Consider the following 54,908-nt stretch of genomic DNA (forward strand, 5'->3'; position numbering starts at 1 on the left):
TTTGCCTTCCGAAGTGATTGGCTTATGACCTCGAGGGGCTGGGCGCTGCAGCTAGACATCATAGAAAAGCGGAAGCGCCCTGGTCAGCCCTGTCATTTATTAAGGATGACAGGGCTTTTTCGGGTGCAATATTTCTTAAGTATTACCTTCAGTAATTACCTAACATAACTTAAATTTGCAGCTTCTTTTGATAGTCCAATATTCCGCTTGTAATGGCACCAGCACAGATTTGGCGATAGGAATCCGTCTGCAGAAGACTGGCTTCGCGCCGGTTTGTCATAAAACCGCACTCTACTAATACTGCTGGACATTTTGTTGCCCTTAGAACATGAAAATCAGCTGCTTTTACTCCTCTATCCCGCATTTTTGTGGCAGCAATCAGGTGCTTTTGGATACTATTTGCCAGGATAGCAGATTTTCGCGGAACTGTTGTATAAATAAATGTTTCAATACCATGAGCGTCATCCCAGCTGCCATCTCCATTCGCATTGGCATGGATGCTGACGAATAAGTCGGCACCCAGGGAATTCGCCAGGCTTGTCCGCTCGGCAAGCGATACATCCCTGCTGTCAGAATGAGAGAAAAATACTTGAGTCGTTTTATCTGCCTCTAAAAGTATACGAACCATCCCGGCTACCGCCCTGTTAAACTCGTATTCCTTCATTCCATCGGGGGTTCTTTTTCCTGGAGTGGTAAAGCCATGCCCCGCATCCAATACAACTTTCATCCCTAATCACTCCTTTTGTGTTAGACGTTCTTTGGATTTATATACAAAAGTAAGATAAAAGGCTCGTATCTCACCTAGTTTCATTGAAGTGTATGGGTAAAGCGGAAGCGGTCCGGCTGCCTTATTAATTCCTACAGTTGATGATAGATCGGTACAGGGGATTTTTTGTCAATCATTTAAAAATCATTCCCTCACATCATTTCAGTGCGGCACTGTCCGCTATAATCGTTACATTCTTGTGCAGCTTTAAAGCGGATGCAGGAAAATTCTCTGAAACATCTTCTGAGAGGAGATGCTTAATCGCTGGTGCTTTTGCTGAACCGGAAGCCAGCAGTAGGATCTCCTTGCTCTCCAAAATACTGGAGATACCCATTGTAATAGCCTGTGATGGCACTTCATCCACTTTATTAAATAAGCGTGAATTGGCCATTCTTGTGCTGTTTTCAAGTTTGACAATATGTGTTCTGCTGGAAAAAGATGTTCCGGGCTCATTAAATCCTATGTGTCCATTGTGACCGATTCCTAAAATCTGCAAATCCACTCCGCCCAGCTGTTCAATAAGTTTATCGTATCGTTCAGCTTCCCGGACGGGGTCATCTGCAATGCCATTTGGGATATGGGTATGTTCAGGGGGAATATCTATATATTGAAAAAGCTTTTCATACATAAAGCTTTTGTAGCTGTTGCGATTTGTTTTATCAAGCCCAATGTACTCATCGAGATTAACAGTTTTAATATTCCGGTAACTGGTACCGTTTTGTTTATGGTCATCGATTAATTCCCGGTAGAGCCCCTCGGGTGTACTTCCGGTTGCGAGCCCGAGCACTATATTTTGTTGTTCCTTTATTTTCTCAATGACTTTCTTTGCAGCAAGGAGGCTCATTGAGTTATAGTCTTCTGCCTTCATGATGGTAAAGCTCATGTTATTTCACTCCGTCATATATTATTTGATGGTGGCCACACAAGGTTTTCCCCGGCAGTAGGTCATGGTGACGTCAAGGTCCGGAGAAAGGATAACCAGATCGGCATCCTTGCCGTGTGCTATGCTGCCTTTGCGTGCAAAAACCCCAAGCTGTTTTGCTGGATTGGAGGAGGCCATTTGGATGATCTCCATTAAACTCAAGCCGGTAAAGGCGAGCATGTTTTTTACTGAATCTATCATTGTTAATATGCTTCCCGCCAAGGTACAATCCTGTAAGAGTGCTTTGTCTCCAGATACGGAAACTTGTTGACCTCCTAGATCATATACCCCGCTCTGCAAGCATTTAGCGCGCATGGCATCAGTGATTAGAATGATGTTGTCAATTCCTTTGGCTTTCACAGCGAGCTCCACCATTTCAGGCCTTACATGGATTCCATCTGAAATGATCTCAGCTTTCAGTTCATCAAATAATAGTGCGGCACCGGCTGTCCCTGGCTCCCGATGGTGGAGGCCGAGCATGCCGTTAAACAGGTGGGTAACATGGGTAGCCCCGGCCTGGACTGCCGCTTTCACTTCTTCATATGTTGCTTCCGAATGGCCAATCGACGCGAGGACTCCGGATTCAGATAGAGTACGTATGAGTTCTATTCCATTTTGCTGCTCAGGGGCCATTGTTACCAATCTGATGTTATCGCCGGCCATCTGCTGCCATTTAGAGAACAATTCAATGTCCGGAGGGAGGATATACGCCTCAGGCTGTGCTCCTTTTCTGTTTTTATTAATAAAAGGTCCTTCTAAATGTATACCCAGTACTTCAGCATATCCTGGCTCATTATGATACTTCATATATTCAGCAGCATTCTCAAGGGCAGCCTCAATTTCGGTTGTTCCCTGGGTAATGGTTGTTGCTAAAAAGCTTGTCGTCCCTTCCAAGGGTAAATGGGAGGCAAGAGTGTGCAATGCTTCTGTGGTTGCATCCATCGTATCGGCGCCGGCTGCACCGTGAATGTGGACGTCTATAAATCCAGGCACAATCTTCGCCCCTTCCTGCAAAGTAATAAATGTTCCATCAAAATAATTTGGTGCTTGCTCCAGCGGTCCAACATTGCTGATTCTTCCTTCTTCAATGATTAAGTAACCGTTTTCAATTATTTCATTTTCAAGATAGATCTCACCGTTGGTTATTAGTATCCTTGATTCCGCCATTAAGGTAACTCCTCTTTTTGTTTTTTCGCCCATATGTTATTTATAAGTATATTTAATACATATCTAGTTGTCTAAACCGCTTCTCGCTTTGGTAAACTTCATAAGTTTCCACTTCATATATTTGGTTCTTCATAAAAAAGTGCTAAAATAGAGAATGTGTAAAAAAATTCAGACTGGCAGATAACTCCAAAAGGAGGAACTATATATGGCAAAGGTGCGCACAAGGGATCTGATTGAAGAGTTTCAATTAGAGCTTATCAGTGGTGAAGAAGGGATTAACAAGCCAATCGTGACAAGTGACCTTTCCCGGCCCGGGCTCGAAATGGCCGGTTTTTTCGATTATTATCCAGCAGAGCGTGTCCAGCTGCTTGGAAAATCAGAAATGACTTTCTTTGATAAGCTGAGTGAAAATGAACAAAGGATCCGTATGGAAGAGCTATGCAGGGATATTACCCCAGGAATCATTATTACCCGTGATCAGGAGGTTCCTCGTGAGCTAATCGAAGCATCTGAACGGGAGTCGGTTCCTGTTATGCGGTCAAGAATGAAGACAACCAGATTATTCAGCCGTTTGACAAATTACCTGGAAAGCAAGCTTGCACCAACAACGGCCGTTCACGGTGTATTAGTAGATATTTATGGGGTTGGTGTGCTGATTACAGGTAAAAGCGGTGTAGGTAAAAGTGAAACCGCACTTGAACTTGTAAAAAGAGGACACCGGCTAGTCGCTGACGATTGCGTCGAAATCCGCCAGGAAGACCAGGATACACTGGTTGGAAATGCCCCTAAGCTGATTGAGCATTTGCTGGAAATACGCGGGTTAGGAATTATCAATGTAATGACGTTATTCGGAGCTGGAGCAGTCCGGAGCTATAAACGGATATCGCTCATCATTAACCTTGAACTATGGGAAAAAAACAAGCAATATGACAGAGTTGGGCTTGATGAGGAAAAATTGAAAATTATCGATACGGAAATTACCAAGTTGACTGTACCTGTTCGTCCAGGCAGGAACCTTGCCGTAATTATTGAAGTAGCAGCTATGAATTTCCGGCTGAAGCGGATGGGTGTTAACGCGGCTCAGCAATTTTCAGAGCGCCTGACTGATGCCATCGTTGAAGACGGCCATGAAGATATGTAATGATATTACAAGATAAAAAGTGTTTTAAAATAGGAACAAAGAGAGGGAGATAGAATGGATGCAGGTAGTCAGGCAATAGATCCAATCGCATTTTCTCTTGGGCCGCTTCAAGTACACTGGTATGGGCTGATTATCGGTTCGGCTGTACTTCTGGCCTTATGGCTGGCTATGCGGGAATCGGAGAAAAGAGGTCTGGGTAAAGATATTTTTGTTGATTTAATTTTATTTGCCGTCCCAATTGCAATCATTTGTGCACGGATCTATTATGTTCTTTTTAAATGGGACTATTATTCGCAAAACCCGGAGGAAATCATAAAAATATGGCACGGCGGGATCGCCATTCATGGTGCATTGATCGGATCCGTGCTGACAGCTATCATATTTGCGAAGGTTAAGAATATTTCATTTTGGAAGCTGGCGGATATTGCCGCTCCCAGTATCCTGCTAGGGCAGGCAATTGGGCGATGGGGAAATTTCATCAACCAGGAAGCACACGGCGGGGAAGTGTCCCGAAGTTTTTTGGAAAACCTGCATTTGCCGGAGTTTATCATCAGCCAAATGCAAATTGAAGGAGTCTATTATCATCCGACCTTTTTATATGAGTCGCTATGGAGCCTGGCGGGAGTAATAATTCTGATCTCCTTGAGACGGGCTAACTTGCTGCGGGGAGAAATGTTCTTAATCTATGTGATCTGGTATTCTATCGGACGTTTCTTTATCGAAGGTCTGCGTACAGACAGCCTCATGCTTACAGATACCCTACGCATTGCTCAGGTCATTTCCATTGTACTGATCGCATTGGCTGTGCTTCTGATTGTCTATAGAAGGGTGAAGGGAATAGATAAAAGATATAAAGATGCGTAGTAGCTGCGCGGGAGGGGAGTACCTATGCTGAAAAACTCTGCCAAAAGGGGGCTGGAGGCTGGTCTTAAAACAACCTGGACGCTCGGAAAGGTTATTTTTCCTATTACATTAATTGTGTTCATATTGCAATTTACCCCTGTGCTGGAATGGGTCGTTTCCGCAATCGCCCCGTTTATGGCAGTGCTGGGCCTGTCAGGAGACGCTGCGATACCGCTTGTAATCGGTAATTTTCTAAGCCTGTACGCTGGAATTGGAGCAATTTTAACACTGGAATTGTCGGTAAAAGAAGTGTTTATTATCGCAACCATGCTATCCTTTTCACATAATTTGCTGGTTGAATCAAGCGTTGCCATGAAGGCTGGAGTAAAACTTTGGGTAGTAGTTCTTGTCCGAATAGGGCTTGCAATCCTGTCTGCCATTATCATTAACCTTGTCTGGCAGGGAGGCTCTGAAACGGCCCAATATGGCCTTGTCAGCTCCCAAACGGCTGAACTATCCGGCTGGGGTTTGATTCTTTTGGCTGGCCTGCAAAAAGCAGCATTTGGAATCCTTCAGTTAGCGATTATTGTGATCCCGCTTATGGTCATTATTCAAATCATGAAGGACTTAAATTGGCTGACGATTTTTTCCAAAAAACTTGCACCTTTTACCAGGATGCTTGGAATGAAGGAAAATACATCCATGACCATGGTTGCCGGTTTGACGATTGGCCTGGCGTATGGAGCTGGGGTTATGATTCAGGCAGTCAAAGAAGATAATGTCAGCAAAAAGGATATGACATTGGCATTTATCTTTCTAGTGGCCTGCCATGCTGTCGTTGAGGATACGCTTATTTTTATCCCGCTTGGCATTCCGGTTTTACCGTTATTTTTAATAAGGATTACCACCGCAATCCTGCTGACAATGACTGTTTCTTTTATTTGGAATCGCGCAGAATTGGCTAAAAGGAAGGAAGCTTCGTATGAACACTGATATTACCACTCTGTTATTTGATTTAGACGGAACACTGATCAATACAAATGATTTAATAATCGCTTCTTTTACGGCAACATTAAATCATTACTATCCCGATAAATATCAGCGGGAGGACATCCTGCCATTCATGGGGCCCCCTTTATATGATACATTTGTTTCCTTAGACCCCGAGCGGGTGGAAGAGATGATTGCCCGATACCGGGAGCATAACCTGGCAAACCACGATTTGATGGTGAAGGAATTTGATGGTGTTTATGACACGGTAAAAGCACTGAAGGAAGCGGGCTATAAGCTGGCGATAGTGTCTACTAAAATGCATGATACGGTAGTGAGAGGACTTCAGGTGACAAGGCTGGCAGAATTTTTCGATGTGGTGATCGGTCTTGATGATGTGGAAAATGCAAAGCCCGATCCAGAGCCGGTACTTAAAGCCTTAAAGCTTCTAAACTCAGTGCCGGAGGAGGCCATTATGGTCGGCGATAATCACCATGATGTACTTTCAGGAAAAAATGCTGGTACAAAAACAGCGGGAGTAGCCTGGACGGCAAAAGGCCGTGAATATTTAAATCAATTTGAACCTGACTTTATGCTGGAGAGCATGGAAGACTTGCTTGGTATATTGAAGGTTGCTGGAAAATGAGGCGCACCACCAGGTATCCGGTCACAGGGGCTAATTCCCTGTGGCATGTTTATAAAACAGTTCCTTTCTTTAAGGTCATAAAAAATTTCGTTGTGATCCAGATCGCCAGGTACACGCCTTTTTTAGGCGTGAAAAATTGGCTGTACCGCACTTTTTTAAAAATGAAAGTTGGCGATCAAGCGTCTTTTGCCCTGATGGTAATGCTTGATGTGATGTTCCCCGAAAAAATCTCGGTCGGGCGGAATTCGGTAATTGGCTATAATACCACGATACTCGCCCACGAATATTTAATCGAGGAATACCGTCTGGGAGAGGTTGAGATTGGAAACGAGGTCATGATTGGAGCCAATTCAACCATTCTTCCTGGTGTAAAGATCGGCGATCGGGCCATTGTATCTGCCGGAACACTTGTCCATAAAGATGTGCCGGCAGGGTGCTTTGTCGGAGGTAATCCCATGAGGGTTATATATACAATGGAAGAAATGGAAGAGCGGAAAAAAGCGGAGCTTGCTAGAGACTGAGTACTGTTGGTCCGAATCTGGTATATTAAACAAACAATAGGGAATTGCCCGCAGCTAGGGGCAATTCCCTATTGTTTTTGCAGCAAAACTGTTAACTCATTTTCAAGATGGGTCATTATTTCCTCATACGTTATATCTTGCTCTTTATTTGCTGTTTCATAGGCTGACTTTAAGATCTCTACGAAGTATTCATATTTTGAATCCATGGCTGTTTTTTCTCCTGTTGTTAATAGACTGCTAATTCTTTTCCTATACCCTTAATCAGAGTCAATAAACATAGAAATCCATAGGAATTCCTTAGAAAAGAAGCTCTGTTAAACTTGCCTGTTGATTTCCGCTCCATGTACTCGCTTTCCGCCGGCGGTTCGGGAGCATCCTCGGAGCTTGTGCCTGTGGGATCTCCCTTGACCCGTTTTCCCGCAGGACATTGAATTGGCTCCTTGAAAAAACACCGCACGAAGGAAATGCAAGGCATTTTCGAGGAGTCTCGCATCTTCCGCTCGAATATAGAAAAGCGAAAGCGCTGCAGCTAGACATCAACAAAGTGTCAATATCAACAATGAGCTATAGCTTAGTCAAAAGAAAAAGCCGCTTATATACGTTTTTCATCAGATTTCCATGGTGAAAAAGCTGATCTTTTCCCTTGACGCGGCTAATAAGTGGGAGTACACTACTAATAACTTCAACTTATTAGCATATTAGCGAACTAAAGGGTTTGTAAAAAATGTCTTTTTTAGAATAATATATAGATAAGATAATTTTGGTAGAGGGTGTGTAGGCATGACGAAGCTGTTTATGTTTGAGAAACCACTTGGCATGAGAGATACGCTTCCGTTGTTATATGAGGCAAAGTCGGCAGTCCGAAAAAAAATGACTGATGAAATAAAGCTCTGGGGCTATCAATTTATTGAAACACCGGCACTTGAATATTATGAAACAGTCGGCGAGGCTTCCGCTATTTTGGATCAGCAGCTGTTTAAGCTGCTTGACCAACAAGGGCATACGCTTGTGCTTCGGCCTGATATGACAGCTCCAATAGCCCGTGTAGCGGCATCCAGGCTATTAAATCTCCAAATTCCAGTCCGCCTGGCTTATGATGCGAATGTATACCGCGCACAGCAGCGGGAAGGCGGCCGGCCTGCGGAATTTGAACAAATTGGCATCGAGTGCATTGGAAACGAATCAGTAAGCGCTGAAACGGAAAGCATTGCTCTCATGGTCTCATCATTAAAGGCAGCCGGCCTTACGGAATTTCAAGTGTCCATTGGACATATCGGATTTGTGCAGGCACTCTTCTTGAGTATTTTAGGTACAGAAGAGCGGGCAAGCGTTCTAAGGAAATTTTTATATGATAAAAACTATGTGGGCTACCGGGAGCACGTGAAGTCACTTCCGTTATCCTCTATCGACAAACAGAGGCTTTTGGACTTTCTCGGATTAAGAGGCGGAATAGATGCACTGCAAAAAGCGGAAGCCCTGATGGAAAATGCAGGCGGAGCTGCATCGCTTTCTGAGCTGAGGGAAATCATGGACCAATTGAATGACCATGATGCAGCTCATTTGGTACATATCGATTTAACTCTTATCAGCCATATGAGTTATTATACTGGCCCATTATTTGAGGTGTATGCCGGAAACGTCGGTTCTCCCGTTGGAAATGGCGGAAGGTACAGCAATTTGCTGAAAAAGTTTGGCCGTGATGTACCAGCTACAGGTTTTGCGGTCCACGTCGATAAATTGGTTGAGGCACTGGGAGAACCTGAGTCTGCTGCACAGGTTTCCTGCATTCTATTTAGCCAGGAAAGAAGAAAAGAAGCGCTGGAATGTGCACAGGAAAAACGGCGGAATGGAATAAGAGCTGTCGTTCAGGATATTAATTCGGTCCAGAATGTTGACCGGTTTACGGCTGCCTATCAAGAGGTTGAATTATTTATAGGGGGGAAACGGGATGAATGAGTATGTAACGATTGCCATGCCAAAGGGGCGAATTTTTGAAGAAGCTCTGGAACTGCTGCGCAAGGCTGGCTTTATCCTTCCTCCTGAATTCGATGATTCCCGTAAGCTGATTTTAGAGGTTGAAGAAGAAAAGCTTCGCTTCTTTCTGGCAAAACCAATGGATGTTGTTACATATGTTGAGCATGGTGTGGCCGATATTGGAATTGCGGGCAAAGACGTCATGCTGGAAGAAGAGAGAGTCGTTTACGAGCTTTTGGATCTGAAAATCAGCGCTTGTTATCTCGCAGTTGCCGGTTTGCCGGATACAAAGATGAGCGATGTTGCTCCAAAGGTTGCAAGCAAATATCCGAACATTACCTCCAGCTACTTTCGTGAGCAGGGTGAGCAGGTTGAAATTATCAAGCTGAATGGGTCAATTGAGCTTGCTCCCATGATTGGGCTCGCTGAGAGGATCGTTGATATTGTTTCAACAGGGCAAACATTAAAAGAAAATGGATTAGTTGAGTATTCGAGGATTGCCAATGTTACATCTCGTCTGATTTCAAATCCGGTCAGCTTCCGGCTTAAGGAAGAGCGTATATCAGAAATTGTAGACCGTCTTGCGGCAGTTATTGATAGATTAGAGTCCGGGGAATCAGTATTCTAAAACTTTTCTCAGGTGACAGTACTATTGCAGAAAAGAGGCACAGTAATGGAAATAGAACAGTTAATGGAAGGTATCTCTTTAAAGCGGTCGGTTGAATCTGGAACAGAAGAGCAGCGTGCGGCAGTTAAAGAGATTCTTTTAAAGGTGAGGAATGAAGGAGACGCCGCTTTATATGAATTAACAAAGCGATTTGATGGGGTCGATCTTCATAGTTTGAGAATTACCGAGAAAGAAATAAATGAAGCATTGCAGGGATTAAGTGATGAGCACTTGGCAATCATTCGGGAGGCAGCAAAGAATATCAAGAGCTTTCACGAAAAACAATTGCGCAATTCCTGGATTTCAACGGATGAAAGCGGCACAATGCTTGGACAAAAAATTACCCCGCTTGATTCTGTTGGTGTGTATGTGCCCGGGGGAACAGCTGCCTATCCATCATCTGTGCTGATGAATGTACTGCCTGCGAAAGCAGCGGGAGTGAAAAGGATAGTGATGGTGACCCCGCCTGCCAAAGAAGGCGGCATATCGCCAGCAGTACTTGCTGCAGCCAATATTGCAGGAGTCACAGAAATCTATAGTGTCGGTGGAGCCCAGGCGGTTGCAGCCTTGGCATATGGAACAGAAACAATTGAAAGAGTCGATAAAATTGTCGGGCCAGGAAATATATATGTAGCACTTGCCAAGCGTGAGGTATTCGGAGATGTGGACATTGACATGATAGCAGGGCCGAGTGAGATTGCGGTTCTGGCGGACGATACGGCTATTCCAGAGGAAGTGGCGGCTGATCTGTTATCTCAGGCGGAGCATGATACCCGCGCCTGCAGTGTACTGGTTACAACTTCCAGGGAGCTTGCTGAAGGTGTTGCTGCTGAGGTTGAAAAGCAGCTTGGCGAACTGCCGCGTGAAGAGATTGCGAGAGCAGCGATAGAGAAGTTCGGCCGGATTTTCGTGGCAGATTCACTGGAAGGAGCCATTTCAGCCATAAACGAGCTGGCGCCGGAGCATCTCGAAATTATCACCCGGGATCCTATGAACGTAATGGCAAAGATCCGCCATGCTGGTGCCATTTTTCTCGGACGGTACAGCTCCGAGCCTGTAGGCGACTATTTTGCCGGTCCTAATCATGTGCTTCCAACGAATGGAACAGCCCGCTTCTCAAGTCCGTTAAATGTTGATGATTTTCAAAAGAAATCAAGCATCATTATGTACAGTGAAGAAGCATTTAAAGCCAATTCTGAGAAAATAGCGGCATTTGCAAGGCTGGAGGGGCTTGAAGCTCATGCGCGGGCGATTGAAGTGCGGAGAAAGTAATATTTTTATAACGAACTAGTTCGGTAAAGGAAATCAAATATACGGAAAAAATTAAGGGGGGTTTGCAAAATGGAGCGTACAGCAAGTATTGAACGGTATACCAGTGAAACAAAGGTTAAATTGGATTTTTCAATTGATGGAGAAGGACAGTCTTCGATTGAGACCGGCGTGCCTTTTATGACACATATGCTTGATTTGTTTACAAAGCATGGCCATTTTAATATGACAGTCGATGCCAAAGGAGATATTGAGGTAGATGACCACCATACGACCGAAGATATCGGAATTTGTCTTGGACAAGCATTGCTTCAGGCGCTGGGTGACAAACGTGGCATTAAGCGGTACGGAAACGCGTTTGTACCAATGGATGATGCATTGGCCCAGGTAGTAATCGATCTTAGCAACAGGCCGCATCTTGAGCTGCGGGCAGAACTTCCATCACATAAGGTAGGAACCTTCGATACGGAGCTGGTACACGAGTTTTTGTGGAAGCTGGCACTTGAAGCAAGAATGAACCTTCATGTAATTGTTCATTACGGGCATAACACTCACCATATTATTGAGGCTATTTTCAAAGCGCTTGGACGTGCTTTGGATGAAGCAACCTCAATAGATCCCCGAGTAAAAGGGGTACCGTCCACGAAGGGAATGTTGTAGATGATCGGCATTGTCGATTACGGCATGGGTAACCTTTTTAGCGTCAGTAAAGCCCTTGAGCGTTTAAATGTGGATAGCTTTATCTCAGATAATCCGGCTGAGCTAGAAAAAGCAGACGGAATTCTGCTTCCGGGAGTTGGCTCCTTTAAGGATGCCATGCATTTGCTTCATTCATTGAAGCTGGCTGATTTCCTGCATAGTTATGTGGAAAGCGGCCGGCCTCTGCTTGGAATTTGTCTTGGAATGCAGCTTTTATTCCAGGAAAGTGAAGAAAATGGTCTGACTGAAGGCCTTTCGCTGCTTCCGGGACAGGTAGTCCGATTGCCTGAAGCAGGTGATGATGGAACCATGTATAAGGTTCCGCATATGGGCTGGAATCGGCTGCAGTTCGTAAATACTTCTCCGATATTAACTGGAACCGAAGAAGACTTTGTGTATTTTGTCCACTCTTATTATGTAGCAACAGAAAACAGGGACGTAATTCTTGCTTCAGCAAATTATGGAGTAGAAGTTCCGGCAGTAGTAGGCAAAGGAAATGTGTTTGGCATGCAGTTCCATCCGGAGAAAAGCAGTGATATGGGAATGTCACTGTTGAAAAATTTCATTGAGCTAGCGGAAGGGAAGATATCATAATGGAGAATTTCGCCATTTATCCGGCAATTGATATGCGTGGAGGCAAATGCGTCCGCCTTATCCAGGGAGACTACAATCAGGAAACGGTTTATGGGGATTCCCCTTTTGATATGGCAAAATCCTTTTCAGATCAGGGCGCTGCATGGATTCATATGGTCGATCTGGACGGGGCAAAGGAAGGCCAGATTGTGGGTGGCCAGTTTGTCATCCAGGCTGCCAAAAATTTGCCGGCGAATATCCAGATCGGAGGCGGCATCCGATCTGAAAAGGACATTGCAAACTACCTGGAAAACGGAATTGAGAGAGTTATCCTTGGAAGTGCAGCTGTTTCTGATCCGAATTTTACAAAAGACATGCTAAAAAAATACGGCAAGCATATTGCGATCGGCATCGATGCGAAAGATGGCATGGTTGCGACTCACGGCTGGCTGCATACGTCAGAAACGAAGGCTGTGGAGCTGGGCAAGGCAGTAGCCGATGCTGGTGCAGAAACGTTTATCATCACTGATATCGCTACAGATGGCATGCTGTCAGGCCCTAATGTGGAAGGTGTCCTGCAAATGGCTGAAGAAACGGGGCGGAATGTGATTGCCTCCGGAGGCATTAGCTCGTTGGAAGACCTGCGTAAGTTAAAGGCCTATTACTCACATGGTATCATTGGAGCCATCGTTGGAAAGGCATTATATGAAAAGAGATTTACGTTAAAAGAGGCGCTGGAAGAGGTGAAATCATGATAACCAAGCGTATCATTCCTTGCCTTGATGTAAAGGAAGGAAGGGTTGTCAAAGGAGTTCAGTTCGTTTCACTGCGCGATGCCGGCGATCCAGTTGAGCTGGCTGAATTTTATGATCGCGAGGGTGCGGATGAGCTGGTGTTTCTTGATATCTCAGCGTCGCATGAAGGCCGGGAAACGATGGTTGAGGTCGTCAAAGAGGTTGCTGCCAGGCTCGCCATCCCATTCACGGTTGGCGGAGGCATTAATTCTCTTGAGGATATGAAGCGGATTTTAAGAGCCGGGGCTGATAAAGTTTCACTGAATACAGCAGCGGTACTGCGTCCTGATTTAATTAATGAGGGAGCCGCATATTTTGGGACACAATGCATCGTCCTTGCGATTGATGCGAAATATGACTCTTCTATGGGTTCATGGAGAGTATATACACACGGCGGGCGAAAGCCGGTTGATAAAGAAGTTATTGCGTGGGCTCGAGAAGCAGTGGATCGGGGTGCAGGTGAAATCCTGCTGACAAGCATGGATAATGACGGAGAGAAAAAAGGGTTCAACCTTGATTTAACACGTGCCGTGAGTGAAGCGGTCTCCGTTCCGGTCATCGCTTCAGGAGGTGCCGGCAATGCAGAGCATTTTGAGGAAGCTTTTAAAGCCGGAAAAGCAGACGCCGCGCTGGCAGCTTCGATTTTTCACTATAAAGAAACTTCAGTCCATGAAGTGAAACAGTTTCTAAAACGTCAAGGAGTGTTGGTCAGATGAATATAGAGCAAATAAAGTTCGATGAAAATGGGCTTGTCCCTGCCATCGTTCAGGACGCAAAAACGAAAGAAGTATTAACACTCGCGTATATGAATAAAGAGTCATTGAAACTTTCATTGGAATCAGGTGAAACATGGTTTTACAGCCGATCAAGACAGGAGCTATGGCATAAGGGAGCTACAAGCGGCAATACGCAGAAAATCGTAGAAATGAAGGCAGATTGCGATAGTGATGCAATAGTAGTTTTAGTAACTCCTGAAGGTCCTGCCTGCCATACCGGTTCGGTCAGCTGCTTTGGTGAAGGCGGATCGGTAAAAGTTGAGGGTGATACTCCGGTAAGCAGTGCAGAGACTCCTTCGGCAGACTTTCTATTGGAATTGGAAAAGCTTATCGGCGATAGAAAAGCTGCTATGCCAGAGGGATCATATACAACGTATTTGTTCGACAAAGGCGTGGATAAAATTCTAAAAAAGGTTGGCGAGGAAGCAGCTGAGGTCATTATTGCGGCCAAAAATCGCAGCTATGAAGAGTTAAAGTGGGAATCAGCAGATCTGTTATACCACTTGCTTGTCCTGCTGCAGGAACAGGAACTTCCATTCCAGCGGGTGCTGGACGCCCTTAAAGAAAGGCACCGATAGAGTATTATCGGTGTTTTTTAGTATCAGGATTTTTTTTATAATCAAATTTGTAGTCTGTGTCATGGTATAACCAGATGAATCTCTATATAAAATGACAAGTTGAGCTTGTCGTTTTTTGTCGAGAAATCGATATACTGTAAAAGTGCTGATAAAATTTACAAAGTCGACGATATATTTACAAAGTCGACGATATATTTTCAAAGTCGCTGATAAATGAGTGAAGTTGCCGATATTTATGAAATATAGAGATACCCGTATATGTATATTGGCAAAAAGAGCTGGGATTCTTGGTTATTCGGTCAATATTATATGAAAAACATCCCTGTTTTTGCGGGCAGATTGGTGAATTGCTCCATTAAGGGACAAAAAAATTTAAAAAAAGTCCGTTTTTACCTCATAAACTCTCATAAATGTAGGGGGGAATAAAAGTTCCATCCAATATATCCCCCTATTAGCGCCTGTTTTTGTGCCATGCAATTATTCCAGAAACAAGTAAAGAGGGCTGCGCCTACAGTATTTCGGCAGGTTAATCGGCATTAGATCTGATAGTGCTCATCAAACCATTCCTGTTTTAGCAATAATATGCTATAATAGTAGAGTTAATCTGCTTTAAGATGGAGGACTTCATGGGGAACGATTCAAAAGGCGGCCAACAGGCCAAAATTTTACCCTTTCATCCAACAGGGGAATATTATTTTTCCAAAGGTTTAAAAGCATATCACAGACGTGATTTATATAAAGCAAAAAAATATCTGGAGCGTGCAATGGCGCTCGAGCCGAATGAGCCGATGATTGCTTGCCAGCTCGCTATTACCTGCACGGAGATGGGAGAGTACACGTACTCAAACAATCTTCTAGAAAATATATTGAATGTATTGGATCCGTTGATGGCGGAATGCCATTATTTTTTGGCAAATAATTATGCTCATCTCGGAATGTTTAAAGAGGCTTACCGCCATGCGAATGCTTACCTTGATAAGGAAGAGGACGGAGAGTTTTCAGAGGATGCTGAGGATCTTCTTGACTTGATCACTTTTGAAACAGATGAGGGAGAAGAAAGCTTTAACCAGGAAGATGGCCTGATTTTTAAACAGGAGAAAGCAAGGGAGTACCTCGAATGCGGTAATTTTGAAAAGGCTATTGAGGTGCTGCTTGAGACAATTGAGGAATATCCTGATTTTTGGTCGGCCTATAACAACTTGGCGCTGGCTTATTATTATGTAGGCCAGACAGAAGAAGCCTACCGGACGCTAGATACCGTGCTCGAAAAAAGTCCGGGTAATTTGCATGCACTCTGCAACATGACTGTTTTTCATTTTTACCAGCAAAGGGACATGGAGCTGGATGAACTGGTTAAAGCGCTTGCCAAAATCCGCCCAATTGTTTTGGAACAAAGGTTCAAGCTTGGAGCAACGTTTGCATTGGTTGGCAAATACCAGCTTGCTTATCAGTGGCTTAAACAGCTCCAGAAGCAAGGCTTTGAAGGAGATGCCACTTTCTTTTATTGGCTGGCTATTTCTGCACACTACCTGGGGCATGAACATACGGCAAAGCAGGCGTGGAAAAGGGTGCTTGATATCAGTCCCGATAAGGCTGGCATGGAGCCGTGGGCAGAAGGAAACCAGCAAGCCGATGGTTTTGAGAACCACACTCCATCCATTCTGAAAAGAATAGATAGCGACTATGCTGAGGAGAGGCTGTTTGCTATTTTTCTTAGTAAACATTCAATGGAAAGGGATATGCTGCACAAACACTCTCTTTTCGCCGATAATGAAAAATTAACACAGCTGGAGCAGAATTATATCAAGCTGCTTACGGGACATTCACAGGGCATGAACAGTGAGATTGAATTTGCTGACCGAACGGCTGAACTTCTATATAAACATTTCACCCCGATTCAGATTTCAGAAGCAGGTTTATTTCTTATGTGGTTTTCTTTGTTTGTGGAAGCGGTCAATGAAAACATTAAGCTTACGAACCCGGCAGCCTGGGCTGCAGCTTCAGAATATACTTGGAACAAGCTAAGGGATGAGAAGAAAAGCCAGCAGGAAATTGCAAAAAAATATTATATTTCTACCTCGACATTGGCTAAATATGTAAAATTAGTAAATTCACTGCTTCGTTGAGCAAATATTTGGACTGTAAATTGTTTGTTATATAGGATATGAGTAGGGAAATGCTAAAAGAATAATACGTAAGCTCTTTGGCCATGTATTTTTTTGAGGGAGTGAAAAAAGGTGTCAGAAGAAAAAATCTATGATGTGCTTATAATTGGTGCAGGACCTGCTGGTATGACGGCTGCAGTGTATACATCTCGTGCCAACCTTTCTACGTTGATGCTTGAACGTGGAATACCTGGCGGGCAAATGGCGAATACAGAAGAGGTAGAAAACTATCCAGGCTTTGATCATATTCTCGGCCCGGAATTGTCTACGAAAATGTTCGACCACGCAAAAAAATTCGGAGCAGAATATGCATATGGCGATGTGAAAGAAATTATCGATGGCGAAGAATTCAAAACAGTGCGGGCGGGTTCTAAAGAATATAAAGCCCGTTCAGTGATCATTTCTGCCGGTGCGGAATATAAGAAGATAGGTGTTCCAGGTGAAAATGAACTAGGCGGCCGAGGCGTTTCTTATTGTGCCGTCTGCGATGGAGCGTTCTTTAAACAAAAAGAATTAGTAGTTGTAGGAGGCGGAGACTCTGCTGTCGAGGAAGGTGTGTATTTAACACGCTTTGCTTCAAAAGTGACAATTGTTCACCGCCGCGATGAGCTCCGTGCCCAAAAGATTCTTCAGGATCGGGCATTTGATAATGAAAAAATTGATTTCATCTGGAATAATACAGTAAAACAGATTAATGAAAATAACGGAAAAGTCGGCAGTGTAACTCTAGTTTCCACTGAAAACGGTGAAGAGATGGAGTTCCCGGCTGACGGAGTATTCATTTATATCGGTATGCTGCCGTTGACGAAACCGTTTGAAAACCTGGGAATTACAAATGAAGCAGGTTACATTGAAACAAATGAACGCATGGAAACCCGAGTTCCGGGAATCTTTGCTGCTGGGGATATCAGGGAAAAATCACTTCGCCAGATCGTTACCGCTACAGGCGATGGAAGTATTGCAGCCCAGAGTGCACAGCATTTTGTGGAAGAGCTTGCAGAACAAATGAAATTAAAAGGGTAAAGTGTAACGAGGCTTTATAAACGTAATTCTGTTTTAATTAAGCTGTAACACTAATGAAACAATGTTCAGGTATAGTTAGAATAGTAATTGACCCCCTTTTATATTTATAAATCCTTTGGATGGCACAGTTTGCGAAAACTGTGTCTTTTTTTTGGTTCCAGCGAGTTCCAGCGGCCACACGATGTGGGTAAAAACGGTGTTTGCCACAGGACAAGGAACGCTACGGCAGCGAGGCAACGCACGAAACAAAGCGACAGCTTTGTGAGGACGTAGTGAATTTAGCCGTTCTGCCTCTTAAACAGGGGGCTTGCGCTTTTCTTGATTTTCCAGGTATATGTTCGTTGTGGGCAGTTTTGAAAAATAGTATAATAAATGGAATACGTTTTCATCTAAAGATTGAATATAATGCAAACAATAATATAAAAATGTCTGATTTTTCTCTGTGAAAGGAATCTTGTGCCATAAAAATATGGCTCACTTTTTATGGATGTATTTGCAGAGCATAAGACCGAGGTGAAAATAGTGCAACGTGTCACAAACTGCGTATTAGTAAGGGAAAAAAAAGTTTTGTTACTGCAAAAGCCGCGCCGTGGATGGTGGGTTGCTCCAGGAGGTAAAATGGAGCCGGGTGAATCGGTGAGGGACGCATGCATAAGAGAATACCGTGAAGAGACAGGTGTTTATTTGAAAAATCCTTCCTTGAAAGGAATCTTTACTTTCATTATGAAGGAAGGGGATAAGGTGCTCTCTGAATGGATGATGTTCACTTTTTATGCTGTAGATTCTGATGGAGTAAATGTGGATGAGTGTGAAGAGGGCAAGCTTGAATGGCATCCTCTTGATCAAATTAAAAACCTTCCTATGGCGGAAGGAGACACGCATATACTGGAATATATGATACAGGGAACTGGAATCATTTACGGAACTTTTACCTACACCCCGGATTTTGAGCTCTTATCTTACAGGCTTGATCCAGGCTGATGCGAATATAAATATATAAAATAGGCGGGGGGAGAAGGAATTGAGTACAGGATCTGTAAGCGAGACACAATTGGTAGTAATTACAGGTATGTCAGGAGCCGGAAAAACGGTTGCGATTCAAAGCTTTGAAGATTTAGGCTTTTTTTGCGTAGATAATCTGCCGCCAACCCTACTTCCGAAATTTCTTGAACTGATGAAGGAATCTGGCAGCAAAATGAATAAAGTGGCTTTGGTTATGGACTTAAGAGGCAGGGAATTTTTTGATCATTTATTCCGTGCATTGGATGATCTTGCAGAGACTTCCTGGATCACTCCAAACATCCTGTTTTTGGATGCCGATGATTCAGCGCTGGTCCGCCGGTACAAGGAAACACGACGTACACACCCTCTTGCTCCATCGGGACTGCCGCTCGAGGGAATAAAAGCGGAGCGGAGCCTTCTTGAGGAGTTAAAGGGAAGAGCACAGGTTATTTACAATACTTCAGAACTAAAGCCGAGAGAACTTCGGGAAAAGATTCTTACCGAATTTTCAGTTGATAAAAAGCCTGTATTTACCGTGAACATTATGTCCTTTGGATTTAAACATGGAATTCCGATTGATGCAGATCTCGTTTTTGATGTCCGATTCCTGCCGAACCCGCACTATATTGATCATATGAGGCCTAAAACAGGATTGGAAGAAGAAGTTTCCAGCTATGTTTTGAAATGGACCGAAACGCAAAAATTCCTTGAAAAGGTTACCGATCTGCTGAGCTTTATGCTCCCCCATTATAAAAGGGAAGGAAAAGCCCAGCTGATCATTGCAATCGGATGTACGGGAGGTCAGCACCGGTCCGTAGCTCTTGCGGAATATATTGGACACTATTTTGAGGATGGGTATGTCACACATATTACGCACCGGGATATTGCAAAGAGGAAGGAAAAACAGCAATGACCATGAATCCAAAGCAGCCTAAAATCGTCATAATCGGCGGAGGCACAGGGCTGTCTGTCTTACTGAGGGGCTTAAAGAACCTCCCTGTTGATATTACTGCTATCGTTACGGTTGCTGATGACGGCGGCAGCTCGGGAAGATTGCGAAAAGAGATGGATATCCCGCCTCCGGGCGATATCCGCAACGTTCTTGCTGCCCTTTCCGATGTAGAGCCGCTAGTAGAGCAAATGTTCCAGCATCGGTTCGGCAGTTCAAATGAATTGTCTGGGCATTCGCTTGGAAATTTGATCCTCGCCGCAATGACTTCCATTACCGGTGATTTTGTCCACGCCATCCAGGAAATGAGCAAGGTGCTGAATGTACGGGGAAAAGTGCTGCCCGCAGCCAATCAGAGTGTGGTGCTGCACGCTGAAATGGAAGATGGCTCGATCGTTTCGGGGGAGTCCAAAATTCCCTATTCAGGAAAAAGAATTAAAAAGGTGTTTTTAACACCAAGGAAGATTAATCCGCTTGCGGAAACGATTCAGGAAATCAGAAAGGCAGATTTAATTGTTATAGGCCCTGGCAGTTTATATACAAGTATTCTTCCTAATCTTTTGGTTCCTACTCTAGGAAAAGAAGTGTGCAGGTCGAAGGCAAAAAAGGTCTATATTTGCAATTTAATGACCCAGGCAGGAGAAACGCTTGACTATACAGCAAGCGACCATGTTCAGGCTATTTACAAGCATATGGGCTGTGCCTTCATGACTACAATTCTTGTTAACAATGAGCCGATACCTGAGGATGTACAGCTTAAATATAAAGAGGAATATGCAAAACCGGTTGACTTTGATTTGGAACGGCTAAAAGAGCTTGGACTGGATATTGTCCAGGAGAAAATTATTTCTTATGAGGGAAGCGCCATTCGACATGATACAAAAAAGGTAGCGGCTTTGTTATATAAGCTGCTTCAAAATGAAACCAAACCATTGGTTTAACGTATAAAAGAATATTGGCATCGGTCTTTGGATTTATTGTAAGTGGTTTGGAGGTTAATCGGATGTCATTCGCATCAGAAACAAAAAAAGAGCTGACGACCTTGGAAGGGAAGGATTGCTGCGCGAAAGCCGAGTTATGCGCACTTATCCGAATGAACGGTTCCTTATCGTTTTCCAATCGGAAGCTTATCATTGATATACAGACAGAAAATGCGGCTATAGCCCGCCGGATCTATACGCTGTTAAAGAAGGTGTACCAAGTACAGGTCGAACTTCTTGTCCGAAAGAAAATGAAGCTAAAAAAGAATAATGTCTATATTGTCCGGTTATCATCAGAAGCCCAGAGAATTCTTGAAGACTTAGAGATTCTCGGAGCGGGTTTTGAAATACAGCATACTATCTCAAATACCTTAGTGGGAAAAAAATGCTGCAAGCGGTCCTATTTAAGAGGTGCTTTCCTTGCAGGGGGATCGGTAAATAATCCGGAAACCTCGTCCTATCATTTGGAGATCTTTTCACTGTATAAGGAACACAATGATGAGCTTTGTGAACTGATGAATTCGTTTGGTTTAAAAGCGAAAACCCATGAGCGGAAAAAAGGGTACATAACGTATCTTAAGGAAGCCGAGAAAATAGCGGACTTTTTTAACCTGGTAGGTGCACATCAGGCGCTGTTGCGTTTCGAGGATGTGCGAATCGTCCGAGATATGCGTAATTCAGTCAACCGCCTTGTTAATTGTGAAACTGCTAACCTCAATAAAACGATTGGGGCTTCATTAAGGCAGGTAGAAAATATCCGTTTTATTGATCAGACAGTTGGCCTTAACGTCTTACCGGATAAGCTTCGTGAAATCGCGGAGCTCCGAGTGGCATTCCAGGATGTCACCCTTAAGGAATTGGGAGAAATGGTTTCTGGAGGCGCGGTCAGCAAGTCCGGCATCAATCATCGTTTGCGGAAGATCGATGAAATAGCAGAAAAGATGAGAGCAGGAGAATCGTAGGATTAAGAAGCTAAAAGATGAAAGGAGAGGATAAAGTATGGTGGAGAAACAGGTAGAGGTCCGGTTGAAATCTGGACTGCAGGCACGTCCCGCTGCACTGTTCGTTCAGGAGGCAAGCAGGTTCAGTTCAGAAGTTTTTCTTGAGAGAGACGGCAAAAAAGTAAATGCAAAAAGCATAATGGGCTTGATGAGCCTGGCTGTCAGTTCCGGTGCCAGCATCACACTGAGCGCTGAAGGAAGAGATGAAGAAGAAGCAGTTGAGGCTCTTGCTGCATTTATCGAGCAGGCAATATAAAAAAACACCCGGCTGGGTGTTTTTTTTATAAGAATATATCACACTTTTTTACATGTACAGATGTCTAGCTTCAGCGCTCAGCAACTTTTTTTCCGTAGGAAAATAAAGCCCCCGACGCACAGAACGTGCTAGTGCCTACGAAGAAAAAGGACGTGGCGATGCCGTTCTTCCTCTGCTAGGATGTGCTGGCGTCGACGTTTGACACAGGGCGCCAGCACTTAGTTGATGTTCCTCTGGTAGGGCGCCTGCGCTTTTCTTGTATTATTCCTTATCTTTCTTGGCAGCTGGATTATTCTCATTGCGAGTAATAAGCTGATCGATCAATCCGTATTCTTTCGCTTTTTCAGCTGGCATGAAGTTATCGCGCTCTGTATCGCGTTCGATTACCTCTAGAGGCTGACCTGTACGTTCAGCGAGGATTTTGTTTAACTTATCACGCAAATACAGGATACGGCGAGCTGCGATTTCAATCTCAGTTGCCTGGCCTTGCGCACCGCCCAGCGGCTGGTGGATCATAACTTCTGAGTTAGGAAGGGCAAATCGTTTTCCTTTTTCACCCGCAGCCAGAAGGAATGCACCCATTGAAGCAGCCATACCAATACAAACTGTAGACACCTTAGGTTTAATGAACTGCATTGTATCATAAATCGCCATACCGGCAGTTATGCTTCCGCCCGGGCTGTTGATATATAGCGTAATATCCTTTTCCGGATTTTCTGCTTCAAGGAATAACAACTGGGCTACGATAGAGTTAGCCACATTATCGTCAATTCCGCTTCCAAGCATAATAATGCGGTCTTTCAGCAAGCGGGAATAAATGTCATATGCACGTTCCCCGCGGTTTGTCTGTTCAATAACTGTAGGAATTAAATTCAAGATATTCTCCTCCTTTTATAAGAGAGCAAATTTATGTATTCCTTGTAAGGGAATACTTAGTAATGATAATAATACACCTTTTGGTCAATTTAGGTCAAACGAAAGGCATGCCGATAAAAATTATTCGTTCGACAATTTGCAGACATATTTCGCTGCTATGTTACCGGATAAAACAATATGCTTTTCTATTCACAAGGTATGTAGATATAACCTTTAACCATAATACCCATTGTTGGTCAAATTAAACATGGATTCTTAGCTTCATTTATTTTAAAATAAGTTAAGAAAGCAAGTCACTATCCAATTAGGATAAAATGTAATTTATGTTTAAGGGTTGCAAATATGAATGAATTGCAATATAATAATATTTGTCGGCTTAAGAAATTATTGAGTTGTAAATCTAATCATGCCCTCGTGGTGCAACGGATAGCACGTAAGATTCCGGTTCTTGAGATGTGGGTTCGATTCCTGCCGAGGGCGTACCAGTTATTAGTGTTTCTGCGATTTTAATTCGTGGGAACACTTTTTTTATACTTATATTTAAAAGTGAAATGGAACGAAAAGTACCACGAAGTTCAAAGGTGTTTCTGTTATATAGTTAAGATGACCTTACCTATGAATCGGAGAAAACAATCACTGATGTCGCTTTAAACGAACGCACGAATCAATTTTCTGAAGAACCAGTAAATTTTATTCTTATTATCTGGATGAGTAGATTTTTGTAAATTTACATTCGAGCAAGAAAAAAAGGACCAGTTTCGGTCCTTATTTTTTGTATTTAATATCCTGTTATTTTCCGCAGCGATCGGCTGTTAATTCCACACCCAGGGAATGGAGTGCGTCTTTTACAGTAGACATTGTTGGTGTGGAAGCCAAATCCATGTTTAAGCGTATGGCAACTATAGCTAACTCAGGTCTTAACCCTGTTATGATAGAGTGAACACCAAGTAGAGATATTACGTTATTAATTCTAAAAAGGTAATCCGTTACAATTGTGTCTAATTTATAGATACCGGAAAAGTCTATGATTAAACATTCTACGTTTTGCTCCTGGACCTTAACTGGCACAATGTCCAAAAGCTTTCTTGCTCTATCTTCATCAATAGAACCCACCAGAGGAAGTACCGCAATCCCATGTAAAAGAGGAACTATAGTCGCAGACAGTTCATTTACTTCCTTTATGATTTCTTTATGCCTTTTTTCAGATTCTTTTCTTTCGGTTATATCTCGCACATAGGTTTGAATAGCCTTTGTATCTTTCATTAGTACAGGGTGGCAATATAATTCAACATCAACTGTTGTTCCGTCCATTCTATATATTGTTTCTTCAATAATCTCTGCTGGGTTTTCGTAAGCGGACTGTATTCTTTTTTTTATTGCCATCTTTGATGTTTCCTGGAATATATCTAAAGGACTAGCTCCGATAACCTCTGCTTTTTTTGCTTTGAAAAATACTTCAGCTGCGTGATTAATATAAATTATTTTAAAATCTGTGTGGATGATAAGCGGTTCAAGTGAATATTCAATAATCTGCCGGTAATCAATATCTGAAATATTATCGTTCACGAATTTCACTCCCTTGAAAAAAGGTTAAACCATATTATCGTTTTCATCAAGCTGCATAATACTTATAGTTATACCCAATACCTAGTTTTGATTGAAGAAGATTTGTCATATAGGTTTTAGCCTTATTTAGGTTCTCGGGTTTGTTGTAGCCGTATAATAATTAGTTTTAAAGCCTGAAAAGTAAAAAAAATAAATATTTGGCAAGTATATTTGTTTTTTTATTCATATTGGCTTCTTTATGGACCGATTGTTTAAATTCTTATGAAAATAAAGGCCCACTTTCATTCCATTCATATAATAAAAAAAGTAAGCGATTCCATTTTCTTTCATTTCTCATTACGGTTAAATAATGTAAAATAAAAATTGGGGGTGTGATGGATGAATATTAAAGCAGGCCTTTTTCAACAGCAATCGCTAAAGCTGGCCATGACACAGGAATTGAGTCAGGCAATTACGCTTTTACAATATTCAACACAAGAGCTCACTTCTTTTTTAGAGAGCAAATCAATGGAAAATCCCCTGATCGTAATTGATCATACAAGACAGCATTCTTATAATCCGAGAATTAATAAACGAAAAACAGGGCAGGGAAGAGATCCGAAAGCCTGGATTGAACAAATCAGTGATGACCATGAGACACTTGAAAACTATTTAATATCGCAATTGAACTTTCAGCAGCTTTCAAAGATGCTGTTAAAGGCAGTCCAATATTTAATTCACAGCCTGGACGAGAACGGTTATCTTCGAATGGATTTATCGGACATCGCAAAAGAAAAAAACTGGCCTGAGGAACTTGTGCATTCAGCTTTATCCATTCTACAGAGCCTCCAGCCTGCCGGAATTGGAGCCAGAAGTCTTCAGGAATGTTTGCTTATTCAGTTAAGGGGGAGCTGCTGGTATGAAGCCGCAGAGCAAATACTGTCCGGACATTTTATTTTATTTGCTGAAAAGAAATGGAAAGAGCTCTCCAAACAAACAGGCCTTTCGTTATTAGCCATCCAGGAAGTGTTTGATTTTATACAATCTCTAAATCCCCGTCCGGGTTCAGCCTTCGCTGCTGAAAAACCAGGATATATCGTTCCAGATGTTATTGTAGAATGTATAAATGGGGAATACTTGGTGGGAACCTACGACGCCACCGGGTCAAAGCTTACCCTTAACCAGGAATATTATCAGCAAATGAAAACACATAAAGATCAGCAAGTTAATCAATTTATCCAGGAAAAAATGCAGGAGTTTCAATGGATTGCCAGAAGCATTCAGCAGCGCAAGGAAACAATTGTTAAAGTAATGAGTAAAATCGTTGAAAAACAGCCTCATTGTTTTTCAAAAGGACTATCTCATTTAAAGCCAATGACGATGAAAGAGATAGCAGAGGAGTTAGGGATCCATGAATCTACTGTGAGCCGTGCGGTCAAGGAAAAGTTTGTCCAGGCGCCGTTTGGCACAGTTGAGATGAGGGCTTTTTTCTCAACTAATTTACAGACAGTCTCAGAGGACGACATATCTGTGCTCCAGGCTAAGAAAGAGCTTCAATCTGTAATCGATAACGAGGACAAAACGAAACCCCTTTCTGACCAGGATATCTCTGAAATACTAAAAGGAAGATGCGGAATTGTGCTATCAAGAAGAACAGTTGCGAAATACCGTGACCAGCTTGGGATTCCGTCATCTTCCAAGCGGAAACGTTATAAGTAAAATAGTGATCACATCATAGAGGAAGGGCAGTTAAATGTTTAGTAAAAGCTGCCGCCTTTTTTGTATACAAACCTTAAATATTAGGATTTTAGTTTTCACTGATTAAAAAGTTGACTGCTTCACTGAGCGGGGATGTAAGCTGAAAGGAATCCGCTATTTTGGGAAAAGGACTGAACAGCATTGGATGAATTAATATTATATACGAGAGAGAAATGCCCGTTATGCGATAAGGCGAAAGAACTCCTTGACGGGGAATTTTCGTTCAGGGAAGTGGATATACATAGCGATGATGCTCTTATCGAAAAATATGGGCTTATGATTCCTGTCCTAGAATACCGTGGTGAGGCAATCCAATACGGAAATCTGGATTTAAAGGATCTTCGGAACCGATTAATGGATGTATAAGGATAGAAACCGGTTTCGAAAAAATTTAAAATCTTATTAGTTGAAGTACAATTTCATTCCTGTTAATATATGTGGTGTAGCAGGGGTGATTTTTTTTAGATATTGCGGGACATAATATGTCACAGTGGGACTAAAACAGTCCAGCTACTCTACATATTAAGGAGAGTTGCTTGTGCGCTCGTTACTAGACATTCAACAGAGATTATTGCCTGACTTCTTAAATGTTATGCAAAAGCGTTACCATATTCTCCGTTATATCCGATCCATGCAGCCGGTTGGCCGCAGGAGCCTGGCGCTGAGCCTTAATCTTACTGAAAGAACGCTGCGCAGCGAGGTTGAGTTTCTAAAAGAACAAAACCTGATTGAGGTATTCAGCTCAGGGATGCGTTTGTCTGCTGAAGGTGAGGATATCCTTCAGAAACTAGAGGGAATAATGAGAGAAGTAATGGGTATAGACATAATGGAAAAGAAGCTGAGGGACATCCTCAATCTTAAAGAGGCAGTGATTGTTCCCGGCAATAGCGATGAGTCTCCATGGGTGAAAAGCGAACTTGGAAAAGCTGCAGCGGCCCGCATGAAAAGAGAGTGGCAAGGGGAAAATATCATAGCTGTGACTGGCGGTTCAACAATTGCAGAAGTTGCTAATATGCTTACACCGGCAACGAACGGCCAAAACCTGCTGTTTGTGCCTGCCCGCGGCGGCTTGGGAGAAAATGTCCATAATCAGGCCAATACGATTGCGGCTCAAATGGCCCACAAAACGAATGCTTCCTATAAGGTTCTATATGTCCCTGACCAAGTAAGCGATGAAGCGTATCAATCCTTTTTAAAGGACCCGGGCATTAAAGAAGTATTTTCGCTGATAAAACAGGCTAACATGGTGATTCATGGAATTGGCGACGCGATGAAAATGGCAGAAAGGCGAAAAACGCCCCTTGAAAATATAAAAATTATCGAAGAGGGCCACGCGGTAGGAGAAGCTTTTGGTTACTATTTCAATGAAAATGGTGAAATTGTCTATAAAGTTCGGACAGTTGGCATCCAGCTAAACGACCTGAAGCCTATTCAAAGTGTTATTGCTGTTGCCGGCGGAACCTCAAAGGCTAAAGCAATCAGTTCCTATATGAAAGCAACGCCTGCCTCGACCATTTTAATTACCGATGAAGCGGCAGCAATTGAGTTAATAAAGGGGTAATCCCCTTTTTAAATAAAAATATTATTTTCCGAATGATTAAGGAGGAATTTTTCTTATGGCAGTAAAAGTTGGTATTAACGGTTTTGGACGTATTGGACGTAACGTATTCCGCGCAGCAATGAACAACCCTGAAGTGGAAATCGTTGCAATAAACGACTTGACTGATGCAAATATGCTTGCACACTTATTGCAGTACGATACAGTTCACGGTAAATTAAGTGAAACAGTAACTGTTGACGGAGATTCCCTTGTGGTAGCAGGCAAAAAGATAAAAGTTCTTGCAGAACGTGATCCAGCTCAGCTAGGCTGGGGCGATCTTGGAGTAGAAGTAGTGGTAGAATCTACTGGACGTTTCACAAAGCGCGCTGACGCAGCGAAGCATCTTGAGGCTGGAGCAAAGAAAGTAATAATTTCTGCGCCTGCAAGTGACGAAGACATTACAATCGTTATGGGTGTTAACAACGATAAGTACGATCCAGCAAGCCATGATGTAATTTCTAACGCTTCATGTACAACTAACTGCCTTGCGCCATTTGCAAAGGTTCTAAACGATAAGTTCGGTATCAAGCGCGGTATGATGACAACTGTTCACTCTTACACAAATGACCAACAGATCCTTGACCTGCCGCACAGTGACTATCGCCGTGCACGCGCTGCAGCAGAAAACATCATTCCTACAACAACTGGAGCTGCAAAAGCAGTGGCCCTTGTATTGCCTGAATTAAAAGGTAAATTGAACGGGATGGCAATGCGTGTTCCTACGCCAAACGTTTCTGTAGTCGACCTTGTTGCAGAGCTTGAAAAGAACACAACTGCTGAAGAAGTCAACGCAGCACTTAAAGAAGCAGCTGAAGGCGAATTAAAAGGCATCCTTGAGTTCAACGAACTTCCATTGGTTTCAACTGACTATAACGGAAGCCCGTACTCATCTTCTGTAGATGGCTTGTCTACAATGGTGATGGAAGGAAACATGGTTAAGGTTCTTTCTTGGTATGATAACGAAACTGGTTACTCAACTCGCGTAGTCGATCTAATCGATTTCATCGGTAAAAAAGGACTGTAAAAATTATAGTAGAAAAACCGGATAATCAGTCATAAATTTACTAATATTAGACCTAGACAAATCTTGGTTATTCTGGCCGATTATGACTATAATGAAAAAGGGATAAAGGGGAGCGGGGATGTATGCCCTTCTCCTCTTTCTTACTTAATAAGCAACAAAGGGTTGAACATACAGTCCCTAATTAAAGAGGAGGTCCTTTGTCAATGAATAAGAAGTCAATCAAGGATATCGATGTAAGTGGAAAGCGCGTGTTTTGCCGTGTGGATTTTAACGTTCCGATGGAAAATGGGAATGTAACAGATGATACACGCATCCGAGCAGCAATCCCAACTATTCAGTATCTTTCTGAAAGAGGAGCGAAAGTAATTCTGGCAAGCCATCTTGGCCGTCCTAAGGGAAAAGTTGTCGAGGAATTAAGGCTGACTCCTGTGGCTAAACGATTAAGCGAGCTGCTTAATAAAAATGTCGCGAAATCAAATGAGGCATATGGTGACATCGCTAAAGCTGAGGTTGAAAAGCTGGATAATGGTGAAGTGTTGCTGCTGGAGAATGTTCGTTTTTATCCAGGCGAGGAGAAAAACGACCCTGAATTAGCCAAAGCTTTTGCTGAGCTTGCGGATGTATATGTAAATGATGCATTCGGTGCAGCTCACCGCGCCCATGCATCAACTGAGGGGATTGCAAAGCATCTTCCTGCGGTTTCAGGCCTTTTAATGGAAAAGGAACTGGATGTTCTGGGCAAAGCTTTGTCCAATCCAGAACGACCCTTTACCGCTATTATTGGCGGAGCGAAGGTAAAGGATAAAATCGGCGTAATTGAAAACCTTCTTGAAAAAGTGGATACCTTGATTATTGGCGGAGGACTTGCTTATACATTCGTTAAAGCACAAGGACACGAAATTGGTAAATCACTTCTCGAGGAAGATAAGATTGAGCTTGCCCAATCCTTTATGGATAAAGCGAAAGAAAAAGGCGTGAAGTTCCTGACGCCGGTAGATGCAATCGTCGGCGATGATTTTTCTCCTAATGCAAATACCCGGGAAGTTGCTATCGATGCTATTCCATCAGACTGGGAAGCAATGGATATTGGGCCAAAAACGAGAGCCTTATATGCTGATGCCATTAAAAATTCTAAACTTGTTATCTGGAATGGACCAATGGGTGTTTTCGAATTTGACATATTTGCCGGGGGTACAAAAGCGGTAGCAGAAGCACTCGCGGAATCAAAGGATACTTATAGTGTTATCGGCGGCGGAGATTCAGCAGCTGCGGTTGAAAAGTTCAACCTGGCTGATAAAATGTCCCATATTTCAACTGGCGGCGGAGCTTCTCTTGAATTCATGGAAGGCAAGGAACTCCCTGGCGTAACAGCACTGAACGATAAATAAGTACTAAGTTTGAAACTCGTTTATATTAAACCGTCTTAATACAGAAAGGATGGTCTGCCTAATGCGTAAACCAATTATCGCTGGAAACTGGAAAATGAACAAAACGATGTCTGAGGCTAGAAGTTTTGTAGAGGAAGTAAAATCGCTTGTCCCTGCAAATGATAAGGTCGAGTCAGTGGTATGTGCTCCTGCACTTTTCCTTGATCAGCTTGTGCAGCTTACAGAAGGAAGTGATCTTAAAGTAGGTGCACAAAACATGCACTATGAAGAAAATGGTGCTTTCACAGGTGAGATCAGTCCTGCTGCTCTTACTGACCTAGGGGTTCAATATGTTATCATTGGTCATTCTGAACGCCGGGAAATGTTTAATGAAACAGACGAAACGGTCAACAAAAAGACAGCTGCAGCTTTTAAATACAACCTCATTCCGATTGTTTGCTGCGGTGAAACACTTGAAGAACGTGAAAGCGGACAAACGAATGAGCTTGTAGGAAACCAGGTTAAAAGGGCTCTTGATGGGCTTACGGAAGAGCAAGTGAAAAATACAGTCATTGCTTATGAGCCTATCTGGGCAATTGGGACAGGCAAGTCCTCAACTTCAGAAGATGCTAATGCAGTATGCTCCCATATCCGTTCTGTAGTAGCTTCCCAATTTTCACAGGAAGCTGCGGATGCAGTCCGCATTCAGTATGGCGGCAGTGTGAAGCCGGAAAACATTAAAGAGTATATGGCACAGTCTGATATTGATGGTGCCCTTGTAGGAGGAGCAAGCCTTCAAAGTCAGTCTTTCCTGCAATTATTGGAGGCAGGCCAGTATGAGTAAAGCACCTGTTGCGTTAATCATCTTAGATGGTTTCGCGATTCGCGGAGAGCGAAAAGGAAATGCAGTTGCACAGGCAAAGAAACCTAATTTCGAGCGTTTCTGGAATGAATATCCACATGCCCAGCTTATCGCTTCAGGAGAGGCGGTCGGCCTCCCCGAAGGTCAGATGGGTAATTCAGAGGTAGGCCATTTGAATATTGGTGCGGGACGGATCGTGTATCAAAGCTTAACTCGTGTCAATGTAGCAATCCGTGATGGTGAATTCCAGGATAATGAAACTTTTAAAGGCGCAATGGAACATGCGAAAAAGCATGGGACTGACCTTCATTTATTCGGGCTTCTCTCTGACGGAGGCGTTCATAGCCATATTAATCATATGTATGCGCTGCTGAAGCTTGCTGCGAAGGAAGGCATTGAAAAAGTATATGTACATGGTTTTCTTGATGGCCGCGACGTAGGCCCGCAGACTGCTGAAGGGTTTATCCGTGAAGCAGAAGAGCAAATGAAGGAAATCGGTGTTGGACAGTTTGCCACTATCTCAGGACGCTATTATTCAATGGACCGTGATAAACGCTGGGACCGTGTTGAAAAGTCATACAGATCAATGGTTTACGGTGAAGGTCCTGTGTACTCTTCTGCAATGGAATGTGTAGAAGATTCTTATCGAAACGGAATTTTCGATGAGTTTGTTCTTCCTTCGGTGATAACAGATGATGCTGGACAGCCAATTGCAACGATAAAAGATAATGATGCTGTTATCTTCTACAATTTCCGCCCTGACCGGGCTATCCAAATTTCAAACACGTTTACAAATGAAGATTTCAGAGCGTTTGATCGTGGAGAAAAGCATCCGAAAAGCCTTTATTTCGTATGCTTGACCCATTTTTCGGAAACAGTAAATGGGTATGTGGCGTTTAAACCGTCAAATTTGGATAATACGTTGGGAGAAGTACTTGCCCAGAACAATTTAACCCAGCTTCGTATCGCTGAAACAGAAAAATATCCTCATGTCACGTTCTTTATGAGCGGCGGCCGTGAAGATAAATTTCCAGGTGAAGAGAGGATTCTTATTAATTCACCGAAGGTTGCTACCTATGATTTAAAGCCGGAAATGAGCGCTTATGAAGTGACGGAAACGTTGCTGGATCAAATCGAGAATGACAGATTCGACGCAATTATTTTAAACTTTGCAAACCCTGATATGGTTGGGCATTCTGGAATGCTGGAGCCGACCATTAAAGCGGTAGAAACTGTTGACGAGTGCCTTGGGAAGATAGTGGATGCTATTATTGCCAAAGGAGGCGCCGCCATTATTACCGCGGACCATGGAAATGCAGACGAAGTAGTGACTCTTGAAGGCAATCCTATGACTGCCCATACGACCAACCCTGTTCCCGTCATTGTCACCAAAAAAGGGCGCGAGCTGCGTGAGGATGGAATTCTTGGAGATCTCGCTCCGACTGTGTTAGACTTGCTTGGAGTACAGAAACCAGTTGAAATGACTGGAAAATCACTTATAAAATAACTTTTCTATAAAAGGAGAAATGTAATATGCCATTTATTTCTTATGTATACGCACGCGAAGTTCTTGATTCACGCGGAAATCCGACAGTTGAAGTTGAAGTAATGACTGAATCAGGCTTTTTTGGCCGTTCAATCGTTCCATCCGGTGCGTCTACCGGTGAATATGAAGCAGTGGAGCTTCGTGATGGAGATAAATCCCGTTATCTTGGAAAAGGTGTACAAAAAGCGGTAGAAAATGTAAACGAAGAAATCGCTGAAGCTATCATTGGCATGGACGTAACTGACCAGGTTGGAATCGACCGTACAATGATCGAATTAGACGGAACTGAAAACAAAGGGAAGCTTGGAGCTAACGCAATCCTTGGTGTTTCCATGGCATGTGCACATGCTGCTGCTGAATCAGTGGGGCTTCCTTTGTACCGTTACCTTGGTGGAGCAAATGCGAAACAGCTTCCTACTCCAATGATGAACATCATAAACGGGGGGTCTCATGCTGATAACAATGTTGACTTCCAGGAATTCATGATTCTTCCTGTAGGAGCTCCAACATTTAAAGAAGCAATCCGCATGGGTGCAGAAGTTTTTCATTCATTAAAATCTGTTCTTTCATCTAAAGGCCTAAACACAGCTGTAGGTGACGAAGGCGGATTCGCTCCAAACCTAGGCTCTAACCGCGAAGCATTGGAAGTAATTATCGAAGCAATCAAGAAGGCTGGATACGAGCCAGGTAAAGATGTTCTTCTTGGCATGGACGTTGCTTCTTCTGAATTCTTTAACAAAGAAACGGGTAAATATGATCTTGCAGGCGAGGGCCGTACTGGCTTGACTTCTGAAGAAATGGTCAGCTTCTATGAGGAATTGGTAAATGAATTCCCGATCATCTCCATTGAAGATGGTCTTGACGAAAACGATTGGGATGGCCACAAGCTATTAACAGACCGCCTAGGCGATCGCGTTCAATTAGTTGGTGATGACCTGTTCGTTACAAATACGAAAAAACTTTCTGAAGGTATTGAAAAAGGAATTGCTAACTCAATCCTGATCAAGGTAAACCAAATCGGTACACTTACAGAAACATTTGATGCTATTGAAATGGCTAAGCGTGCAGGCTATACAGCGGTTGTTTCCCACCGTTCCGGTGAAACAGAAGATGCAACAATTGCTGATATTGCTGTTGCCCTTAACGCAGGTCAAATCAAAACAGGGTCAATGTCCCGTACAGACCGCGTCGCTAAATACAACCAGCTGCTTCGCATTGAGGACGAGCTTGGTGAGTTAGCTGTTTATGATGGGCTAAAGTCATTCTATAACTTAAAGAAATAATTCATTGAAAAATCTGCCGTCAGACGTGATGGCAGATTTTTTTATTGGGAGCATAAACTAATGCTGATGTGAACATTAATTAATGCAATTACCTGCCCTATCAAATCTTCATTGTAGTCTGGCCCTATATATGTTACAGTTAAAGTAATGTCTATTTGTTTCGGGAGGTGGAACTTCGTGCACACACTTTTGGTTACACTTTTAGTTATTGTTTGTATCGCACTTATTGTTGTGGTTTTGCTTCAGTCAGGAAAAAGCGCGGGGCTATCAGGTGCTATCTCTGGCGGTGCTGAGCAGCTTTTCGGCAAGCAAAAAGCTCGAGGCATCGATTTAGTGCTTCATCGCATCACAGTTGTTTTATCGGTTTTATTCTTCGTTTTAACATTGGCCGTAACATATTTAAACCTATAATCCTGTTTTAGGATAAATAGATCAAGTAAAACCCGGCAGAGGCCGGGTTTTTTTACATCTATTGAATGTTTTTCTCTCTCAATTACATATGGTTTTAACATTAATAAGAGAACAGATAACCACGATTTAATTTATGAATTAATAAAGTATACTTTTTAACAAGTACAGATGTCCAGCTTCAGTGCCCAGCAACCTTTTTTCGGAGGAAATTAAAGCCCCGACGCACACGACGTGATAGTGCCGGCGTCGCCAGAGGAAAAGGAATTCTTCGGCAGCGAAACATCGCACGAAACAAAGCGTCAGGATTGTGAGGACGTGGCGGGCTTAACTATCCTTCTTCTTACCAGGGCACTTGCTGTTTTTCTGTATGCGTTGGATTAGCTTCCAGAGAAAAACTCTGTTTAAATAGAAGTTGTAAGTCAATCAATCATTTGATTAAATTTTTTACTTCTGTGGGATTCTATATAGAATCTATAATCACTGTAATCTTAACAACAAGAATAAAAGGGAGCAATACATATGAGAGTTAAAATGCCGGAGCCATTTACATTTGAAGGAGGTAAGCGTGCTGTTTTGCTGCTGCACGGTTTTACCGGGAATTCCGCCGATGTCCGGATGCTGGGCCGCTACCTGGAAAGCAGAGGGTATACTTGCCATGCACCCCAATATAAAGGGCATGGAGTTCCTCCTGAGGAATTGGTGCATACAGGCCCGCGTGATTGGTGGAAGGATGTCATGATGGCCTATGATTTGTTGAAAAGTAAAGGGCACCAGGAGATTGCAGTAGCCGGTCTTTCACTGGGAGGGGTTTTTTCCCTGAAATTAGGTTACACTGTACCTGTAAAGGGTATCGTACCAATGTGTGCACCTATGTACATAAAAAGCGAAGAAACCATGTATAAAGGCGTCTTAGAGTACGCCAGAGAATTTAAAAAGCGGGAAGGGAAATCCGGAGAACTAATTGAGAGTGAAATGGCGGCTTTTCAACCGATGGGAACGCTTAAGGCCCTCCAGGAACTCATCGCTGATGTACGTGCTCATGTCGATGAAATCTATGCTCCCACATTTGTGGTTCAGGGGCGTCATGACCGTATGATTAATATAGACAGTGCGAATATTATTTATAACGAAGTAGAATCAAATAACAAGAAAATAAAATGGTATGAAGAATCAGGTCATGTTATTACTCTTGATAAGGAACGTGACCAGCTGCATGAGGATGTCTATCAGTTTTTGGAATCGCTTGATTGGCAGCATTAAGGGATTTCCTCTCGCGGATTCATACCTTTAAAGAGGAGGTTTTTATATGGAGGATAGTGTACGCCAGCATGTTGACAGGCTTCTTTCCTTTATGAAGGAAGAAGCATATAAGCCTTTGACAGTCCAGGAGCTGGAACAGGCATTGGGAGTTCAAGATTCAATTGATTTTAAGGACTTTGTCAAAGCATTAGTGCATATGGAGGAAAAGGGCCTTGTTGTCCGGACGCGCAGCAATCGCTACGGACTCCCGGAAAAAATGAATTTAATTCGAGGGAAGATAACAGGCCATGCTAAGGGATTTGCGTTTGTGGTACCGGAAGAACCCGGAATGGATGATATTTTTATTCCGCCAAATGAAACGAAGAATGCGATGCACGGGGATATCGTGCTGGTCAGGGTTTCAACAGAATCTAATGGATCCAGAAAAGAAGGAACGATAGAAAAAATAGTTGAACGCGGCATAACCGAAGTGGTCGGTACATACGTAGAAAGCAAGCACTTCGGCTTTGTGGTTCCAGATGATAAAAAAATCACCAATGATATTTTTATTCCTAAAAATGCCTCTGCCGGTGCTGTGGAAGGCCATAAGGTGGTCGTCCGGCTTACCGCTTATCCGGAAGGGCGTACAAGTGCAGAAGGGGAAGTCATCGAAATTCTCGGGCATAAGAATGACCCAGGGGTTGATATCCTGTCTGTTATTTACAAGCATGGCCTCCCGCTTGAATTTCCAGAGGATGTATTGAAGCAGGCCGTCGATACTCCTGATACGATCGCTGAGAGCGAGCTGGAGAACAGGCGAGATTTACGTGATCAAACGATTGTAACCATTGATGGGGCGGACGCAAAGGATCTGGATGATGCCGTAACCGTGACGCGGATAGATAACGGCAATTATAAGCTGGGTGTTTCAATTGCAGATGTTTCCTATTATGTTACCGAAAATTCACCGATCGATAGGGAAGCTTTTGAACGCGGAACAAGTGTGTATTTAGTGGACCGGGTTATTCCGATGATCCCGCATCGCCTGTCGAACGGAATCTGTTCTTTAAATCCACAGGTAGACAGACTGACATTAACATGTGAAATGGAAATTACTCCTCAGGGTGAAGTTGTGAACCATGAAATTTTCCAGAGTGTCATTAAGACTGTGGAACGTATGACATACGGCGATGTGAATAAAATACTGGTTGATAATGATGAAGAATTGATGAAGCGGTATGAACCGATCATCCCGATGTTCAAGGATATGGAGGAGCTTGCTCAAATTCTTCGAGATAAGCGAATGCGGCGCGGCGCGATTGATTTTGACTTTAAAGAAGCAAAGGTGCTTGTGGATGAGGAAGGACACCCGACAGATGTGGTGCTTCGCGAGCGTTCAGTCGCTGAACGTCTAATAGAAGAATTCATGCTGGCGGCTAACGAAACGGTGGCTGAACATTTTCATTGGATGGAAGTGCCGTTTATTTACCGAATCCATGAAGAGCCGAAGGAAGAAAAACTCCGACGCTTCTTTGAGTTCATTACGAACTTTGGATATTTGGTGAGGGGATCAGCGAACTCTGTCCATCCGCGTGCGCTTCAGGAAATTGTTGAAGCGGTTGAAGGAAAACCGGAGGAAATGGTTATTTCAACGGTTATGCTTCGTTCCATGCAGCAGGCAAAATACGATCCTGAAAGCCTTGGGCATTTTGGATTATCAACCGACTATTATACGCATTTTACATCACCGATCCGCCGCTATCCCGATCTGATTGTTCACCGGTTAATCCGTAATTATCTGATTGAGGGGAAAATTGATGAATCAACACAGGCAAAGTGGGATGCCAGGCTGCCGGAAATTGCGGATCATACTTCCAATCGGGAGCGGCGTGCAGTAGATGCTGAGCGGGAAACAGATGACCTGAAGAAATCGGAATATATGCTTGATAAAATTGGCGAGGAATATGATGGCATCATATCCTCTGTAACCAATTTTGGTATGTTCGTGGAATTGCCTAACACAATTGAGGGCCTTATCCATGTTAGTGCAATGTCAGACGATTATTACAGGTTCGATGAGCGGCATTTGGCCATGATTGGCGAGCGTTCAGGCAAGGTGTTCCGTATAGGGGACGAGATTTCAATTCGTGTTGTCAATGTGAATAAAGAAGAACGCGCGATTGATTTTGAGATCGCCGGCATGAAAGATAACAGAAGGCGCGAGGATACAGAGAAGCGAATCTTCCGGGCGGCTCCAAGCGACCGGAAGCGGAGTAAGGATGACCGTGCCGGCAAAAGTGAAGGAAAAAGAAATGGCGGCGGCGGTGGCAGAAATAACGGCGGAGGGCGCACTAAAAGCGGTGCTGCTTCTGATAATAAGCCGAAGCGGACAAAGAAGTACTATGAAAACGCTCCAGCTGCCAAGCGCAAAAGCAAACGTCCGAAGAAAAGGTAAAATGATGTTTGAAAAAGGTAAGAGCCTGTTCTGCAGCAGGCTCTTACCTTTTGCTGAACCCGCTTAAATTGCCGTAATCCTTAAAATTTGATATCATGTTTAAAAGAGAATGAGTACCTTTTATAAATAGAGCATTTCTGCGCCAAACGATTCTTCTTTGATAGTGGAACATTTGACCGTTGCCATAATTGAAGGCTGATCAGGGCGTTTTCGGTTTTCTTTCTAAATTAATTAGTAAAACTTTATTAATAAGTAAAGATGTCTAGCTTCAGCGCCCAGCAACTTTTTTTCCGTAGGAAAATAAAGCCCCGACGCACAGGACGTGCTAGTGCCGGCATCGCCACAGGACGTGGCGACACCGGCCTCGAGTATTGTCCCCAAGTACCGTCACAACCTTAGTCGGAGGGCCACAGGATGTGGGTCAGGACAGCGTTGCCACAGGACGTGGCGCAATTAGCTGTCCTTCCTGCGTTAGGGCGCTTTCGCAATTTCTAGCTATAAAAGTATACTTTTTTACCAAGTACAGACGTCTAGCTGCAGCGCCCAGCCCCGACGCACAGGACGTGCTAGTGCCGGCGTCGCCACAGGACGTGGCGATCTAAGCCGGCCTCGAGGTCATAAGCCAATCGCTTCGGAAGGCAAAAAGCGCCTTCTGCCAGCGCTTGTCTTATGCTTGTCGGGGCTGACCAGGGCGCTTTCGCTTTTCTTATAGGGGGAGTTAACATGCCAAAGGGTGAAGGCAAGCAAGTAGCACAAAACAAAAAAGCAAACCATGATTATTTTATAGAAGAAACCTATGAAGCTGGAATTGTACTGCAGGGAACCGAGATAAAAGCAATTCGTGCAGGAAGATTAAATCTCAAGGACGCCTTTGCGAGAATTGAGCGCGGAGAATTGTTTCTCCATAATATGCACATCAGTCCATATGAACAGGGTAACCGGTACAACCATGATCCTTTAAGGACAAGGAAGCTTCTGCTGCACAGGAAGCAGATAAACCAGCTAATAGGAGAAACGAAGGAAGAGGGCTACACAATCGTCCCTTTAAAGGTCTACTTAAAAAACGGATTTGCTAAAGTATTAATTGGCCTCGGTAAAGGGAAAAAGAATTTTGATAAACGAGAAACGCTAAAGAAGAAGGATGCCAACCGTGAGATCGAGCGGGCTTTGCGTGAACGGCAGAAGATGTAGATATTTACAGGACCTTACAATTGAAAAATAACGTAAATATGTTATAATATTAAATGTAAGACACAATTGAATATCAGCAAACAAGCTGGCCATTCATTCTTCGTATGCTCCATTTCGTTGTTGCCTAATAGCAACAGCCATCTCATGGGGACGCTACGGATTCGACAGGGATAGTTCGAGCTTAGGTTGCGAGTCGAGGGGATCGGCCTCGTTAAAACGTCAAAGCCTATAACTGGCAAACAAAACAACAACTTCGCTTTCGCTGCTTAATAACAGTTGATTGCGGTTCCTCCCTCCATTGCCCATGTGGTAGGGTAAGGGACTCACTCTAAGTGGGCTACGCCGGATTCCACCGTCTGAGGATGAAGGAAGAGAACAACCAGACTAGCTGCTCCAAAGCCTGTCGATAGGCTGCCGGGTAAGCGAATTGCCAATATGTCGACTACACTCGTAGAAGCTTAAGTGCCGTTATGTCTGGACGTGGGTTCGACTCCCACCGTCTCCACCATACATAATTTGGTGGGTAATGAACATTATTCATTGGGAAACAAAACTAAATTTTAATTTTAAAAAGAACTGTAGATAAATCTCTACGGTTCTTTTTTATTTTAGTCAGCATTATAAACCTCCCATTCAGGGAAGAGTACTGGAACGAAGGTATTTTTCCTATAGTAATAATTGTTGGAAGAATATTTCCTGCTACAGGTAAAACAATAAAAAGGTTTTCGTAGACTAGTTAGCAACTATTAGCTGCAGTATTTCAGTAAATTTATTTTATTATTAAAATTAATCACTCCAAAACCCTTCATATTAAAAAAGTTTAAACCATATGGCTTAAACTATTTCAATACTATTAATGTTATATTCCTCCGCCTTCATCATAAAAGCTTCTTTTTTCATTCTTTACGACTTTAGATAATGAAATTGTACCAGTTGCTACAATTATAGCGCTTCCTACTATTAAGACGTTGAAAAAATTAAATTTGGTAAATAAATTTATTAAGAGATACGACACGACAAGTGAAGCCAAAGGAGAAATGATCCATACCAAACCTATACGCTTGATCACATTTTTTTGTAATATGGCAAAACCGTCTTTAGCAGCCCCAACTCCCAGGATTCCACAGGTTGTTACCTGGGTTAATGGAATAGGAAGTCCAAAGACTGAGGCGATAATAACTAATGTGCCGCCTGTAAACGAAACTGCACTTCCTTGTAATAAAGAAAGTTTTGTTATTTCCTTACCGTTCGTCTCTAATACCCTGCTTCCTAAAAGAATGGCACCAAAGGAAGTGAACAGGGCACCAACTAGAAGACCATTTGTTTCAGAAATCAGGTTTGCACCCACAAGAGGTCCAATTGCATTGGCAACATTATTCATTCCGGCAGAAAAGGCTTCCAGGCAGCCGCCTAGAACTAGTAATAATGAAAGCCATTTTGTCCAGGGTCCGGTTCCTGTAAGTAATGTCCACCGATTTTCCGCAGTCTTAATCAGGTAGCCTAAACCAAAGGTAATCAGGAAAGAAGTAATTGGAATGATAATCCAGAATGAAATGATCACAACTAATGAATCCGTATATACAGCATGAAATGCCGCTCCAACCCCTATGATTGACCCAACGGTTACTTCACTTGTAGACAAAGGAATTCCAACAAGGTTTGCTATAAAAAGTGTTAAAGTGGCCCCTATTAGAATAATAACTACAATCTCGGCATTCAGGATATCGGATGGGATAATTCCTTCCCCTATGGTTTTAACCACTTCACCGCCGCCTAGAAAAGCACCTAAAAATGCTGAAACCGCAACTAACAGAAGTGCCAGCCGTTTGTTTTTTATTGCCCCCGCCCCATATGGTGCGCCCATTGAGGCCGCTGTTCCGCTTGCACCTATGTTCATTGCAAAGAAAAGGGCCACGGCAATTGCGATATAAGTTAACATATAAATAACCTCTCTTCATTGTTCTTGCGCATACCATATTAGCAAGCTAATTCGTATAATTAATTCCAAGTAAACCACTGTGTATTTAATAGTTTAAATTATATAGTTTTCATTTAGAATATACAAGAGGAATCTCAGTTAATTTGGGGGGGCTTTCAAAGAATCCTTTACTGTTCGCAGACAAACAGATAGTAGTAAAAACAATCGCAATATTCATCAGCGGATGTTTTTAAAATATTGCCTATTCCGTTGAAAATTCCCTGGAATACTTTTGTTTGAAATTGAGCAAATGCAGTTGCTTTCTCTGTAATTGGATTACATAAAAATCCTAATTTAAGCAGTGTCAGGCTAGCTGTTTTGCCGGATGCGACAATGACTCCAAGATAACAGACACATGTTATGGAGGCGGCCTGAAGTTTTAAAAGGCAAATAAACAGTTATTCCGGTTTTTTCATATCTGGATAATTTATAGGATGATTGTAATTTTTTTATTCATATAAGCAATGAAAACTCTCAGTCTATGTGTTGAGGTTTTTTCATAAAAACGTTATTATGTAAAGTGTTAAAGTAGCATTTTATTTATTTTATTTACCATCATTCCGATTCAAAGTTGAAAGCGAGTGTGCAATATGGGCCGTAAATGGAACAATATTAAGGAAAAGAAAGCGTCAAAGGATGCAAATACGAGCCGTATTTATGCAAAGTTTGGCCGTGAAATTTATGTAGCAGCAAAGCAGGGTGAACCAGATCCCGAGTTAAACCAGAATTTAAGATTCGTTCTTGAGCGTGCTAAGACATATAATGTGCCGAGAGCCATCATTGACCGCGCGATTGAAAAAGCAAAAGGCGGTTCAGAGGAAAACTATGATGAGCTGCGTTATGAAGGCTTCGGACCAAATGGTTCAATGGTGATTGTCGACGCTCTTACTAATAACGTAAATCGTACTGCATCAGATGTGCGTGCAGCATTTGGCAAGAACGGCGGAAACATGGGAGTAAGCGGGTCCGTAGCTTATATGTTTGATGCAACAGCTGTTATTGGAATTGAAGGCAAAACAGCTGATGAAGTGCTTGAACTCCTAATGGAAGCGGATGTAGATGTACGTGACATAATCGAAGAAGATGAGTCTGTTATTGTTTATTCCGAGCCTGAGCAGTTCCATGCAGTGCAAGAAGCACTTAGAGATGCTGGCATTACTGATTTTACAGTCGCGGAATTAACAATGCTTGCACAAAATGATGTAGAACTTCCAGAGGATGCACTGGCAAAATTCGAAAAATTGATTGATGCATTAGAAGACTTGGAAGATGTAAGACAAGTTTACCACAACGTTGATTTAGGCTAAGAATAGTAAAGCAGACCTTTAGATTTATAACTAGGTCTGCTTTTTTTATGATATTTCGCAATGGCTAATCCATTAATGGAGGATAATCATTTGGTATTTGGGGATATTAACCTTGGCAGTAAAAATATTAAAAGGAGTGATCCCCGTGCCATTTGGTGCTCATGAAGCAATGGAAGTACACGAGATTTTAATGGAAAAGATAAATATGATCACGCACTTTAACATTTATGCGAATGAAACAAATAACACACAATTATTAGACATAATCATTCGCCATCAGCAAGAGGAAATCAGGTCATATAATGAATTTGTTGCATACACACATGATTATAAAACTTTTGCCCCGATTCCTCCTAATACAGAAGTAAGAGGAATTAGCCCGCAGCAGATTCAATACGGAATGAACACACAGCCGGAGTTTACTCCACAGTATGGAACAGTGAGCAGTGACCGTGAAATCGCATCTGCCATGCTGCTTTGCCACAAAAATGCAGCCAGAAATGGAATGTGGGCTGCTCTTGAGTGTGCTGATCCCAATCTGCGAAAAATGTTAATAAACAGTGCAACGAACTGTGCTAATCAGGCTTATGAGGTTTTTCTGTTCATGAATGAACAAGGTCTTTACCCAGTGCCTACATTGAATGATAATACAGCAAAAACTCTTTTACACAGATATCAGCCGGCCGATCGCGCACTTGAGGTTCAATACTTTGGACAAAATACTGGTTATACTGGACAAAATTATGGATATGCAGGCCAAGGGAATGCGGGTGCTGGTCAATTTGCAGGCTACCCGGGACAGACTATGCCTAATGGCGTGCAGCCAGCTTATGGATCACCAGCTTCCTTCCCGTCTGGCTATGGAAATGCAGGAGGCGCTTATGGATCTTCCGTTTCCAACTCACAAGGTGTTTACGGAGCCCAAACTTATGGAGCATCTTCCTCCACTTCAGCGGACGCCTTTGGAACTCAAGCGGGTACATACGGAGCTTCCGCTTCCGCTTCTCCGGTTTCATTTGGAACAGCTGGGTATGCTTCAGGAGATGTTTCCGGTGCAGGCAGCCAGTCTGCATCTAACGACATTAATGTAAGTAATCCAGAAAGTGTGATCTATGGGAACGGAACGCAGGAAATGCGCACATCAGCAACAGATTCTGTAGCAGAACAGGAAGCCACAGCATCCCAGGATAATAACACAGCCCGTTAGAAGAACACATTGAAAAATTTAAAGAACGTCAGCTAAAACCACCCACTAACGATAAAGTGGGTGGTTTTCTTTATATCATTTATGGGAAATTAAATAGTGGTAACTTTGGAAAAAGGAGGAAAAACTTAACTTTACTGAAAATGGTTCTATTACATCCCGTCTATTGCTAAAATAAAGAAGAATATCGTTTTGAAAGGATGATACAGTTGTTTAAAAAGATTGCTTCGGATGCATTAGGTTTATCTGATATTGGCACAATAATCCACCCATCAGATTATGATAAGACGGATGCTGACGATTATGTCATGCATGAAGATAACGAAAAAATCTATTTTTTAATTAAAACCAAAGCTGACGAATACTGCTTTACTAATCTCGCCATCATCCACGTTGATGGTCAAAGTGCCGTTTCTTCCAAGAGAACGTTAAAACGCTACCCTTATTCACAAAACAAAATTTCAAACGTACTTTTGGAAACAGCAGGAAAACTGGATATGGATGTTGAGATCAAATTCATGCTCGGCAAAGAGCAATTCGATATTGATGTGAAAAAAGAACAAATTGAGCAATTAAAAGATCTGTATAAATCGCTGTTAAGGATTTCTGAAATCACATATGAAAATGATATTTACATTAAAATGGCATCTCAAAGCCTGGATAAAGCAGTGACTGTGCTGCAAAATTCCCGAACTGATGATAATAAACTAGCAGATACATACAGGGATTTAACAGACTTCGGCTTCACCTGGTTAACATCCGTCCGCGGACAATATCACACAAAAGACTTTGGTGAGATTTTTGAGAAGTATATTAATAATTAACTAGCACTCATTATTCAAGCAGGGGGACGGTAATCCGTGCCCTTTTTAATTTGCCTTTTCCAGTGCTGAATACGATTTCGTTCACTAGAATCCGCATCATTGAGATTAGGAGAAATAATATGAAAAACGACAAAATAAATTTGGTTTTTGGCCAAATAAATGAAAATCTCGCCAAATTACTCCTCATTTCGCAAAAATAAATTTTGTCGTACGATTTTCAAAGCAGGGAAGCAGGCATATCAAGTCGAATTATTCCAAAAACCAAACAAGGAGTGATGAAATGATCATTAATGATATTACGGGAGCACTCAGCGACTCCCTTAATCATGAATGCTCCTCCTTTAACAAATGGCTATTCTTAATTTCCTCAAGATGCTTTAATACATGGTCGCGACCTTGGAAAATGTGTTCGTGCATAGCGATTCGTGCACGCTCTGGCTCTCTGTTTTTAATGGCTTCCAGTATGATTTTATGAACTTCAAGAGATTGCTGCAGCTGAAAAGGATTATACCAGTAGAATGAACGGAAAACGATGGGTACCACAACAACCTTTGAGATATGAAAATATATATGCGAATTTTTGGATGCGGCTACTACCGCATTATGAAATTCCTGATTCACATCTACAATTTCTTTAATGCTGTCCATATCAGATTCTATATACTGAGAAATTGCTTTTTCGTATAAGGAATTGGCGTTCTCCATTCTCTTCATATCTTCATCTGAACGGTAAATCGCTGCCTGGCTTGCACCGTAGCCTTCCAATAATGTCCTCAAATCATATATTTGGCGGATATCTTCTTTAGAGAAATGCCTGACACTGACTCCCCGCTTTAATGGGACAACCAATCCTTCCGCTTCAAGCTGTTTAATCGCCTCTCTGATGGGGGTCCTGCTTAAGTTTAATTCCTTAGCCAATGACTCTTCTGCAAGCCTCATTCCAGGTTCATATTTACCCTGAATAATGGCATCTTTAATAAATTCATATGCATACATGACATACCACCTCGAAATTATTGTATACAAAGCTAATTACAAATTCAATAATATTCTGAAAATTTACCGTATTATCTTAGTTTTTAGACATTTTTTACATAAAAAACAAAATATAGTTGACTTATTGTATACAAAGAATTAAATTTGTATACAAGATTGAGAAAATTCGGAAGTTAAATAAAAGCGGATTGTGAGGGATTTATTTGACGGAAAATCAATTGCCTTTAGAAAATTTGAGAGTCATAGAACTGGGAACTTTAATAGCTGGCCCCTTTTCAGGAAGGCTGCTCGCCGATTTCGGAGCGGAGGTCATTAAAATCGAACCGCCGGGTAAGGCGGACCAAATGAGGAATTGGGGACAGTCTAAAGATGGAGTGGGACTTTGGTGGCCGATTCAATCAAGAAATAAAAAATCGATCACTCTTAATTTACGGAAGGAGGAAGGCCAAGCTATTTTACGGGAGCTGGTGAAGGAAGCTGATATTATTATAGAAAACTTCCGCCCTGGAACAATGGAAAAGTGGAATCTTTCCTACGAGTCTTTATCGGAGATTAATCCGGGAATCATTATGGTAAGAACTTCCGGGTTTGGGCAAACAGGACCTTATAAGAATCGGGCAGGTTTCGGTAGCGTAGGCGAAGCAATGGGCGGGCTTCGGTATGTGACTGGATTCCCCGACCGGCCGCCAACCCGAATTGGAATTTCTATCGGCGACACACTTGCTGCCTTGTTCGCCACAATAGGCTGTCTTGTCGCAGTGCATGAGCGAAAGCAATCCGGCAAAGGGCAGGTTGTAGATACCGCCTTATATGAATCGGTTTTTTCCATCATGGAAAGCATCATTCCAGATTATCAGTTGGCAGGGTATGTACGGGAGCGGATGGGTAATATTCTTCCAGGTATTGCACCATCTAATATTTATTTTACAAAAGATAAAACCTACATCGTGATTGGGGCTAATGCTGATAATGTTTTCCGAAGGCTATGTGAAGCGATGGGTCAGCCTGAGCTGGCCGACGATTCAAGATTTTCATCCCACAATAGCAGAGGGGAAAATATGAAGCTTCTGGATTTGATGATTGAGGAGTGGACGAAATCATTGCCGGCAAAAGAGGCGCTGAAGATTCTTGAAGAGAAAGGAGTACCATCTGGGCTCATTTATTCTGCTAAAGAAATCCTCGAAGATCCCCATTACCAAGAAAGAGAAATGATTGTTACGGTTCCGCATCCTGAATTAGGCGATTTTTCTATGCCTGGGATCGTTCCCAAATTAAGCAGAACCCCAGGTAAAGTTAAGCATCCGGGTGCTGAAGCGATTGGAAAACATAATGAGGAAGTGTATACCAAGATACTTGGTTTCAGTATCGAAAAAATGGATGAGTTAAAGACCGCTGAAATTATCTGACCTCACCACTGTTAATTCATCCCTGTAAGAATGGAATTTCTACTTAAAACAAAATAATGTATAAAAACGGACGGGCCACCAATCAGGCTGTCCGTTTTTTCTGTCCTATAGGACAATTATTTTTCATTTTGATTTCTTTCGTTGTTATCATCATCAACGGCCTTATTAACTGACTGAAAAACCACATTGGTGAACTGGTCGACATTTTGCATAGGATCACTATTATTTTCAGCTGCAGAAATATTTTCATCTTTATAACTTTTATCTATACCTGGCAAGACCTCACCCCCTTCCATTTAAATTGTACAGTTTTCTAGAAATTTACCCGGGGATATACCAGTCTTTAATATCGCCAACATCAAAATGTTCCTGCATGTACACAGACGGATTAGCTTCATACCATACTTGGATCGCGGTCATTTAAATAAAGAATAAATTTTTTTTTTCATCAAAAGATAAGGTGAAGAAATAAATAAATGGAGGTTGAAATATGTATTTTTACAGGGAAGATTTAATCAATGTAATCGTTCCAGATAAGCCAGATCCGGCAGCTGCCAAAGTAATGCAGGAAATTTTAGGCGGCCATTTTGGTGAAATGAGAACGATGATGCAATATTTTTTCCAAGGTTCCAACTTTCGGGGAGAGAAAAAGCAATTCCGGGACCTGCTGCGCGGGGTATTTCTTGAGGAAATCGCCCATGTTGAGCTTGTACAAACAACGATTAATATGCTTTTGAATGGTGCAGGAGAACGGGAGGCAGGAAATGCGGGGGCAGACAACGCTCCGCTGGATGAGGCTGTGAAGCATGCGAACCCTCATCACTTTATCATTGGGGCCCAAAGTTCAGTGCCGGAGGATGCTGCAGGAAACCCTTGGAATGGTTCATGGGTTTATAGCCATGGCAACCTAATCGGTGACCTTCTTGATAATTTAGTCCTGGAATCTACAGGAGTCCTTCAAAAATCCCGTATTTATGAAATGAGTTCGAATAAGACGTTTAGAGAAACGCTTGCCTTTTTGATTGTTCGTGATAATGCCCACCAAAACGCGTTTGCTAAAGCACTGGAGACATTAGGAGTGGACTGGGGCAAGTTATTCCCTGTACCGAATTATGATATTAACAAGTATCCGGAGTGCAGAAAATATGTAGACATGGGATTCCATAATGTCCAATTTAATTTCAGGCTGGACGAGACACGAATCGGCGAAATTTTCCAGGGGCAATCACCAAGCCGCAATGGCGGATCAATGCAGGTTGTGCAGCCTCCTGAAGGGTTTCCGGTTCCTCAATTGCCTGAAATGCCAAACGAGCATAGTCCCGGTTTGGATGATTTAAATTTATAAAGAAAAAAATCGAAAGCATAGATAGTGCTGGCTTGTTCTTTCCTATATATCGCCTTTACAGGAGGATCATATGATATTAGAAGGGCATATTATTTCCGGTGATTTTGATCAGACTAGTAATGAATTTTCATTACAGAAAGTGAAAAATTTATCGACTCAATCAGTCTTGAATCAGGCTCAGATAAATAATATTTATCAATATTTAAAGAAGAATCAGGATGATAATGGCGGACAAGTCCTTACTTTATACGATCAAATGCCTGTTCATTTATCCCAAGATGAAATAAATCAATTGATCTTGGATCTGGAGCAGGTCCAATCGATGTACGAATAATAGCCTAATCTCTGGCTCAATTTAAAATGAACAGCCCCTGCTCCGTTTTCAGGAACAGGGGGCTCTACTTTGTTATAAGAAACGCGCATAACTTTTATAACAAGTACAGATGATGTCTTGCCCAGCGCCCAGCAACTTTTTTTCGCAGGAAAATTAGCCCCGACGCACACGACGTGTTAGTGCCGGGTCGCCACAGACGTGCCAGACTTAAGTCGACGTTCCTTCTGTTAGGGCGCTTCCGCTTTTCTATTTGCAATCGATATGGGATAAAACCTGGTGTATTAGGTTTATAACATGCTCATCATCATAAGTATAAAAAAAGGTATTGCCTTCGCGCCTGTATTTTACAAGCCTCAGGTTTCGCAAATAACTTAATTGATGGGAAACTGCCGATTGGGTCATTTCCAGCACTTCGGTAATATGGTTAACGGAACACTCTTCCTGTGATAATAAATATAAAATCTTTATTCGGGTTGGATCAGCAAGCGCTTTAAAAATACGCGCTGCTTCATCCGCTGTGTCCGGTGATAAAAAACTGTGCTCTTCTTGTTTCAATTCGAACCCTCACCTCCAAAAACTCAATTAGAAATCATGTGTTCATATAAATATCTGGCATCATCACCAACCCCTGATATAAGCAAATCCTCTGTGGTACTCCCAAGGAAGGCCGAGAAAATAAATCCCTGGTACAGCAGTGATGCCAAGTTCATGCTTTATTTTACCATTAGAATGAAATGGATATGAAATAGATTCTTGTTTTAACCACCCGCTCGACACTTGCATGTAATTGGACTGGCAGCTTTAATGCCAATGCATATTGCTCCAAATAGTCAGCGATTTCATCCTTAGTCGGAAAACCAGATGGATCCCCCTTTAAGAAAAAGCCCGGTCAAGTAACTATAAGAGCGCGGAGTAAATAAAACATGAGAATCATACCTCTTCCTCCATACATCTCCTACACGTTCATTATTATCTAATATCAGAAATGATATAGCGGTTTTTTGTAAAAAGTAACCCATTAATAACCGGGATTGCCGATTGGTAAAAAACATATGTTTCCAAAGTCTGGAAGATGTCAGGGTTGTTCATACATTTCCTTCCCATATAAAAGATGAATTTTTGAAATTTAAAATAGATTTTAGGAACGTTCCATAGTAAACGTTTAAAAGCCTGTTGATTGGAGTGGAAGGCGCGAAGACTCCTGCGGGAGCAGCGGGACAGGTGAGACCCCGCAGGAGCGACGAGGAGGCTCACCGCCCGCCCCGCGGAAAGCGAAGCGCCTGGAACGGAAATCAACAGACCCCATTAACAGGCCAAATAAAAGAATAACTGCAGGCAAACTCGATTTCATCGAGTTTGTCTACAGTCTGACACCGTCCTTTAATGGCGGTGTTTTTTAGTTTAAACGGCCTCCTTAAAGATAAAATAATAAATAAAACTTGAACACATTGAATGACTCCTGCATAATGTATATGAACATATACTCATATGATTTTGAGGGGAGAGATAATATGGGACATCATCACGGTCATTCACATGGACACGGCCATAGCCATTCACATACCGGAAATAAGAAAGCTTTGTTTTGGGCATTCCTTTTAATTGCGGGTTTTATGACAGTAGAAGTGGTGGGAGGACTGTTCACCAACAGCCTTGCTTTATTATCAGATGCAGGGCATATGTTAAGCGATGCAGCTGCACTTGGACTAAGCCTTTTTGCGATTAAATTAGGGGAAAGGAATACTTCAAAAACGAAAACGTATGGCTATAAGCGTTTTGAAATTATTGCTGCTTTCATAAATGGAATAACCTTAATCGTTATTTCACTATATATCTTTTATGAAGCGTACCATCGTTTTACGAATCCGCCGCAAGTACAAAGCATGGGTATGCTGATCATCTCTGTAACAGGTTTACTGGTTAATATATTGGCAGCCTGGCTTCTTATGAGAGGCGACAAAGATGAAAACTTAAATGTAAGAAGTGCGTTTCTTCACGTATTAGGGGATATGCTAGGTTCAGCAGGAGCCATTGTCGCTGCCTTGCTCATTATGTTTTTTGGATGGGGAATAGCAGATCCTATTGCAAGCATCATTGTAGCGTTCCTGGTCATCATCAGCGGCTGGAGAGTCACTAAGCAATCTATCCACATCTTAATGGAGGGCACTCCTGTACAGGTCGACATGGAGAAATTAAAACAATCATTAGCGTCCATTCCATATGTAAAGAATATTCATGATTTGCATATATGGTCAATAACTTCGGAGTTTCCAACCTTAAGCTGTCATATTGCCATTGCTGGAGAAGGTGTCCATGATACAGTTCTTCATCAGGCACAAGCCATTCTTCATGATGATTTTGGAATCGAGCACAGCACCATACAGGTTGAATACGAGGACAATGGCTGTCCAAGCCACCATGGTGTTTGTAATTAATCATGCATCCCAGCCATTTCTCTATCCATTGATTTAAAAGCAGCATTCATTTGAAGTGCTGCTTTTTTGGTGGCTGATTTAAGTAAATGGCTGTTTGAACAGGATTTTTCTAGGGAAACATAGTTACGAAAATATACCGTTTCATAAAAAGGCAGAGCCGAGACAAATTATGTGAGGAGCATGAATCCCTATGAAAATAACCAATGAAGTGCCTCGTGAAAAAGTTCTGGATAATAGTCTTTCCCTGTTGAAGGAAGGATATCTATTTATTCAAAATAGGTGTCGCCAATTCCAATCAGACATTTTTCAAACACGCCTGATGGGTGAAAAGGTGACCTGTATAAGCGGAGAAGAAGCCGCAAAGGTTTTTTATGATAATGAGAGATTCCAGCGCAAAGGAGCATCTCCAAAGCGGGTACAGAAAACACTGTTTGGGGAAAAAGCTATTCAATCAATGGATGGTGAAGCACATAAACATCGGAAGCTTCTTTTTATGTCACTGATGACACCGGATGGTGTGAAAAAGTTGGGCGAGCTTACTACAGTGCAATGGCAAGACAGAGTGGGAAAGTGGGAACAAATGGAGCGGGTAGTCCTTTTTGATGAAGCACAGGAAATACTTTGTCGGGTCGCGTGTGAATGGGCGGGTGTTCCATTAAAAGAAGCGGAAGTAAAGCAAAGGGCTTCTGATTTCGGGGCAATGGTAGATGCATTCGGAGCTGTCGGGCCAAGGCATTGGGAAGGCAGAAAAGCAAGGAAAAGGGCAGAAGCATGGATTGAAGAAATTATTGAACAAATCCGGAATGAAAAGCTTGATTCACCGGAAGGTACGGCGGCTTATGCGATGGCTTGGCACCGCGAACTGGACGGGAAAACACTGGATAAACATATGGCAGCGGTGGAGCTGATTAATGTGTTAAGGCCACTTGTTGCAATCGCCACATATATCACTTTCGGTGCATTGGCCTTACACGAGCATCCCGAGTGCCGCCAAAAGGTGACGAAGGATAATCAGGATTACACAGCCATGCTGGTGCAGGAAATCCGCCGCTTTTACCCATTCGGTCCGTTCCTGGGCGCAAGGGTTCGGAATGATTTCACCTGGAATGGGAACCAATTTCGAAAGGGTCAGTTAGTGCTGCTTGATGTATATGGAACCAATCATGATTCAAGACTTTGGGAACAACCGGATGAATTCCGGCCCGAGCGGTTCAGAAATTGGAAGGGCGGCTTATTCGACCTCATTCCGCAGGGAGGCGGCGATTATTACCAGACGCATCGCTGTCCGGGAGAATGGGTAACGATAGAGGCGATGAAGGTCAGCATGGCTTTTCTGACAAATCAAATTGAGTATGATGTACCTTTGTCAGAACAGGATTTAAGTTATAGCCTTGTCCGGATGCCTTCTCTTCCTAAAAGCAGATTTATTATCAGCAATGTCCGCCGTAAAACAAAATGAAATTGAAATTTAGTAAGAGTGATTATGGAGAGAAACATTCTGTAACCGCTCTTTTTTCTATGTCATATTTATTGGTTTTTCTTTGACAATCAAACGACTGTTTGAATAAACTATAATCAAATGATTGTTTGAATAAACTATAATCAAATGAATGTTTGAATAAAAGGTGGTGGAGATATGGGAGAACAGGATGTCTGTGAGATAACCTGTATAGACAGTGAAAAGGTTAATCGAATAGCCCAAGTATTACAAAAACAGAATACTGCAGCTGTTGCCAAGATTTTCAAAGCGCTGTCAGATGACACAAGAATCAAAATTGCTTATATACTGTCGCTGGAAGAAGAGCTATGTGTTTGTGACATTGCAAATATTGTGGGGGCAACAACGGCGACCGCCTCCCATCACTTAAGGCTGCTAAAAAGCCTTGGGCTTGCAAAGCATAAGAAGGTGGGGAAGCTTGTTTACTATTCCCTGGATGACCAGCATGTGAAAAAATTAATTCAGTTGGCTTTTGCCCATCAAGGAGAGGTGATCCACCGTGTCTGATGCCGTCAGTAAAACTGCTGAAAAACAAGTGTACCGCATTCAGGGGTTTTCCTGAGCTGGCTGTGCTAATACGTTCGAGAAGAACGTGAAACGCCTGGATGGTGTTTTAGATGCTGATGTAAATTTTGGTGCTTCCAAGATAACAGTTTATGGACATACGAGCGTTAAGGAATTGGAAGGAGCGGGTGCCTTCGAAAATCTTAGAGTCATGCCGGAAAAAGGCTCTCAGGAACCTGAGGAAAAAGTTCCTTTATTTAAACAGCACGCTTCCCTTTTAGTATCTTTTTTATTTTTACTGATGGGATATGCTTCACTAATGGTAAATGGAGAGGAAGACTCCTCAACTATTATAGCTTTTGTGGCAGCGATCGTTATTGGAGGGTACGGCTTATTTAGAACAGGGGTAAAAAACCTTCTCCGTTTAGAGTTTGATATGAGAACACTTATGACGGTGGCCATCATTGGCGCTGCCCTGATTGGCGAATGGAGCGAAGGTGCGGTTGTTGTCATTCTTTTTGCCATCAGTGAAGCTCTGGAGAAATATTCGATGGATAAGGCCAGAAGATCCATTCGAACATTGATGGATATTGCTCCAAAGGAAGCTTTAGTCCGCAGAAATGGAAATGAAATGATGATTGATGTAGACGCCATAGAGGTCAATGACATCATGATCGTGAAACCTGGCCAGAAAATTGCGATGGACGGAGTGGTAGTTAAGGGATCTTCATCCGTAAACCAAGCTGCCATTACCGGAGAGTCAGTGCCTGGAGAAAAGAATATCGGGGATGAAGTGTTTGCTGGCACTTTGAATGAGGAAGGATTATTGGAAGTCAGAGTGACGAAACAAGTGGATGATACAACAATAGCAAAGATTATTCATTTAGTGGAAGAAGCCCAGACAGAAAAAGCTCCATCCCAGGCCTTTGTCGACCGTTTTGCAAAATACTATACTCCGGTTATCATTCTTGCTGCATTCCTGGTAGCAATCGTTCCTCCTCTATTAATGGGTTCAAGTTGGAGTGAATGGATTTATCAAGGGCTTGCGGTACTGGTTGTTGGATGCCCTTGTGCGCTTGTGATTTCCACTCCGGTGTCCATAGTGACGGCGATCGGGAATGCCGCACGAAATGGGGTGCTTATTAAGGGAGGAATCCATTTAGAGGAAATGGGTGCGATAAAAGCTATTGCCTTTGATAAAACCGGTACGCTAACGCAAGGGGTTCCAGAGGCAACTGACTTTGAAGTGGTTGAACATGGCGATGAAAATCGTTTATTAGCGATGATTGCTGCACTTGAGGATCGTTCACAGCATCCACTTGCTTCTGCAATAATTAAAAAAGCCGACAAAGAAAAGGTTAATTTCAAAAGTATTGCAATTGATCATTTCACCTCCATTACAGGAAAAGGGATAGAAGGAACAATAGATGGAACGGACTATTATGTTGGGAGCCCTGCCCTTTTTAATGAGATAACCGAAAAAGGCATAGCTTCTTCAGTGAAGGAAAGAATTAGTCTTCTGCAGGAACAAGGAAAAACGGTTATGGTTTTCGGTACCAAAAAAGAGATACTTGCCCTTATTGCTGTTGCAGATGCTGTTCGGGAAAGCAGCCGGGATGTAATTAAACGCCTTCATGCACAAGGTATTGCAAAAACAATCATGCTCACCGGCGATAACAATGGAACCGCCAAAGCGATCGGGAAAGCAGCTGGTGTAACAGAGATACAAGCAGAGCTTCTTCCGCAGGATAAACTCGACTACATTAAACAAATGAGATCCGAGTTTGGAAAAGTCGCCATGGTTGGTGATGGTGTAAACGATGCCCCTGCATTAGCTTCGGCCACTGTTGGCGTGGCTATGGGAGGAGCCGGAACGGATGCAGCGCTGGAAACCGCAGATATTGCTCTTATGGGTGATGACTTAAGGAAGCTTCCTTTCACGGTCAAACTGAGCCGGAAAGCTTTAGGAATTATCAAACAAAACATAACTTTTGCCCTTCTCATTAAACTAATAGCCCTTCTTCTTGTCATTCCAGGATGGTTAACACTTTGGATAGCCATTTTTGCAGATATGGGAGCGACGCTGCTAGTTACATTAAATGGGCTGCGTTTATTGAAAGTCAAATAGGAACCGAGAGTTATTCAAATGCATTAGAAAAGCCAGTTCTCATTTAAACTGTACCCTATAGAGTAGACACTTAAAAAAGTCTACCTATAG

Annotated in this window: 52 protein-coding genes, 1 tRNA gene and 1 other RNA gene; 44 read left to right on the top strand and 10 right to left on the bottom strand. The window is 42.6% G+C overall.

Going from position 1 to position 54,908, the window contains the following annotated elements:
- Positions 1–169: 169 nt before the first annotated feature.
- From D0469_RS16120 to nagA, 3 genes are all read right to left on the bottom strand, one after another.
- Positions 170–727, bottom strand: a complete 558-nt coding sequence (locus D0469_RS16120) for an N-acetylmuramoyl-L-alanine amidase family protein (RefSeq protein ID WP_117327752.1) — start codon at positions 725–727, stop codon at positions 170–172.
- A 196-nt stretch (positions 728–923) separates the two neighbouring features.
- Positions 924–1,649, bottom strand: a complete 726-nt coding sequence (gene nagB / locus D0469_RS16125) for a glucosamine-6-phosphate deaminase (protein WP_117327753.1) — start codon at positions 1,647–1,649, stop codon at positions 924–926.
- Between the two features lie 21 nt (positions 1,650–1,670).
- Positions 1,671–2,855, bottom strand: a complete 1,185-nt coding sequence (gene nagA / locus D0469_RS16130) for an N-acetylglucosamine-6-phosphate deacetylase (RefSeq protein WP_117327754.1) — start codon at positions 2,853–2,855, stop codon at positions 1,671–1,673.
- 205 nt (positions 2,856–3,060) lie between these two features.
- Between nagA and hprK the strand changes: the two genes are divergently transcribed.
- Genes hprK through D0469_RS16155 form a run of 5 tightly spaced genes read left to right on the top strand, consistent with a single transcriptional unit; the run spans position 3,061 to position 6,996 of the window.
- Positions 3,061–3,996 carry an HPr(Ser) kinase/phosphatase gene (gene hprK, locus D0469_RS16135; protein ID WP_117327755.1) on the top strand — a complete coding sequence of 312 codons (936 nt, stop codon included), beginning with the start codon at positions 3,061–3,063 and terminating at the stop codon, positions 3,994–3,996.
- 54 nt (positions 3,997–4,050) lie between these two features.
- Positions 4,051–4,860, top strand: coding sequence for a prolipoprotein diacylglyceryl transferase (lgt, locus tag D0469_RS16140; protein ID WP_117327756.1), 810 nt, complete (start codon positions 4,051–4,053; stop codon positions 4,858–4,860).
- A 24-nt stretch (positions 4,861–4,884) separates the two neighbouring features.
- Positions 4,885–5,832, top strand: a complete 948-nt coding sequence (locus tag D0469_RS16145; protein WP_117327757.1) for a nucleoside recognition domain-containing protein — start codon at positions 4,885–4,887, stop codon at positions 5,830–5,832.
- Positions 5,822–6,475 (top strand): pyrophosphatase PpaX, encoded by a 654-nt coding sequence (gene ppaX, locus D0469_RS16150; protein ID WP_117327758.1) that lies wholly within the window; start codon positions 5,822–5,824, stop codon positions 6,473–6,475. Before D0469_RS16145 ends, ppaX begins: the two co-directional genes overlap by 11 nt.
- On the top strand, positions 6,472–6,996 hold the full coding sequence (locus tag D0469_RS16155) for an acyltransferase (RefSeq protein WP_117327759.1): 525 nt from the start codon (positions 6,472–6,474) through the stop codon (positions 6,994–6,996). Before ppaX ends, D0469_RS16155 begins: the two co-directional genes overlap by 4 nt.
- A 68-nt stretch (positions 6,997–7,064) precedes the next feature.
- Here D0469_RS16155 and D0469_RS21180 read toward each other — a convergent pair whose 3' ends face one another.
- Entirely contained in the window at positions 7,065–7,202 is a 138-nt protein-coding gene (locus D0469_RS21180) for a hypothetical protein (protein ID WP_158553528.1), read from the bottom strand.
- Positions 7,203–7,776: 574 nt separating this feature from the next.
- Here D0469_RS21180 and D0469_RS16165 point away from each other — a divergent pair.
- The 15 genes from D0469_RS16165 (at position 7,777) to D0469_RS16240 (ending at position 21,702) form a co-directional block, all read left to right on the top strand.
- Positions 7,777–8,952, top strand: a complete 1,176-nt coding sequence (locus tag D0469_RS16165) for an ATP phosphoribosyltransferase regulatory subunit (RefSeq protein WP_117327761.1) — start codon at positions 7,777–7,779, stop codon at positions 8,950–8,952.
- On the top strand, positions 8,945–9,598 hold the full coding sequence (hisG, locus tag D0469_RS16170; RefSeq protein WP_117327762.1) for an ATP phosphoribosyltransferase: 654 nt from the start codon (positions 8,945–8,947) through the stop codon (positions 9,596–9,598). Before D0469_RS16165 ends, hisG begins: the two co-directional genes overlap by 8 nt.
- A 45-nt stretch (positions 9,599–9,643) precedes the next feature.
- A complete protein-coding gene (hisD, locus tag D0469_RS16175; RefSeq protein WP_117327763.1) occupies positions 9,644–10,909 on the top strand; it encodes a histidinol dehydrogenase in 1,266 nt (421 codons plus the stop codon).
- Between the two features lie 69 nt (positions 10,910–10,978).
- Positions 10,979–11,566 (top strand): imidazoleglycerol-phosphate dehydratase HisB, encoded by a 588-nt coding sequence (gene hisB / locus D0469_RS16180; protein ID WP_117327764.1) that lies wholly within the window; start codon positions 10,979–10,981, stop codon positions 11,564–11,566.
- A complete protein-coding gene (gene hisH / locus D0469_RS16185; RefSeq protein WP_117327765.1) occupies positions 11,567–12,199 on the top strand; it encodes an imidazole glycerol phosphate synthase subunit HisH in 633 nt (210 codons plus the stop codon).
- A complete protein-coding gene (gene hisA, locus D0469_RS16190; protein WP_117327766.1) occupies positions 12,199–12,933 on the top strand; it encodes a 1-(5-phosphoribosyl)-5-[(5-phosphoribosylamino)methylideneamino]imidazole-4-carboxamide isomerase in 735 nt (244 codons plus the stop codon). The genes hisH and hisA overlap by 1 nt, the downstream gene beginning before the upstream one ends.
- On the top strand, positions 12,930–13,688 hold the full coding sequence (hisF, locus tag D0469_RS16195) for an imidazole glycerol phosphate synthase subunit HisF (RefSeq protein WP_117327767.1): 759 nt from the start codon (positions 12,930–12,932) through the stop codon (positions 13,686–13,688). The genes hisA and hisF overlap by 4 nt, the downstream gene beginning before the upstream one ends.
- Positions 13,685–14,326 carry a bifunctional phosphoribosyl-AMP cyclohydrolase/phosphoribosyl-ATP diphosphatase HisIE gene (hisIE, locus tag D0469_RS16200; protein ID WP_117327768.1) on the top strand — a complete coding sequence of 214 codons (642 nt, stop codon included), beginning with the start codon at positions 13,685–13,687 and terminating at the stop codon, positions 14,324–14,326. The genes hisF and hisIE overlap by 4 nt, the downstream gene beginning before the upstream one ends.
- Before the next feature lie 626 nt (positions 14,327–14,952).
- Entirely contained in the window at positions 14,953–16,452 is a 1,500-nt protein-coding gene (locus tag D0469_RS16205) for a tetratricopeptide repeat protein (protein ID WP_117327769.1), read from the top strand.
- Positions 16,453–16,563: 111 nt separating this feature from the next.
- Positions 16,564–17,514, top strand: a complete 951-nt coding sequence (gene trxB / locus D0469_RS16210) for a thioredoxin-disulfide reductase (protein ID WP_117327770.1) — start codon at positions 16,564–16,566, stop codon at positions 17,512–17,514.
- Positions 17,515–18,036: 522 nt separating this feature from the next.
- On the top strand, positions 18,037–18,495 hold the full coding sequence (locus D0469_RS16220; RefSeq protein ID WP_117327801.1) for an NUDIX hydrolase: 459 nt from the start codon (positions 18,037–18,039) through the stop codon (positions 18,493–18,495).
- Positions 18,496–18,535: 40 nt separating this feature from the next.
- Positions 18,536–19,429: an RNase adapter RapZ gene (gene rapZ / locus D0469_RS16225; protein ID WP_117327772.1), complete on the top strand. Its 894-nt coding sequence runs from the start codon at positions 18,536–18,538 to the stop codon at positions 19,427–19,429.
- Positions 19,426–20,406, top strand: coding sequence for a gluconeogenesis factor YvcK family protein (locus tag D0469_RS16230; RefSeq protein ID WP_325048967.1), 981 nt, complete (start codon positions 19,426–19,428; stop codon positions 20,404–20,406). The genes rapZ and D0469_RS16230 overlap by 4 nt, the downstream gene beginning before the upstream one ends.
- A gap of 62 nt (positions 20,407–20,468) precedes the next feature.
- The gene (gene whiA / locus D0469_RS16235) at positions 20,469–21,407 is read left to right on the top strand and encodes a DNA-binding protein WhiA (RefSeq protein ID WP_117327773.1); all 939 of its coding nucleotides are present in this window, start codon (positions 20,469–20,471) and stop codon (positions 21,405–21,407) included.
- Positions 21,408–21,444: 37 nt separating this feature from the next.
- On the top strand, positions 21,445–21,702 hold the full coding sequence (locus tag D0469_RS16240) for an HPr family phosphocarrier protein (protein ID WP_117327774.1): 258 nt from the start codon (positions 21,445–21,447) through the stop codon (positions 21,700–21,702).
- A 261-nt stretch (positions 21,703–21,963) separates the two neighbouring features.
- Here the strand turns inward: D0469_RS16240 and clpP are convergent, their stop codons facing one another.
- Positions 21,964–22,578: an ATP-dependent Clp endopeptidase proteolytic subunit ClpP gene (clpP, locus tag D0469_RS16245; protein ID WP_117327775.1), complete on the bottom strand. Its 615-nt coding sequence runs from the start codon at positions 22,576–22,578 to the stop codon at positions 21,964–21,966.
- Between the two features lie 408 nt (positions 22,579–22,986).
- Between clpP and D0469_RS16250 the strand changes: the two genes are divergently transcribed.
- Positions 22,987–23,058 (top strand) — tRNA-Arg (locus tag D0469_RS16250).
- 309 nt (positions 23,059–23,367) lie between these two features.
- On the opposite strand, the gene D0469_RS16255 is transcribed toward D0469_RS16250, so the two are convergent.
- Positions 23,368–24,144 (bottom strand): PAS domain S-box protein, encoded by a 777-nt coding sequence (locus tag D0469_RS16255; RefSeq protein ID WP_117327776.1) that lies wholly within the window; start codon positions 24,142–24,144, stop codon positions 23,368–23,370.
- Positions 24,145–24,522: 378 nt separating this feature from the next.
- Between D0469_RS16255 and rpoN the strand changes: the two genes are divergently transcribed.
- The 13 genes from rpoN to ssrA all read left to right on the top strand — a co-directional run bounded on the left by rpoN (position 24,523) and on the right by ssrA (position 39,367).
- Complete coding sequence (gene rpoN / locus D0469_RS16260) at positions 24,523–25,842, top strand: RNA polymerase factor sigma-54 (protein ID WP_117327777.1); 1,320 nt, start codon at positions 24,523–24,525, stop codon at positions 25,840–25,842.
- A 180-nt stretch (positions 25,843–26,022) separates the two neighbouring features.
- A complete protein-coding gene (locus tag D0469_RS16265) occupies positions 26,023–26,247 on the top strand; it encodes a glutaredoxin family protein (RefSeq protein ID WP_117327778.1) in 225 nt (74 codons plus the stop codon).
- Between the two features lie 172 nt (positions 26,248–26,419).
- On the top strand, positions 26,420–27,442 hold the full coding sequence (locus D0469_RS16270) for a sugar-binding transcriptional regulator (protein WP_117327779.1): 1,023 nt from the start codon (positions 26,420–26,422) through the stop codon (positions 27,440–27,442).
- Between the two features lie 55 nt (positions 27,443–27,497).
- A complete protein-coding gene (gap, locus tag D0469_RS16275) occupies positions 27,498–28,505 on the top strand; it encodes a type I glyceraldehyde-3-phosphate dehydrogenase (RefSeq protein WP_117327780.1) in 1,008 nt (335 codons plus the stop codon).
- Between the two features lie 203 nt (positions 28,506–28,708).
- Positions 28,709–29,893, top strand: coding sequence for a phosphoglycerate kinase (locus D0469_RS16280; protein ID WP_117327781.1), 1,185 nt, complete (start codon positions 28,709–28,711; stop codon positions 29,891–29,893).
- A 61-nt stretch (positions 29,894–29,954) separates the two neighbouring features.
- Positions 29,955–30,716: a triose-phosphate isomerase gene (tpiA, locus tag D0469_RS16285; protein ID WP_117327782.1), complete on the top strand. Its 762-nt coding sequence runs from the start codon at positions 29,955–29,957 to the stop codon at positions 30,714–30,716.
- Positions 30,709–32,241 carry a 2,3-bisphosphoglycerate-independent phosphoglycerate mutase gene (gpmI, locus tag D0469_RS16290; protein WP_117327783.1) on the top strand — a complete coding sequence of 511 codons (1,533 nt, stop codon included), beginning with the start codon at positions 30,709–30,711 and terminating at the stop codon, positions 32,239–32,241. The genes tpiA and gpmI overlap by 8 nt, the downstream gene beginning before the upstream one ends.
- Before the next feature lie 26 nt (positions 32,242–32,267).
- Positions 32,268–33,563, top strand: coding sequence for a phosphopyruvate hydratase (gene eno / locus D0469_RS16295; protein WP_117327784.1), 1,296 nt, complete (start codon positions 32,268–32,270; stop codon positions 33,561–33,563).
- 177 nt (positions 33,564–33,740) lie between these two features.
- Positions 33,741–33,974, top strand: coding sequence for a preprotein translocase subunit SecG (gene secG / locus D0469_RS16300; protein WP_117327785.1), 234 nt, complete (start codon positions 33,741–33,743; stop codon positions 33,972–33,974).
- Between the two features lie 519 nt (positions 33,975–34,493).
- The gene (locus D0469_RS16305) at positions 34,494–35,234 is read left to right on the top strand and encodes an alpha/beta hydrolase (RefSeq protein WP_117327786.1); all 741 of its coding nucleotides are present in this window, start codon (positions 34,494–34,496) and stop codon (positions 35,232–35,234) included.
- A 46-nt stretch (positions 35,235–35,280) separates the two neighbouring features.
- Positions 35,281–37,668, top strand: coding sequence for a ribonuclease R (rnr, locus tag D0469_RS16310; RefSeq protein ID WP_117327787.1), 2,388 nt, complete (start codon positions 35,281–35,283; stop codon positions 37,666–37,668).
- A gap of 723 nt (positions 37,669–38,391) precedes the next feature.
- Positions 38,392–38,859: an SsrA-binding protein SmpB gene (gene smpB, locus D0469_RS16320; RefSeq protein ID WP_117327789.1), complete on the top strand. Its 468-nt coding sequence runs from the start codon at positions 38,392–38,394 to the stop codon at positions 38,857–38,859.
- A 146-nt stretch (positions 38,860–39,005) separates the two neighbouring features.
- Positions 39,006–39,367: a transfer-messenger RNA gene (gene ssrA, locus D0469_RS16325) on the top strand.
- Positions 39,368–39,718: 351 nt separating this feature from the next.
- Here ssrA and D0469_RS16330 read toward each other — a convergent pair.
- Positions 39,719–40,798, bottom strand: a complete 1,080-nt coding sequence (locus tag D0469_RS16330) for an inorganic phosphate transporter (RefSeq protein ID WP_117327790.1) — start codon at positions 40,796–40,798, stop codon at positions 39,719–39,721.
- 629 nt (positions 40,799–41,427) lie between these two features.
- Between D0469_RS16330 and D0469_RS16335 the strand changes: the two genes are divergently transcribed.
- The 3 genes from D0469_RS16335 (at position 41,428) to D0469_RS16345 (ending at position 44,172) form a co-directional block, all read left to right on the top strand.
- Positions 41,428–42,144, top strand: coding sequence for a YebC/PmpR family DNA-binding transcriptional regulator (locus D0469_RS16335; RefSeq protein ID WP_117327791.1), 717 nt, complete (start codon positions 41,428–41,430; stop codon positions 42,142–42,144).
- 145 nt (positions 42,145–42,289) lie between these two features.
- A complete protein-coding gene (locus D0469_RS16340; protein ID WP_117327803.1) occupies positions 42,290–43,351 on the top strand; it encodes a spore coat protein in 1,062 nt (353 codons plus the stop codon).
- Between the two features lie 206 nt (positions 43,352–43,557).
- Positions 43,558–44,172, top strand: a complete 615-nt coding sequence (locus tag D0469_RS16345; RefSeq protein WP_117327792.1) for a PH domain-containing protein — start codon at positions 43,558–43,560, stop codon at positions 44,170–44,172.
- A 324-nt stretch (positions 44,173–44,496) separates the two neighbouring features.
- On the opposite strand, the gene D0469_RS16350 is transcribed toward D0469_RS16345, so the two are convergent.
- Positions 44,497–45,168 carry a GntR family transcriptional regulator gene (locus D0469_RS16350; RefSeq protein ID WP_117327793.1) on the bottom strand — a complete coding sequence of 224 codons (672 nt, stop codon included), beginning with the start codon at positions 45,166–45,168 and terminating at the stop codon, positions 44,497–44,499.
- Positions 45,169–45,371: 203 nt separating this feature from the next.
- Between D0469_RS16350 and D0469_RS16355 the strand changes: the two genes are divergently transcribed.
- Positions 45,372–46,574 (top strand): CaiB/BaiF CoA transferase family protein, encoded by a 1,203-nt coding sequence (locus tag D0469_RS16355; protein WP_117327794.1) that lies wholly within the window; start codon positions 45,372–45,374, stop codon positions 46,572–46,574.
- A gap of 116 nt (positions 46,575–46,690) precedes the next feature.
- On the opposite strand, the gene D0469_RS21185 is transcribed toward D0469_RS16355, so the two are convergent.
- Positions 46,691–46,852 (bottom strand): hypothetical protein, encoded by a 162-nt coding sequence (locus tag D0469_RS21185; RefSeq protein ID WP_158553530.1) that lies wholly within the window; start codon positions 46,850–46,852, stop codon positions 46,691–46,693.
- Positions 46,853–47,064: 212 nt separating this feature from the next.
- Here D0469_RS21185 and D0469_RS16360 point away from each other — a divergent pair, with 212 nt between their 5' ends.
- Positions 47,065–47,919: a manganese catalase family protein gene (locus D0469_RS16360; RefSeq protein ID WP_117327795.1), complete on the top strand. Its 855-nt coding sequence runs from the start codon at positions 47,065–47,067 to the stop codon at positions 47,917–47,919.
- 70 nt (positions 47,920–47,989) lie between these two features.
- On the top strand, positions 47,990–48,253 hold the full coding sequence (locus tag D0469_RS16365; RefSeq protein ID WP_117327796.1) for a hypothetical protein: 264 nt from the start codon (positions 47,990–47,992) through the stop codon (positions 48,251–48,253).
- 246 nt (positions 48,254–48,499) lie between these two features.
- On the opposite strand, the gene D0469_RS16370 is transcribed toward D0469_RS16365, so the two are convergent.
- Entirely contained in the window at positions 48,500–48,808 is a 309-nt protein-coding gene (locus D0469_RS16370) for an ArsR/SmtB family transcription factor (protein WP_117327797.1), read from the bottom strand.
- A 956-nt stretch (positions 48,809–49,764) separates the two neighbouring features.
- On the opposite strand from D0469_RS16370, the gene D0469_RS16375 reads away from it, so the two are divergent.
- From D0469_RS16375 to D0469_RS16390, 4 genes are all read left to right on the top strand, one after another.
- Complete coding sequence (locus D0469_RS16375) at positions 49,765–50,688, top strand: cation diffusion facilitator family transporter (protein WP_117327798.1); 924 nt, start codon at positions 49,765–49,767, stop codon at positions 50,686–50,688.
- A gap of 196 nt (positions 50,689–50,884) precedes the next feature.
- The gene (locus D0469_RS16380) at positions 50,885–52,147 is read left to right on the top strand and encodes a cytochrome P450 (RefSeq protein ID WP_117327804.1); all 1,263 of its coding nucleotides are present in this window, start codon (positions 50,885–50,887) and stop codon (positions 52,145–52,147) included.
- Positions 52,148–52,324: 177 nt separating this feature from the next.
- Positions 52,325–52,693 (top strand): ArsR/SmtB family transcription factor, encoded by a 369-nt coding sequence (locus tag D0469_RS16385; protein ID WP_117327799.1) that lies wholly within the window; start codon positions 52,325–52,327, stop codon positions 52,691–52,693.
- Positions 52,686–54,818: a heavy metal translocating P-type ATPase gene (locus D0469_RS16390; protein WP_117327800.1), complete on the top strand. Its 2,133-nt coding sequence runs from the start codon at positions 52,686–52,688 to the stop codon at positions 54,816–54,818. The genes D0469_RS16385 and D0469_RS16390 overlap by 8 nt, the downstream gene beginning before the upstream one ends.
- Positions 54,819–54,908 lie beyond the last annotated feature (90 nt).

This window comes from Peribacillus saganii, assembly GCF_003429095.1.
GTDB lineage: Bacteria > Bacillota > Bacilli > Bacillales > DSM-1321 > Peribacillus > Peribacillus saganii.

What these genes read in the sequence shown, in the direction of transcription:
- D0469_RS16165 (WP_117327761.1), top strand. Translation starts at nt 7,777, where the DNA reads ATGACGAAGCTGTTTATGTTTGAGAAACCACTTGGCATGAGAGATACG.
- eno (WP_117327784.1), top strand. Translation starts at nt 32,268, where the DNA reads ATGCCATTTATTTCTTATGTATACGCACGCGAAGTTCTTGATTCACGC.
- lgt (WP_117327756.1), top strand. Translation starts at nt 4,051, where the DNA reads ATGGATGCAGGTAGTCAGGCAATAGATCCAATCGCATTTTCTCTTGGG.
- nagB (WP_117327753.1), bottom strand. Translation starts at nt 1,649, where the DNA reads ATGAGCTTTACCATCATGAAGGCAGAAGACTATAACTCAATGAGCCTC.
- gap (WP_117327780.1), top strand. Translation starts at nt 27,498, where the DNA reads ATGGCAGTAAAAGTTGGTATTAACGGTTTTGGACGTATTGGACGTAAC.
- D0469_RS16155 (WP_117327759.1), top strand. Translation starts at nt 6,472, where the DNA reads ATGAGGCGCACCACCAGGTATCCGGTCACAGGGGCTAATTCCCTGTGG.
- D0469_RS16360 (WP_117327795.1), top strand. Translation starts at nt 47,065, where the DNA reads ATGTATTTTTACAGGGAAGATTTAATCAATGTAATCGTTCCAGATAAG.
- hisA (WP_117327766.1), top strand. Translation starts at nt 12,199, where the DNA reads ATGGAGAATTTCGCCATTTATCCGGCAATTGATATGCGTGGAGGCAAA.
- D0469_RS16330 (WP_117327790.1), bottom strand. Translation starts at nt 40,798, where the DNA reads ATGTTAACTTATATCGCAATTGCCGTGGCCCTTTTCTTTGCAATGAAC.
- rnr (WP_117327787.1), top strand. Translation starts at nt 35,281, where the DNA reads ATGGAGGATAGTGTACGCCAGCATGTTGACAGGCTTCTTTCCTTTATG.
- gpmI (WP_117327783.1), top strand. Translation starts at nt 30,709, where the DNA reads ATGAGTAAAGCACCTGTTGCGTTAATCATCTTAGATGGTTTCGCGATT.
- hisD (WP_117327763.1), top strand. Translation starts at nt 9,644, where the DNA reads ATGGAAATAGAACAGTTAATGGAAGGTATCTCTTTAAAGCGGTCGGTT.
- D0469_RS16240 (WP_117327774.1), top strand. Translation starts at nt 21,445, where the DNA reads ATGGTGGAGAAACAGGTAGAGGTCCGGTTGAAATCTGGACTGCAGGCA.
- tpiA (WP_117327782.1), top strand. Translation starts at nt 29,955, where the DNA reads ATGCGTAAACCAATTATCGCTGGAAACTGGAAAATGAACAAAACGATG.
- hisF (WP_117327767.1), top strand. Translation starts at nt 12,930, where the DNA reads ATGATAACCAAGCGTATCATTCCTTGCCTTGATGTAAAGGAAGGAAGG.
- hisB (WP_117327764.1), top strand. Translation starts at nt 10,979, where the DNA reads ATGGAGCGTACAGCAAGTATTGAACGGTATACCAGTGAAACAAAGGTT.
- whiA (WP_117327773.1), top strand. Translation starts at nt 20,469, where the DNA reads ATGTCATTCGCATCAGAAACAAAAAAAGAGCTGACGACCTTGGAAGGG.
- smpB (WP_117327789.1), top strand. Translation starts at nt 38,392, where the DNA reads ATGCCAAAGGGTGAAGGCAAGCAAGTAGCACAAAACAAAAAAGCAAAC.
- D0469_RS16365 (WP_117327796.1), top strand. Translation starts at nt 47,990, where the DNA reads ATGATATTAGAAGGGCATATTATTTCCGGTGATTTTGATCAGACTAGT.
- D0469_RS16120 (WP_117327752.1), bottom strand. Translation starts at nt 727, where the DNA reads ATGAAAGTTGTATTGGATGCGGGGCATGGCTTTACCACTCCAGGAAAA.
- D0469_RS16335 (WP_117327791.1), top strand. Translation starts at nt 41,428, where the DNA reads ATGGGCCGTAAATGGAACAATATTAAGGAAAAGAAAGCGTCAAAGGAT.
- D0469_RS16385 (WP_117327799.1), top strand. Translation starts at nt 52,325, where the DNA reads ATGGGAGAACAGGATGTCTGTGAGATAACCTGTATAGACAGTGAAAAG.
- D0469_RS16375 (WP_117327798.1), top strand. Translation starts at nt 49,765, where the DNA reads ATGGGACATCATCACGGTCATTCACATGGACACGGCCATAGCCATTCA.
- hisIE (WP_117327768.1), top strand. Translation starts at nt 13,685, where the DNA reads ATGAATATAGAGCAAATAAAGTTCGATGAAAATGGGCTTGTCCCTGCC.
- D0469_RS16350 (WP_117327793.1), bottom strand. Translation starts at nt 45,168, where the DNA reads ATGTATGCATATGAATTTATTAAAGATGCCATTATTCAGGGTAAATAT.
- rpoN (WP_117327777.1), top strand. Translation starts at nt 24,523, where the DNA reads ATGAATATTAAAGCAGGCCTTTTTCAACAGCAATCGCTAAAGCTGGCC.
- D0469_RS16230 (WP_325048967.1), top strand. Translation starts at nt 19,426, where the DNA reads ATGACCATGAATCCAAAGCAGCCTAAAATCGTCATAATCGGCGGAGGC.
- D0469_RS16145 (WP_117327757.1), top strand. Translation starts at nt 4,885, where the DNA reads ATGCTGAAAAACTCTGCCAAAAGGGGGCTGGAGGCTGGTCTTAAAACA.
- nagA (WP_117327754.1), bottom strand. Translation starts at nt 2,855, where the DNA reads ATGGCGGAATCAAGGATACTAATAACCAACGGTGAGATCTATCTTGAA.
- D0469_RS16305 (WP_117327786.1), top strand. Translation starts at nt 34,494, where the DNA reads ATGAGAGTTAAAATGCCGGAGCCATTTACATTTGAAGGAGGTAAGCGT.
- D0469_RS16280 (WP_117327781.1), top strand. Translation starts at nt 28,709, where the DNA reads ATGAATAAGAAGTCAATCAAGGATATCGATGTAAGTGGAAAGCGCGTG.
- hprK (WP_117327755.1), top strand. Translation starts at nt 3,061, where the DNA reads ATGGCAAAGGTGCGCACAAGGGATCTGATTGAAGAGTTTCAATTAGAG.
- ppaX (WP_117327758.1), top strand. Translation starts at nt 5,822, where the DNA reads ATGAACACTGATATTACCACTCTGTTATTTGATTTAGACGGAACACTG.
- D0469_RS21180 (WP_158553528.1), bottom strand. Translation starts at nt 7,202, where the DNA reads ATGGATTCAAAATATGAATACTTCGTAGAGATCTTAAAGTCAGCCTAT.
- D0469_RS16205 (WP_117327769.1), top strand. Translation starts at nt 14,953, where the DNA reads ATGGGGAACGATTCAAAAGGCGGCCAACAGGCCAAAATTTTACCCTTT.
- hisG (WP_117327762.1), top strand. Translation starts at nt 8,945, where the DNA reads ATGAATGAGTATGTAACGATTGCCATGCCAAAGGGGCGAATTTTTGAA.
- hisH (WP_117327765.1), top strand. Translation starts at nt 11,567, where the DNA reads ATGATCGGCATTGTCGATTACGGCATGGGTAACCTTTTTAGCGTCAGT.